The organism is Henriciella aquimarina (assembly GCF_002088975.1).
Lineage (GTDB): Bacteria > Pseudomonadota > Alphaproteobacteria > Caulobacterales > Hyphomonadaceae > Henriciella > Henriciella aquimarina.
The window spans coordinates 52,699-107,682 of record NZ_NCST01000072.1; the positions used below are offsets into that span (position 1 = coordinate 52,699).

57 protein-coding genes (2 of these 57 cut by a window edge) are annotated in these 54,984 nt (G+C 63.9%); 32 read left to right on the plus strand and 25 right to left on the minus strand.

Going from position 1 to position 54,984, the window contains the following annotated elements:
- Together B8784_RS11470 and B8784_RS11475 are read left to right on the plus strand one after the other, a co-directional pair.
- Positions 1–504, plus strand: the final stretch of a protein-coding gene (locus B8784_RS11470) for an acyl-CoA dehydrogenase family protein (protein ID WP_084398089.1). The gene continues 633 nt to the left of window position 1, outside the view; 504 of the gene's 1,137 nt are visible here — the last part of the coding sequence; its start codon lies off the left edge, out of view; the stop codon is at positions 502–504.
- A 245-nt stretch (positions 505–749) separates the two neighbouring features.
- Positions 750–2,393: an FMN-binding glutamate synthase family protein gene (locus B8784_RS11475; RefSeq protein ID WP_233356076.1), complete on the plus strand. Its 1,644-nt coding sequence runs from the start codon at positions 750–752 to the stop codon at positions 2,391–2,393.
- 27 nt (positions 2,394–2,420) lie between these two features.
- On the opposite strand, the gene B8784_RS11480 is transcribed toward B8784_RS11475, so the two are convergent.
- A complete protein-coding gene (locus B8784_RS11480; RefSeq protein ID WP_084398091.1) occupies positions 2,421–4,406 on the minus strand; it encodes a transglycosylase domain-containing protein in 1,986 nt (661 codons plus the stop codon).
- Positions 4,407–4,635: 229 nt separating this feature from the next.
- Here B8784_RS11480 and B8784_RS11485 point away from each other — a divergent pair, with 229 nt between their 5' ends.
- Positions 4,636–6,051, plus strand: a complete 1,416-nt coding sequence (locus tag B8784_RS11485) for an alanine/glycine:cation symporter family protein (RefSeq protein ID WP_084398092.1) — start codon at positions 4,636–4,638, stop codon at positions 6,049–6,051.
- A 79-nt stretch (positions 6,052–6,130) separates the two neighbouring features.
- Here the strand turns inward: B8784_RS11485 and purB are convergent, their stop codons facing one another.
- Positions 6,131–7,423, minus strand: a complete 1,293-nt coding sequence (gene purB, locus B8784_RS11490) for an adenylosuccinate lyase (RefSeq protein WP_084398093.1) — start codon at positions 7,421–7,423, stop codon at positions 6,131–6,133.
- A gap of 68 nt (positions 7,424–7,491) precedes the next feature.
- Complete coding sequence (locus tag B8784_RS11495; RefSeq protein ID WP_084398156.1) at positions 7,492–7,863, minus strand: winged helix-turn-helix transcriptional regulator; 372 nt, start codon at positions 7,861–7,863, stop codon at positions 7,492–7,494.
- Between the two features lie 64 nt (positions 7,864–7,927).
- Here B8784_RS11495 and B8784_RS11500 point away from each other — a divergent pair, with 64 nt between their 5' ends.
- The gene (locus tag B8784_RS11500; protein WP_143435445.1) at positions 7,928–8,251 is read left to right on the plus strand and encodes a nuclear transport factor 2-like protein; all 324 of its coding nucleotides are present in this window, start codon (positions 7,928–7,930) and stop codon (positions 8,249–8,251) included.
- A complete protein-coding gene (locus B8784_RS11505; RefSeq protein WP_084398095.1) occupies positions 8,248–9,033 on the plus strand; it encodes an SDR family oxidoreductase in 786 nt (261 codons plus the stop codon). Before B8784_RS11500 ends, B8784_RS11505 begins: the two co-directional genes overlap by 4 nt.
- Positions 9,034–9,036: 3 nt before the next feature.
- Here B8784_RS11505 and ispH read toward each other — a convergent pair whose 3' ends face one another.
- A complete protein-coding gene (gene ispH, locus B8784_RS11510; RefSeq protein ID WP_084398096.1) occupies positions 9,037–9,987 on the minus strand; it encodes a 4-hydroxy-3-methylbut-2-enyl diphosphate reductase in 951 nt (316 codons plus the stop codon).
- A gap of 182 nt (positions 9,988–10,169) precedes the next feature.
- Between ispH and B8784_RS11515 the strand changes: the two genes are divergently transcribed.
- The 5 genes from B8784_RS11515 to B8784_RS11535 all read left to right on the plus strand — a co-directional run bounded on the left by B8784_RS11515 (position 10,170) and on the right by B8784_RS11535 (position 14,764).
- Entirely contained in the window at positions 10,170–10,673 is a 504-nt protein-coding gene (locus B8784_RS11515) for a hypothetical protein (RefSeq protein WP_233356078.1), read from the plus strand.
- Positions 10,674–10,694: 21 nt separating this feature from the next.
- Positions 10,695–12,458 (plus strand): arginine--tRNA ligase, encoded by a 1,764-nt coding sequence (gene argS / locus B8784_RS11520; RefSeq protein ID WP_084398097.1) that lies wholly within the window; start codon positions 10,695–10,697, stop codon positions 12,456–12,458.
- Between the two features lie 170 nt (positions 12,459–12,628).
- Positions 12,629–13,054 carry a hypothetical protein gene (locus tag B8784_RS11525; protein WP_084398098.1) on the plus strand — a complete coding sequence of 142 codons (426 nt, stop codon included), beginning with the start codon at positions 12,629–12,631 and terminating at the stop codon, positions 13,052–13,054.
- Between the two features lie 89 nt (positions 13,055–13,143).
- Positions 13,144–13,494, plus strand: coding sequence for a hypothetical protein (locus B8784_RS11530; RefSeq protein WP_084398099.1), 351 nt, complete (start codon positions 13,144–13,146; stop codon positions 13,492–13,494).
- 304 nt (positions 13,495–13,798) lie between these two features.
- Positions 13,799–14,764: an alpha/beta hydrolase gene (locus tag B8784_RS11535; RefSeq protein WP_233356079.1), complete on the plus strand. Its 966-nt coding sequence runs from the start codon at positions 13,799–13,801 to the stop codon at positions 14,762–14,764.
- Positions 14,765–14,768: 4 nt separating this feature from the next.
- On the opposite strand, the gene B8784_RS11540 is transcribed toward B8784_RS11535, so the two are convergent.
- Together B8784_RS11540 and B8784_RS11545 are read right to left on the minus strand one after the other, a co-directional pair.
- Positions 14,769–15,692, minus strand: a complete 924-nt coding sequence (locus B8784_RS11540; protein ID WP_084398100.1) for a thioesterase family protein — start codon at positions 15,690–15,692, stop codon at positions 14,769–14,771.
- 78 nt (positions 15,693–15,770) lie between these two features.
- Positions 15,771–16,331: a transcriptional repressor gene (locus B8784_RS11545; RefSeq protein ID WP_233356081.1), complete on the minus strand. Its 561-nt coding sequence runs from the start codon at positions 16,329–16,331 to the stop codon at positions 15,771–15,773.
- 161 nt (positions 16,332–16,492) lie between these two features.
- On the opposite strand from B8784_RS11545, the gene B8784_RS11550 reads away from it, so the two are divergent.
- Positions 16,493–17,191 carry an OmpW/AlkL family protein gene (locus B8784_RS11550; protein ID WP_084398101.1) on the plus strand — a complete coding sequence of 233 codons (699 nt, stop codon included), beginning with the start codon at positions 16,493–16,495 and terminating at the stop codon, positions 17,189–17,191.
- A 100-nt stretch (positions 17,192–17,291) separates the two neighbouring features.
- Here the strand turns inward: B8784_RS11550 and B8784_RS11555 are convergent, their stop codons facing one another.
- Entirely contained in the window at positions 17,292–18,113 is an 822-nt protein-coding gene (locus B8784_RS11555) for an aspartyl/asparaginyl beta-hydroxylase domain-containing protein (protein ID WP_084398102.1), read from the minus strand.
- Positions 18,114–18,213: 100 nt separating this feature from the next.
- Entirely contained in the window at positions 18,214–19,395 is a 1,182-nt protein-coding gene (locus B8784_RS11560; RefSeq protein ID WP_084398103.1) for an acyl-CoA dehydrogenase family protein, read from the minus strand.
- Positions 19,396–19,512: 117 nt separating this feature from the next.
- Here B8784_RS11560 and B8784_RS11565 point away from each other — a divergent pair, with 117 nt between their 5' ends.
- Entirely contained in the window at positions 19,513–20,211 is a 699-nt protein-coding gene (locus B8784_RS11565) for a rhomboid family intramembrane serine protease (RefSeq protein WP_084398104.1), read from the plus strand.
- On the opposite strand, the gene B8784_RS11570 is transcribed toward B8784_RS11565, so the two are convergent.
- The gene (locus B8784_RS11570; protein WP_084398105.1) at positions 20,208–21,155 is read right to left on the minus strand and encodes an NUDIX hydrolase; all 948 of its coding nucleotides are present in this window, start codon (positions 21,153–21,155) and stop codon (positions 20,208–20,210) included. The genes B8784_RS11565 and B8784_RS11570 overlap by 4 nt on opposite strands.
- The gene (locus B8784_RS11575) at positions 21,152–21,778 is read right to left on the minus strand and encodes an HD family hydrolase (RefSeq protein ID WP_233356083.1); all 627 of its coding nucleotides are present in this window, start codon (positions 21,776–21,778) and stop codon (positions 21,152–21,154) included. The genes B8784_RS11570 and B8784_RS11575 overlap by 4 nt, the downstream gene beginning before the upstream one ends.
- 74 nt (positions 21,779–21,852) lie before the next feature.
- Here B8784_RS11575 and B8784_RS21320 point away from each other — a divergent pair, with 74 nt between their 5' ends.
- Positions 21,853–22,083, plus strand: coding sequence for a hypothetical protein (locus tag B8784_RS21320; RefSeq protein ID WP_143435446.1), 231 nt, complete (start codon positions 21,853–21,855; stop codon positions 22,081–22,083).
- Positions 22,084–22,086: 3 nt separating this feature from the next.
- Here the strand turns inward: B8784_RS21320 and B8784_RS11580 are convergent, their stop codons facing one another.
- Positions 22,087–22,911 carry an amidohydrolase family protein gene (locus tag B8784_RS11580; RefSeq protein ID WP_084398106.1) on the minus strand — a complete coding sequence of 275 codons (825 nt, stop codon included), beginning with the start codon at positions 22,909–22,911 and terminating at the stop codon, positions 22,087–22,089.
- A gap of 64 nt (positions 22,912–22,975) precedes the next feature.
- Between B8784_RS11580 and B8784_RS11585 the strand changes: the two genes are divergently transcribed.
- Positions 22,976–23,416: a MarR family winged helix-turn-helix transcriptional regulator gene (locus B8784_RS11585; RefSeq protein ID WP_158085660.1), complete on the plus strand. Its 441-nt coding sequence runs from the start codon at positions 22,976–22,978 to the stop codon at positions 23,414–23,416.
- A gap of 22 nt (positions 23,417–23,438) precedes the next feature.
- Here the strand turns inward: B8784_RS11585 and B8784_RS11590 are convergent, their stop codons facing one another.
- On the minus strand, positions 23,439–24,467 hold the full coding sequence (locus tag B8784_RS11590) for a DUF6607 family protein (RefSeq protein WP_233356085.1): 1,029 nt from the start codon (positions 24,465–24,467) through the stop codon (positions 23,439–23,441).
- Between the two features lie 185 nt (positions 24,468–24,652).
- On the opposite strand from B8784_RS11590, the gene B8784_RS11595 reads away from it, so the two are divergent.
- The gene (locus B8784_RS11595; RefSeq protein ID WP_233356087.1) at positions 24,653–26,782 is read left to right on the plus strand and encodes a TonB-dependent hemoglobin/transferrin/lactoferrin family receptor; all 2,130 of its coding nucleotides are present in this window, start codon (positions 24,653–24,655) and stop codon (positions 26,780–26,782) included.
- On the opposite strand, the gene B8784_RS11600 is transcribed toward B8784_RS11595, so the two are convergent.
- The 5 genes from B8784_RS11600 to B8784_RS11620 form a co-directional block, all read right to left on the minus strand.
- On the minus strand, positions 26,779–27,648 hold the full coding sequence (locus B8784_RS11600; RefSeq protein WP_084398109.1) for a pirin family protein: 870 nt from the start codon (positions 27,646–27,648) through the stop codon (positions 26,779–26,781). The genes B8784_RS11595 and B8784_RS11600 overlap by 4 nt on opposite strands.
- A 19-nt stretch (positions 27,649–27,667) precedes the next feature.
- A complete protein-coding gene (locus tag B8784_RS11605) occupies positions 27,668–28,786 on the minus strand; it encodes a beta-ketoacyl-ACP synthase III (RefSeq protein WP_084398110.1) in 1,119 nt (372 codons plus the stop codon).
- A 100-nt stretch (positions 28,787–28,886) separates the two neighbouring features.
- Positions 28,887–30,077 (minus strand): hypothetical protein, encoded by a 1,191-nt coding sequence (locus tag B8784_RS11610; RefSeq protein ID WP_084398111.1) that lies wholly within the window; start codon positions 30,075–30,077, stop codon positions 28,887–28,889.
- Positions 30,078–30,099: 22 nt separating this feature from the next.
- A complete protein-coding gene (locus tag B8784_RS11615; protein ID WP_084398112.1) occupies positions 30,100–30,312 on the minus strand; it encodes a hypothetical protein in 213 nt (70 codons plus the stop codon).
- Complete coding sequence (locus B8784_RS11620; protein ID WP_084398113.1) at positions 30,309–30,911, minus strand: DNA-3-methyladenine glycosylase I; 603 nt, start codon at positions 30,909–30,911, stop codon at positions 30,309–30,311. Before B8784_RS11620 ends, B8784_RS11615 begins: the two co-directional genes overlap by 4 nt.
- Positions 30,912–30,987: 76 nt before the next feature.
- On the opposite strand from B8784_RS11620, the gene B8784_RS11625 reads away from it, so the two are divergent.
- Positions 30,988–31,332, plus strand: a complete 345-nt coding sequence (locus B8784_RS11625) for a DUF488 domain-containing protein (protein WP_233356089.1) — start codon at positions 30,988–30,990, stop codon at positions 31,330–31,332.
- On the opposite strand, the gene ygfZ is transcribed toward B8784_RS11625, so the two are convergent.
- Entirely contained in the window at positions 31,329–32,147 is an 819-nt protein-coding gene (ygfZ, locus tag B8784_RS11630; RefSeq protein ID WP_084398115.1) for a CAF17-like 4Fe-4S cluster assembly/insertion protein YgfZ, read from the minus strand. The genes B8784_RS11625 and ygfZ overlap by 4 nt on opposite strands.
- A 195-nt stretch (positions 32,148–32,342) precedes the next feature.
- Between ygfZ and B8784_RS11635 the strand changes: the two genes are divergently transcribed.
- From B8784_RS11635 to B8784_RS11645, 3 genes are all read left to right on the plus strand, one after another.
- Positions 32,343–32,813: a hypothetical protein gene (locus tag B8784_RS11635; protein ID WP_084398116.1), complete on the plus strand. Its 471-nt coding sequence runs from the start codon at positions 32,343–32,345 to the stop codon at positions 32,811–32,813.
- A 55-nt stretch (positions 32,814–32,868) separates the two neighbouring features.
- The gene (locus B8784_RS11640; RefSeq protein ID WP_084398117.1) at positions 32,869–34,212 is read left to right on the plus strand and encodes a dihydroorotase; all 1,344 of its coding nucleotides are present in this window, start codon (positions 32,869–32,871) and stop codon (positions 34,210–34,212) included.
- 98 nt (positions 34,213–34,310) lie between these two features.
- Positions 34,311–35,738 carry a M20/M25/M40 family metallo-hydrolase gene (locus B8784_RS11645; RefSeq protein WP_084398118.1) on the plus strand — a complete coding sequence of 476 codons (1,428 nt, stop codon included), beginning with the start codon at positions 34,311–34,313 and terminating at the stop codon, positions 35,736–35,738.
- A gap of 10 nt (positions 35,739–35,748) precedes the next feature.
- Here B8784_RS11645 and B8784_RS11650 read toward each other — a convergent pair whose 3' ends face one another.
- Positions 35,749–36,120, minus strand: a complete 372-nt coding sequence (locus B8784_RS11650) for a hypothetical protein (RefSeq protein WP_143435447.1) — start codon at positions 36,118–36,120, stop codon at positions 35,749–35,751.
- Between the two features lie 189 nt (positions 36,121–36,309).
- Here B8784_RS11650 and B8784_RS11655 point away from each other — a divergent pair, with 189 nt between their 5' ends.
- The 3 genes from B8784_RS11655 to B8784_RS11665 are packed head-to-tail and all read left to right on the plus strand — an operon-like array spanning position 36,310 to position 40,567.
- Positions 36,310–37,095, plus strand: a complete 786-nt coding sequence (locus B8784_RS11655; protein ID WP_084398120.1) for an ion transporter — start codon at positions 36,310–36,312, stop codon at positions 37,093–37,095.
- A complete protein-coding gene (locus tag B8784_RS11660) occupies positions 37,092–38,957 on the plus strand; it encodes a feruloyl-CoA synthase (RefSeq protein ID WP_084398121.1) in 1,866 nt (621 codons plus the stop codon). Before B8784_RS11655 ends, B8784_RS11660 begins: the two co-directional genes overlap by 4 nt.
- 38 nt (positions 38,958–38,995) lie before the next feature.
- Complete coding sequence (locus B8784_RS11665; RefSeq protein ID WP_233356091.1) at positions 38,996–40,567, plus strand: acetolactate synthase large subunit; 1,572 nt, start codon at positions 38,996–38,998, stop codon at positions 40,565–40,567.
- Between the two features lie 142 nt (positions 40,568–40,709).
- Here the strand turns inward: B8784_RS11665 and B8784_RS11670 are convergent, their stop codons facing one another.
- A complete protein-coding gene (locus tag B8784_RS11670) occupies positions 40,710–41,522 on the minus strand; it encodes a glycine zipper 2TM domain-containing protein (protein WP_084398122.1) in 813 nt (270 codons plus the stop codon).
- Positions 41,523–41,682: 160 nt separating this feature from the next.
- Between B8784_RS11670 and B8784_RS11675 the strand changes: the two genes are divergently transcribed.
- Entirely contained in the window at positions 41,683–42,747 is a 1,065-nt protein-coding gene (locus B8784_RS11675) for a class I SAM-dependent methyltransferase (protein WP_084398123.1), read from the plus strand.
- 61 nt (positions 42,748–42,808) lie between these two features.
- Here the strand turns inward: B8784_RS11675 and B8784_RS11680 are convergent, their stop codons facing one another.
- The gene (locus B8784_RS11680) at positions 42,809–45,283 is read right to left on the minus strand and encodes a TonB-dependent receptor plug domain-containing protein (protein ID WP_084398124.1); all 2,475 of its coding nucleotides are present in this window, start codon (positions 45,281–45,283) and stop codon (positions 42,809–42,811) included.
- Positions 45,284–45,446: 163 nt separating this feature from the next.
- On the opposite strand from B8784_RS11680, the gene B8784_RS11685 reads away from it, so the two are divergent.
- Complete coding sequence (locus B8784_RS11685) at positions 45,447–46,262, plus strand: SDR family NAD(P)-dependent oxidoreductase (protein WP_084398163.1); 816 nt, start codon at positions 45,447–45,449, stop codon at positions 46,260–46,262.
- A 155-nt stretch (positions 46,263–46,417) separates the two neighbouring features.
- On the opposite strand, the gene hemW is transcribed toward B8784_RS11685, so the two are convergent.
- Positions 46,418–47,581, minus strand: coding sequence for a radical SAM family heme chaperone HemW (gene hemW / locus B8784_RS11690; protein WP_084398125.1), 1,164 nt, complete (start codon positions 47,579–47,581; stop codon positions 46,418–46,420).
- Entirely contained in the window at positions 47,578–48,180 is a 603-nt protein-coding gene (rdgB, locus tag B8784_RS11695; protein WP_084398126.1) for an RdgB/HAM1 family non-canonical purine NTP pyrophosphatase, read from the minus strand. Before rdgB ends, hemW begins: the two co-directional genes overlap by 4 nt.
- 117 nt (positions 48,181–48,297) lie before the next feature.
- Between rdgB and B8784_RS11700 the strand changes: the two genes are divergently transcribed.
- The 6 genes from B8784_RS11700 (at position 48,298) to B8784_RS11725 (ending at position 51,619) form a co-directional block, all read left to right on the plus strand.
- Positions 48,298–48,828 (plus strand): DUF2975 domain-containing protein, encoded by a 531-nt coding sequence (locus B8784_RS11700; RefSeq protein ID WP_084398127.1) that lies wholly within the window; start codon positions 48,298–48,300, stop codon positions 48,826–48,828.
- A 17-nt stretch (positions 48,829–48,845) separates the two neighbouring features.
- A complete protein-coding gene (locus B8784_RS11705) occupies positions 48,846–49,091 on the plus strand; it encodes a helix-turn-helix domain-containing protein (protein ID WP_084398128.1) in 246 nt (81 codons plus the stop codon).
- A gap of 51 nt (positions 49,092–49,142) precedes the next feature.
- Positions 49,143–49,643: a CreA family protein gene (locus B8784_RS11710; protein WP_143435448.1), complete on the plus strand. Its 501-nt coding sequence runs from the start codon at positions 49,143–49,145 to the stop codon at positions 49,641–49,643.
- Between the two features lie 55 nt (positions 49,644–49,698).
- A complete protein-coding gene (locus B8784_RS11715) occupies positions 49,699–50,505 on the plus strand; it encodes a DODA-type extradiol aromatic ring-opening family dioxygenase (protein ID WP_233356094.1) in 807 nt (268 codons plus the stop codon).
- Positions 50,502–50,942 (plus strand): group III truncated hemoglobin, encoded by a 441-nt coding sequence (locus B8784_RS11720; protein WP_084398130.1) that lies wholly within the window; start codon positions 50,502–50,504, stop codon positions 50,940–50,942. The genes B8784_RS11715 and B8784_RS11720 overlap by 4 nt, the downstream gene beginning before the upstream one ends.
- Positions 50,943–51,190: 248 nt before the next feature.
- Positions 51,191–51,619, plus strand: a complete 429-nt coding sequence (locus tag B8784_RS11725; RefSeq protein WP_084398131.1) for a hypothetical protein — start codon at positions 51,191–51,193, stop codon at positions 51,617–51,619.
- Positions 51,620–51,637: 18 nt separating this feature from the next.
- Here B8784_RS11725 and rph read toward each other — a convergent pair whose 3' ends face one another.
- On the minus strand, positions 51,638–52,363 hold the full coding sequence (gene rph, locus B8784_RS11730) for a ribonuclease PH (protein WP_084398132.1): 726 nt from the start codon (positions 52,361–52,363) through the stop codon (positions 51,638–51,640).
- A complete protein-coding gene (locus B8784_RS11735) occupies positions 52,360–53,910 on the minus strand; it encodes an MFS transporter (protein WP_084398133.1) in 1,551 nt (516 codons plus the stop codon). Before B8784_RS11735 ends, rph begins: the two co-directional genes overlap by 4 nt.
- On the opposite strand from B8784_RS11735, the gene hrcA reads away from it, so the two are divergent.
- Entirely contained in the window at positions 53,849–54,928 is a 1,080-nt protein-coding gene (hrcA, locus tag B8784_RS11740; RefSeq protein ID WP_084398134.1) for a heat-inducible transcriptional repressor HrcA, read from the plus strand. The two genes, B8784_RS11735 and hrcA, sit on opposite strands and share 62 nt — an antisense overlap.
- 13 nt (positions 54,929–54,941) lie before the next feature.
- A protein-coding gene (grpE, locus tag B8784_RS11745; RefSeq protein ID WP_084398135.1) for a nucleotide exchange factor GrpE crosses the window boundary here: on the plus strand, positions 54,942–54,984 show its 5' portion. It continues 557 nt past the right edge of the window; 43 of the gene's 600 nt are visible here — the first part of the coding sequence; the start codon lies at positions 54,942–54,944; its stop codon lies beyond the right edge, outside the window.

Sequence of the window (54,984 nt, forward strand, 5' to 3'; positions counted from 1 at the left end):
CTGGAGGATGTGCATGTCGACGAGGCTGGCGTCCTCGGCGCGCCCGACAAGGGCCACGACCTGCTTGAGCCGGTGCTCGACCGGGGCCGGGCCGCGCTTGCGGCCGAGATGGTCGGCTCGTCGCTCGCCGCCTTCGAGATGACGCATGAGTATCTCCAGACGCGCAAGCAGTTCGGCCAGCTGATCGGCTCCTTCCAGGCGCTGCAGCACCGCGCCGCGAAGATGTTCGCCGAGATCGAGCTGACGACCTCCTGTGTGGCTGCCGCCCTGTCGGCCCTGGACGAGCAGCGCAATGACACCGCCGAACTGGCAAGCGTCGCCAAGGCGCGCGCGAGCGAGACGGTGCATCTCGTTTCCAACGACACTGTGCAGCTGCATGGCGGCATCGGCATGACCGACGACCATGAGTCCGGTTTCTATCTGAAGCGCGCCCGGGTGCAGGAAGCCCTGCTTGGCTCGGCCAGCTTCCATCGCGACCGCTTTGCGCGGCTCAACGACTTCTAGACACGGCCAGCTCTGTTCCGGACGCCATAAAAAACGGGCCGGTCCACCGGGAAAGGTGGGCCGGCCCGTCACCGTGCACAGTGAATGGTCCGGTTACGATGCACGGTTCCAGATCACTCTGGAATTTCAACAACCCGGCGGCGGCGAAACTGGTTCCATGCGGATGGAATTTTATTCGCCGCCCGGCCCTGTAATCTTTACGGCAGCTTCCCCCTTGCCGCATTGCCGCGGCGGGGCAGGTCACTATGTTGAAAGCGCAAGCCAGACGGGGGCCTATCGACACCATGTACCGTTTCCTGCCACTCGCCATCCTTTTCCTGCTGACCGCCGGTTTTGCCGCCCTGTTATCGGTCAGCTCATGGTTTTCGGTTGGCGTCGTGATCTTTGGCGCGCTGTCACTGCTTGGTGTGTACGACTTCTTCCAGACCAGTCACACGCTGTGGCGGAATTACCCGGTGCTGGCGCGGGTGCGCTGGGTCGCCGAAGAGCTGCGGCCCTTCCTGCGCTCCTACATTGTCGAAAGCGACACCGAGGGTCGGCCCTTCAACCATGAAGAGCGCGCCATGGTGTACCGCCGCGCCAAGAACGTCTCCTCGGTTGAACCCTTTGGCAGCCAGCTCGATATCGACAAGCCGCCCTATGAGTGGCTGTCGCACTCGATCGCCGCGCGCCACCCGCACGAGACCGATCCGCGTGTGCTGGTCGGCGCACCGGGCACGGCGAAGCCCTATTCGGCCAGCGTCCTCAACATCTCCGCCATGAGCTTCGGCTCGCTTGGGGCCAAGCCGATCGAGGCGCTCAATCGCGGCGCGGCGATGGGCGGTTTCTACCATGACACCGGCGAGGGCGGTTTTTCGAAATATCACAAGGCGGGCGGCGGCGATGTCGTCTGGGAACTGGGGTCTGGCTATTTCGGCTGCCGGGCCAGGGATGGCGGGTTCGATCCGGAACGCTTCAAGGATGTGGCCGCCGACGACCAGATCAAGATGATCGAGATCAAGCTCTCCCAGGGGGCCAAGCCCGGCCATGGCGGCGTTCTGCCCGGCACCAAGGTGACGCCCGAGATCGCCGAGGCGCGGGGCATCCCGGTCGGCGAGACCTGTTATTCGCCGCCGGCGCATACCGCCTTCTCGACGCCGAACGGGCTGATGGACTGGGTGGCCCAGCTGCGCGAGCTTTCAGGCGGCAAGCCGGTGGGCATGAAGCTCTGCGTCGGCAATCGCTGGGAAGTGCTCGCCATCTGCAAGGCCATTCTCGGCACCGGCATCAAGCCGGATTTCATCGTCGTCGACGGCGCCGAGGGCGGCACGGGCGCGGCGCCGGCGGAATTCATGGACCATATCGGCGCACCGCTGCGCCAGGGGCTGGTGCTGGTGCGTAATGCACTGGTCGGCTGCGGGCTGAAGGATGAAGTGCGCCTGGCGGCCAGCGGCAAGCAGATCTCCGCCTTTGCGATGGCCTCGACACTGGCGCTCGGGGCGGACTGGATCAATACGGCCCGCGGCTTCATGTTCTCGCTGGGCTGCATCCAGTCGCTCAACTGCCACAACAATCGCTGCCCGACCGGCATTGCGACGACCGATACCTCGCGCCAGCGCGGTCTCGTCGTTCCGGACAAGGCCGAGCGGGTCTATAACTTTCATCGCAATACGGTGCGCTCCCTCATGGAAGTGATCGGCGCGGCCGGTTGCGAACATCCGTCCGAACTCACACCGCGCCACATCATGCACCGGGTGACCGAGGATATCGCCGAGCCAGGCCATCGCGCCTACAATCTGATCGACCCGGGTGTCCTTCTCGACGATCCGTCAGATACGCCGCTCGCGCGGGAATGGGCGCTGGCCCAGGCCGACAGCTTCGAGCGGGCCGAGGAAGGGACCGGTCCGTAAGCTGCCTGTGCAGGCGGCTGCCTGGACCTAGTTCGTCGCAGCGCCCTCGAAGGCCATGCCGAGATCGCGGTAGAAGGCGATGCGCTGGCGCGCCTGCGGGGAGAGCGTGATCAGCGAGCCGGCCCCCTTCAGCGGGACAGGTTCGAGATCCTTGTGGGCGAGCACCATCATGTCGTGCCAGAGCGCGGCTGGCAGGCCGCCGCCGGTGACGTGCGCCATCGGCGTGTCGTCATCATTACCGACCCAGACGGCGCCGACGCGTTCGGCCGAATAGCCGGCAAACCAGGCGTCGCGGAAGTCCTGGCTGGTGCCGGTCTTGCCGGCGAGCTGCCAGCCATCGATGCGCGCCCGTGTACCCGTGCCGTCCTGGATGACGCGCTCCATCATGGCGACCATGGTCTCGGCGTCTTTCTCCGGATAGACGCGCTCGGGCTCATAATCCGGGCGTTCATAGAGGACATCGCCCCGCGAATTGGAGACCTTCTCGACGATATAGGGATCGAGGCGCTTGCCGCCGGTCATGAAGACACCATAGCCGCGCGCCAGATCGCGCACGGTGACTTCCTGGCTGCCGAGCGCGATGGAGGGCAGGGGCTTCATCTTGCTGGCACTGGCAATGCCGAAGCGCTTGGCGAGCGCGATGATGTTTTCCTCGCCAACCTCCTGGCCGAGCTGGGCGGCGACCGTATTGATCGAATCCTTCAGCGCTTCCGCGAGTGTCATGGCCCCGGAATGGACGCGCGAATAGTTTTCCGGCGTCCAGCCATCAATGGTGACTTCCTCGTCGCGGCGCACATCATAGGGCGTCAGTCCACTCTGGATGGCGGTGGCATAGACGAACGGCTTGAAGGAGGAGCCGGGCTGGCGCAGGGCCTGGGTCGCCCGGTTGAACTGGTTCTCATTGTAGTCGACGCCGCCATACATGGCGAGGATGCGCCCGCGGCCGTCCATGACAATGCCGGCCGCCTGCGTCGCCTTCTGCTTGGCGCCTTCCTCCTCCATGCGCTTGCTGAAGGCATCATCGACGGAGGCCTGCAGCTCGGCATCGATGGTCAGCTGGACGATGAGGTCGCCCGGCAGGGTGGGCAGGATTTCGTCGATCCGGTCGGTCGCCACGTCGAGGGCGTAGCCGAATTGCGGGTCACGCTCTGGCGGCTCGGTCAGGGCGATGTCCTCGGCCTCGGCCGCCTCGGCCTGCTGCGGGGTGATGAAGCCGGACTCGACCATCTGGCGGAGCACATATTGCTGGCGGCTCTTGGCGTCATCCATATTATTGGTGAGCGCCAGCCGCGAGGGTGCCTGGGGCAGGGTGGCGAGGAGAGAGGCTTCGCCGACGGTGAGCTCTTCGGGCTGCTTGCCGAAATAAAAGCGCGAGGCGGCCCCCAGGCCGTAGAAGCCGGCGCCGAAATAGACGCGGTTGAGATAGAGTTCGAGGATCTCTTCCTTGTTGAGGCGCTTTTCGAGCCGGCGGGCGAGGCGGATTTCCTGTGCCTTGCGTTTCAGCGTCTGCTCGGGCGTCAGCACCAGATTCTTGATCAGCTGCTGGGTAATCGTGGAGGCGCCCGAGACCGTCTCGCCGGAGGTCACATTGGCCCAGACCGCACGCATGATCGCCTGGGTGTCGGCGCCGTCATGCTCGTAGAAGCGCTTGTCCTCGGCGGCGATGAAGGCCTGGGGCACATGCGCCGGCAGGTCTTCCATGCGCACCGCCCGGCCATAGCGCGGGCCGCGAATGGCGATTGTGTCGCCGTCATTGTCGACGAACTCGATGGCCTGCTCGCGGCCGGAGGCCCACAGCTCTTCATTCGAGGGCAGGTCCGGCATGCCGCGATAGAGGCTCTGCCAGTAGATCCAGACGGCCAGCGCGGCGATGACGAAAAGGCTGAGGCAGGTGACAAGCCCCCATTTCAGGATCGGCCGCCCGGCAAGAAGCGACGAGAACCAGCCTTGGCTGCTGGCGTCATAGGTCGGGGGGCGCGAAGCGCTTGTCCTGTTCGAGCCGGGTCCTGCCAAAACGGTCCTTTCACGGATTGGGGCGCATGATCGGGCTGCGCTATGAGCTGTAAATGAGGCAGTGTGAAGGCGGTATGAACTGTCGAACGCAGCAAGTGGGAAAAGTGTTGCCAGTATAGCGCACTTGCTGGGCAGGGGAGAGCATACCGCCCTGTTTGCAGGGCCCGATTTTACTTGGCAGCCCGGCCTGTCTAAGACAGATGTCAGCGGCCAACATTACAAGGACATCATGCTCGACTTCCTGAACGACCTTCTCTGGGGCAAGGTTCTCATCTTCCTGCTCATTCCTATCGGACTTGTTTTCACACTGTGGTCCCGTGGGGTCCAGTTCAGGCATTTCGCCGACATGTTCTCCGTCCTCGGCGAGGGCTTCCAGCACAAGAGCAAGCAGCCTTCCTCCTTCCAGGCGCTGGCGCTGTCTGTGGCCGGCCGGGTTGGCGGCGGCAACATTGCCGGTGTGGCCGCAGCCATCGCCCTTGGCGGGCCGGGCGCGATCTTCTGGATGTGGGTGGTCGGCCTGGTTGGCATGGCGACGAGCTATTTCGAATGCACGCTCGCCCAGCTCTACAAGCAGAAGGAACCGAACGGCGACTTCCGGGGCGGGCCGGCCTATTACATCGAGAAGGGACTCGGCGGCATGCTTGGCCGGGGCACGAAATATCTCGGCTATCTCTATTCGCTGCTCCTGATGCTGACCTTTGGCGTCGCCTTCGTCACCTTCCAGAGCTTTGCCATGTCCTCCTCCATCGAGGGCGCCTTCGGGATCGACCGGATCTGGTCCGGCATCGGGCTCGCCCTGCTGGTCGGTTTCGTGATCATGGGCGGCATCCGGCGGATTGCCGATGTCGTGGAATATGTCGTGCCGGTGATGGCCGTCAGCTATGCCGCCGTCGTTCTCGTCGTCATCGGCATGCGCATCGAGGATGTGCCGGCTGTGCTGGAAAACATCGTGATGAGCGCGTTCGGCCTCAATGAGATGGTCGCCGGCGGGATTGGCGTGGCCATCATGCAGGGCGTGCAGCGCGGTCTCTTCTCGAATGAGGCGGGGCTTGGCTCGGCCCCGAACGTGGCGGCGGTCGCCTATGTCGAGCACCCCGCCCAGCAGGGCATGGTGCAATCGCTCTCGGTCTTCATCGACACCATCATCCTGTGCACCTGCACCGCGCTCATCATCTTGCTGTCGGGCGTCGATTTCCTGGGTGTGGAAGATGGCGAATTGCTGACCCAGATGGCGCTGTCGGAGCATATCGGCGGCTGGGCGAACTATTTCATCGCCTTCGCGCTCTTCCTCTTCGCTTTCTCCTCGATCATGTATTCCTACTATCTCGGCGAGACGGCGGTGGACTATTACCTGCAGGACAACAAGACGGCTTTCACCACCTACCGGATCATCGTGATCGGCTTTGTCGTGGTCGGGGCGGTGCTGAATCTCGCCAATGTGCTGGCCTTCTCGAATGTGACGATGGGGCTCCTGGCGGTGGTGAACCTGTTCGCCGTGGCGCTGCTCTTCCCGGTCGGCGTGCGTGTGATGAAGGATTTCGACAATCAGCGCAAAGCCGGCGTGAAACTGCCGGTCTTCGATGTCGACAAGTTCAGCGACCTCGACCTCGACAAGAGCGCCTGGAAGACGACGATAGACGAGTAGGTGTTGCGGGCGGCCTGAAGTGCCCGCCGGTGCCCGGATAGGGCGGGCGGGGATGGTCAGGCCTTGTTCCCGGTTTCGATCAGCCGAAGACCCGGTCGAAGATCAGGTCGACGCGCTTGAAGTGATAGTCGAGGTCGAACAGGGCTTCGAGCTGTTCGTCGGTCAGCTTGGCGGTCACTTCGCTGTCGGCTTTGAGATGGTCGAGGAAGGGGCCTTCGCCGGCCCAGGTCTTCATCGCATTGCGCTGGACGAGACGGTAGGAATCCTCGCGGCTCACCCCGGCTTCGACAAGCGCCAGCAGCACGCGCTGGGAGTTATGCAGCCCGCCCATGCGCTCCATGTTGAGCATCATCCGGTCGGGATAGATGAGCAGGTTCTCGACCACGCCGGCCATACGGTGAAGCGCGAAATCCAGGTGGATGGTCGCGTCCGGGCCGATGCCGCGCTCGACCGATGAGTGCGAGATGTCGCGTTCATGCCAGAGGGCGACGTTTTCCAGCGCAGGCGTCACGGCAGAGCGCACCAGCCGGGCAAGGCCGGTCAGGTTTTCGGTCAGCACCGGATTGCGCTTGTGCGGCATCGCGGAGCTGCCCTTCTGGCCCTTGGAGAAGAATTCCTCGGCTTCCAGAACTTCGGTGCGCTGAAGGTGGCGCACTTCGGTCGCCAGCCGCTCTATGGAGGAAGCGATCACGCCGAGCGTGGCGAAAAACATGGCATGGCGGTCGCGCGGGATGACCTGTGTGGAGACCGGCTCCGGCTCGAAGCCGAGCTTGTCGGCGACATATTCCTCAACGCGCGGATCGATATTGGCGAAGGTGCCGACAGCGCCGGAGATGGCGCAGGTGGCGACTTCCTTGCGCGCGGCGACGAGACGGTCACGCCCGCGGGCGAACTCGGCATAGAAGGTGGCGAGCGTCACACCGAAGGTCGTCGGCTCGGCATGGATGCCGTGGCTGCGGCCGATCTTGGGCGTGTACTTATGCTCCTCCGCGCGCTTCTTCAGCGCGGCCAGAACGCGGTCCATGCCGGTGAGAAGCAGGTCGGCGGCGCGCACGAGCTGCACATTGAGGCAGCTGTCGAGCACGTCGGACGAGGTCATGCCCTTGTGCAGGAAGCGGGCGGGCTCTCCCACATGTTCGGCGACATTGGTGAGGAAAGCGATGACATCGTGCTTCACCTCGGCCTCGATCTCATCGATACGCTCGACATCGAAGCGCGCCTTCTCGCGCACGGCGGCCGCGGTGCCTTCCGGAATCTGGCCGAGATTTTCCATGGCTTCCGCCGCCAGTGTCTCGATCTCCAGCCAGATGCCGTACTTGCTTTCCGGCGACCAGATGGCGGTCATGTCAGGGCGGGCATAGCGTGGAATCATGTCGGGCCTCTTCGCGTTATGGCGCGCGTTCTACGCCAGTCGGCGCAAGGGGCAAGCCCTGGAGTGAACTAGGCGTCCGGGCGCCTCTCTGCCCATTGGAGCAACGCGTCCAGCGCAGGACAGAGAGATTGGCCCCAATCGGTCAGCCGGTATTCGACGCGCGGTGGCACTTCCGGGTGAACGATTCGACGGACAATACCGTCGCTTTCCAGCTGCCGAAGCTGCTGGATCAGCATCTTCTGCGAGATGGCGGGAATGGCGCGTTCGAGTTCCGAAAAGCGCAGGACGCGGCCGCCAAACAGGTGGAAAAGGATCACCAGTTTCCACTTGCCCTCAAGCATCCGAATAATTTCTTCAACGCCGGCTGCCGCAGAATCTGCTGTGTATTCGCGATTCTTACCTGCAGGTGAGTCCCCCACTTTTTTGTCTGTACTTGTCATCTTTCCGGTGCCGTTCGATCTGATCCCACAGGACAGGATGCCCTGCGGGGCCAATAGGAGCAATGTGATGACCCTTCCCGAACCAATCGCGGCTTTCTTCGCTCTGCCGAAGCGGGCAAGCACCAGTGAGCTGAAGGCCGTTTTTGCGGACGATGCGCATATCATCGACGAGGCAGAAGGGCATACCGGCTTTCCTGCCATCGCCGAATGGTGGCGCGATGTGAATGAGAAGACGCCGTTCGAAACGGTCCCCATGAGGTCGGAGGTGCGGGACGGACTTGTCGTCGTCTCGGCGGAAGTCTCCGGTTCATTTCCGGGAAGTCCGGTCATGCTCGATCATCACTTCCGCCTTAACGACAGCAAGGTTGTGGAGCTTGAAATCAAATGAGCGGCCACTGGCTGAACCTTGGTGGAACGCGCGCTGTCGTGACAGGTGGCACCAAGGGAGCCGGGTCTGCAGTCGTTCGGGCCCTGCTGGAGGCAGGCGCGAACGTCGCCGTGGCGGCCCGTAGCGCGCCCCAGCCGGGCATCGAAAACGCTGTTTACGTCGAGGCCGACCTTTCCACCGAGACGGGCCCGGCCGAGCTTGCGCGAAAAGCCGGGCGCGCGCTCGGCGGAATAGACATACTGGTCAACGTCGTTGGCGGGTCGAACGCCCCTGCAGGCGGGGTCGCCGCCCTCAGCGACGCTGTCTGGAAACAGGAAATCGATCTGAACCTGATGTCGGCAGTACGGCTGGACCGTGCCGTCCTGCCCGAGATGATCCAGCGGGGAAGCGGCGTGATCGTCCATGTAACCTCGATCCAGAGCCGGCTTCCGCTTCCTGAATCGACAACCGCATATGCAGCTGCCAAGGCGGCGCTGTCGACCTACAGCAAATCGCTGTCCAAGGAGGTTGGCCCCAAGGGTGTTCGAGTCGTGCGGGTCTCGCCCGGCTGGATTGAAACGGAGGCCGCTATCGCTCTGGCCGAACGCATGGCCAGAGAGGCGGGAACGGACATCGAGGGCGGCAGACAGATCATCATGCGCAGTCTTGGGGGCATTCCCCTGGGCCGTCCCGCGCGGCCTGAGGAAGTGGCTGACCTGATCGCCTTTCTTGCATCACCACGGGCCGGAGCGATTACCGGCACTGAATACGTCATTGATGGCGGGACGGTACCGGTCGCCTGAAAATCAGACCTCAGCAGCCAGCACCCTTGGCAGCTTGAAGGTGACCGTTTCCGTTGCCGTCGTGACCGGCTTCACCTCGATATCGAAGCGGGCGCGGCAGGCGGCGATGAGGCCCTGAACCAGATCTTCCGGCGCCGAGGCCCCCGCTGTCAGGCCGAGCGTTTCCACGCCTTCGAACCAGTCCCAGTCGACATTGTTTGCGCTGGCGACCAGCCGGGAGTCTTTCGCCCCGGCGCGTTTGGCCACTTCGACCAGCCGCTTGGAATTCGACGAGGTTTCCGCACCGATCACGAGGAAGAGGTCACAGCCCTTGGCCATTGCCTTCACCGCTTCCTGGCGGTTGGTGGTGGCATAGCAGATGTCTTCCTTGTGCGGCGCGGTGATGTCGGGGAAGCGCTCCTGCAGGATGGCGACGATGCTGGCGGTGTCGTCGACCGATAGCGTCGTCTGCGTCACGAAGGCGACGTTTGCCGCGTCCTTGGGATCGAAGGCTCGGGCATCGTCTTCGGTTTCGATCAGCGTGATCGCCCCGTCCGGCAGCTGGCCCATCGTGCCGATCACTTCCGGGTGGCCGGCATGGCCGATCAGCACGATCTCGCGCCCGGCCTTGTGATGACGTTCGGCCTCGACATGTACCTTTGAGACGAGCGGGCAGGTCGCGTCGACATAGACCATGTCGCGCCGCTCGGCCTCTGCGGGCACAGCTTTCGGCACGCCATGGGCGGAGAACACGACCGGCCGGTCGGGCGGGCACTCGTCGAGCTCATCGACAAAGACGGCGCCAAGGCCCTCCAGCCGTGAGACGACATGCTGGTTGTGCACGATTTCATGGCGCACATAGACCGGTGCGCCCCATTTCTCCAGCGCCTCCTCGACGATCTGGATAGCCCGGTCCACGCCCGCGCAGAAGCCCCGCGGGGCGGCGAGCCTGATTTCGAGTTTGCGGCGTGCCATAGTTCTCCTTGCTGCACCATGAAGCAGATCGGGCGTTGCGCCATCTGCAGGTGCCCGGTAACACTCCCCATTCTAGATGGACAGCCTGAAGGCTCAGGCCAAGAGTGACAAGGCATTTGATGATGCGTGTAATTGCGGTTCTGGCAGCAGGTCTCCTGCTGGCATCCTGTGGAAGCAACCCCGTGACGCGGGCGCTGGACTCCCGACAGAATGCCGGTCCGTGCCCGCCCGTGGCGATCCTCTACGACGCCTCGCGTATCGTCGAGCTTGACGGCGACTCCGCCAGCTACACCGACATTGCCTACACCGGCGAGATGACGAATGTGGAGCTGTTCTGCCGCTATGTCGAAGATGAGCCGCTGCGCGCCGAGATCGAACTGGATTTCGCCTTCGGCAAGGGTCCGAAAGGCACGTCCAACCAGCACACCTACAATTACTGGGTGGCCGTGACGCGGCGCAGCTCCAAAGTGCTCGCCAAACAGTATTTCTCGGTCGATGCGAACTTTGCCGGTGGCAAGGTCGACGGGCATCAGGAAGTCATCCAGGACATCATCATCCCGCGCGCCGATTCGACGATTTCGGGGGCGAACTTCGAAGTGGTCGTCGGCTTCGACCTGACCGAAGAGCAGCTGGCCTTCAACCGCGAGGGCCGCCGTTACCGGCTCGATGCGGGATCGGGCAGCTAAGACGGCAATCCGGAGACAGATATGAGCGATCTCGCCACGGAGCTTTCGGCGGCGTGTTCGGCCGCGTTTGAGGCGGAAGGGTTCGAAGCCCGCTGGGGTGCGGTGCGCCGCTCCGACCGGCCGGAACTGGCCGACTTCCAGTGCAATGGCTGCATGGGGGCGGCGAAGAAAGCCAGCCTCGTCCCGCGCGATCTCGCCGCGAAGATTGCCGAGCGGATCACCGGGCAGGGCGCCATCGAGCGCGTCGACGTGGCGGGCCCGGGCTTTCTCAATATCCGCGTGTCCGGCGAGGCGCTGTCGAAACAGGCCGAATTCATCCGCGCGGACGCGAAAGCCGGCGGCGGGGCGCTGGAGCAGACCGAAAAGGTCGTGATCGACTTTGGCGGCCCGAACGTCGCCAAGCCGATGCATGTCGGCCACCTGCGCTCGGCCGTCATCGGGGATACGCTGGTGCGGCTCTTCCGCTTCCTCGGCGACGATGTGACAGGCGATGCGCACCTCGGCGACTGGGGCCTGCAGATGGGCCACCTCATCACCGAACTGTTCGCCGAGCAGCCGGACCTCGTCTATTTCGACCCGGATTTCAAAGGCCCGTATCCTGAGGAGCCGCCGGTCACCATCGAGGATCTCGGCCGGCTTTACCCACAGGCGTCGGCCAAGGCGAAGGAAGACCCGCAGCGCAATGAAGCGAGCCAGCTGGCCGTCGCCGAAATGCAGGCCGGCCATCCCGGCTATCGCGCGCTGCTCAGGCACTTCATCAATGTCTCGGTCGAGGCGCTGAAGGTCGATTACAGCTTCCTCGGCGTCGAGTTCGACCTCTGGAAGGGCGAAAGCGATGTCGATGAGCTGATCCCCGGCATGGTCGAGGACCTGAAGGAGAAGGGTCTCGCCAAGCTCGATGATGGCGCCTGGATCATCGATATCTCGCGCGAGAGCGACAAGAAGGAGATGCCGCCCTTCATGCTGATCAATTCGCGCGGTGGCACCGGCTATCACGCGACCGATCTGGCGACGATTGTCGACCGGGTGGAGACGCTGCACCCCGACCGCATCCTCTATGTCGTCGATGCGCGCCAGGCGCTGCACTTCGAACAGGTCTTCCGCGCCGCGGACATGGCCGGGCTGATGGCCGAAGACCGGATGGAGCATATCGGCTTCGGTACGGTGAACGGCACTGATGGCAAGCCCTTCAAGACGCGCGAGGGCGGCGTGCTGCGCCTGTCGGACCTCAACCGCATGGCGCTGGAAGAGGCCGAGAAGAAGATCGGCGAAGCGGGCCTCTCCGGCGATATCGGCGATGAGGAGCGCGGCACCATCGCGAAACTCGTGGCCCGCGCGGCCCTGCGCTTTGCCGACCTGCAGAATGTGCGCACGACGAATTACGTCTTCGACCTTGAGCGCTTCACGAGCTTCGAGGGCAAGACCGGGCCTTACATGCTGTATGCCGCGGTGCGCATCAAATCGCTGCTGCGGCGCGCAAAAGAGGCCGGTCATGCGCCCGGTGCGGTCAGCATCGAGCGTGACACCGAGCGCGCCCTGGTGCTCGCCATGGACGGATTTTCCCATGCGCTCGCCCAGGCCCATGCCAAGCGCCAGCCGCACACCCTGTGTGAGCATGTCTATTCGCTCGCCCAGGCGTTCAGCGCGCTCTATGCCGATGCACCGATTGCGAATGCCGACGATGAAGCGGTCCGCGCCTCGCGTCTCGGCCTCTGCGAAGCGGTGCTGAAACAGCTCGAAGCCGGCCTGAACATCCTCGGCATCGAAGCGCCGGAGCGGATGTAATCCGCGGTGATTCGTTAACGGAAGCGCTCAAAATTTTTACCCGGCCCTAACGCGCCTTAAGAATTCGCCCTGAAAATATGAACGAATCAGGCACGGCTCGTAACTCTTGGCTAACCCACGGCACCTAGCCTCTTAAGCCTCAGGCGAATGAGTTGAGGAGGCTGACCCCCATGTTGAGCGAACTGATCAAGACAACTGCGAAGACGACCGGACTGGACGAGGCGCAGACACGACAGGCGCTCGGGGTCCTGTTCAACACGGCCGAGCGCCAGGGCGCGCCGCTGATCGAGAAGGTCTTCTCCCGCATGCCGGGTGCGCGCACCCTGTCAGCCACCACTGGCGCCCAGACGGGCGCGGCGACGGGTACGATTGCCCGCCTTATCGAACAGACGCCGGGCGGGCGCCAGCACGTCTCGCTCTCCATGTTCTCCAAGCTTCACGAGATCGGCCTCGGCCACGCCCAGGTCGCCTCGCTGCTGCAATGCGTCGGCACGCATATGGAAGAGACCTATGATATTCGCGGCATCGGCCATCTGGGCGACCTGATCGTCGTCGATCCGGCGGCCCTGGACGAGCGCAAGTCCGCCGTCGCCTGACCGCCTTCAATCCTCCACAAGACGCCAGAGAGGGCCTGCCGGCACGGCAGGCCTTTTCTTTTGGCCGGACGCAGCCTAGCAAACCTGCCATGACCCATGCCGACGCCACGTCCCAGCAGCTGCCACCGCTCAAGATCCGCGCGCCAGGCGAGGCGGTCGTCGCCCTGACAGAGGCCAGCGAGACGGTGCTCTCGGCGCTGATGATTGACGCGCTCAAGGCTCATGCCGCCTCCATTGCCGGTGAGGATGCGGCCCACACCGTGTCGCTCAGCCTCGACATGACCGGCGAGCGCTTTTCCGGGGATGAGGCCGTTTTCAGATCGGCCGTGGACCGCCAGACGCGGAGCCTTCTCTTCATGGCGTGCACCCTCCTTTGCGGGGGGCGGGTGCTCATGAAAGCGACAGGCATCTTCAAACTGGGCCAGGATGCCACACGGTAAGGTGGAAGCTTTCATGCAGGCATTGAGCGGTTGGCAAGTCCATTTTCGAACGCACCGTTCCATTTGAAAATATACCTCTGCCTGTGCGCATCAGTCCGCTTTACAAGTCCGGGGGAGCGGCGCAGAGTCGCCGGTGTCACCAGGTGCGTCGCCACGCACATACTGTAACAAAAACAGTAAAAATGGGGCTGGCCGGGCAGTAGAGGAGAGCCATGCAAAGCGACTTTGCCGAACCACTGACCACCTGCCGCCGTAAAGCCCTGTCAGACACCGGCCTGACGGCCCTGCGCCGCGGAGCCCGCTGATGCGCCGCTATCTGACCGACACTGCCGAAGGCAGTATGCAGGCGATCGAATTCGGCAACCCGGCGCTGGAAATGGCGGCCCTCTGGCTGCACGCCACCGGCTTCAACTCCATGACCTATCAGTCGATCCTGGCGCCGTTCGGTTTGCGCACCAAGGTCACCGCGCTGGACCTGCGCGGGCATGGCCGCACCAAACTGCCGGCCGATCCGAAGACGCTGCACTCTTGGCACCGCTATCGCGACGATGTGATCACCTTCCTGGAGAAGAATGCGACCCGCCCGGTCGTCCTCAGCGGGCATTCCATGGGCGGGTGTGTGGCGCTGCTCGTCGCCGGCAAGCGTCCGGACCTGGTGAAGGGGCTGGTTCTGGTGGATCCGGTTATCATGTCGCGCCGCTTCTATTTCATCAAACACGCCTTCCCATTCCTCGGGCCCTTCCTGCGCGTCAGCAACAGCATGGCCCGCCAGGCGAAGAAGCGCCGGGCCGAGTTTCCGAGCGTGGAAGCCGCACGCGAAGCCTATACCGGCAAGGGCGCCTTCAAGACCTGGCGCGAACCTTTCCTCGACGATTATCTCATCGATGGGCTCGAGCGCGTCGATGACCGGCATGACGAGACGAAGCAGCGCTGGCGCCTGCTGTGTGAGCCCGCCTGGGAAGCGGCCACTTTCAACGCCCAGCGCAACCAGCCCTGGGGCGCGCTCAGAAAGGTGCGCAAGAAGAATATCCCGATCATGATCATGCGCCCGGAAATCAATCCGGTGATGTCGGACAAGGTGACCGATCTCATCCTGCGCAAGTATCCGGACCTTGTGCTGAAGGAACGCCCGAACACGACGCATTTCCACCCGATGGAAGCGCCCTATGAGATCCGCGAAGAGCTGTCGACGGCGATCTCGCGCCTGATCGAGGGCTTTTCGGCCGGTGATGAAGGCCCGATGCGGCGCAGCCTGCGCGGGACGGGCTAGAGGCCTAGAGCTCCAGCTTGCCGGGCGCGATGCGGGCGAGATCGTCCATCATGTCCGGCGGCGTCGCGATGGCCTTGCGGGCCTTGGTGTCGAAGGTCAGTGCGACGACTTCATTCGTCATCCAGGGTTGGCCGGTCACCGGGTCCAGCATCCAGTGGACCAGCGAGTGGGTCTTCTCCGCGGCGGTGCCGAGCGCGGTGCGGATCTCGAAGAGGTCGCCCGCCTTGGGCCAGCGGCGGAAGATGATGCGGCTTTCCAGAACGGCCGCGCCCATCTGGCGGCCCGGGACGGAGTCGGCGACGCGTTTGCGCCAGTCATAGAGCAGGTTCGGCACCGAATCCGAAACCCGGCCGATGAACCAGGCCGGGGCCATGCGTCCGAAGAGGTCGCAATGCTGTGGCGCCACCATGCCGAGCCCGATGACGTTGACACCCTGATCCTCGGCCATCGCCCGTGTGATCTTGTCTGTCTCAAGCGGGGTTTTCGTCATGTCGAGGCCACGCGGGGCAGTCTCTTCCGGCGGGGGCTCGATCAGCGCTTCGAGCGCCCTGCGCGTGCGGGCGCTCCAGGGAAAGGGCTTCATGTTGGCGGTGTCGGCATGGACAAGCTGCGTGCGGAAGGCCGCGGCCACCGTGCCGTCGCCATGCACCAGCTGCTGATAGACGGTGACCGTGTCGGCGCCGACCTCGAGCACGCAGCCTTGCATCGACAGCGGCCGGCCGGGCAGAACCTCGCGGATGAAGCGGATGTGCTGCTCGCGCGGGATCAGTGTGGAGGGCGCATGCGGGCGATAGACATGGCTGAGATGGCACCGCGCGGCGAGCATGCCCAGGCCTTCGAACGCCTTTTCGAGATAGATGCGCACATTCATGTGCCCCATCTCGTCACAGTCCCAGGTGTTTGCGCTCCCCTTCCAGAGATCGATCAAGACACACTCCCCTCATGCAGCTCTCTGTCGGAGGTACGTCGCTTTGATGTCGATGTCGATATCGCCCCGAAGGAAGGCTCACCCCGCACAGGCGCGGCAGACCCCGCGAACCTCGATCACGGCATGGCGCATATGGAAGCCGGCCGCTTCGGTTTCGGCCTTCAGGGCGTCCGTGGTCGAGATGGCGTGCAGCTCCTCGGCACCGCCGCATTCATCGCAGATCAGGAAGACCGCCGAGTGTTTGTGGCTGGCATGGCCGCAGGCGACATAGGCGTTCAGGCTCTCGATCTTGTGGGCGAGGCCGACCTCCTGGAGGAAGTCGAGGGCGCGGTAGACCGTGGGCGGCTTGGCCGAGCCTTCGCCATCGAGATTGGCGAGCAGGTCATAGGCCTTGGACGGTTCCTGACTCTCAAGCAGCAGGCGCAGAACCTTGCGCCGGATCTTGGTCAGCCGCTGGCCCTTGCGCACGGCCAGGGCTTCGGCCTGCTCGAGGAAGTCATCGACATCCTGCGGGCTGCAGGGCCGGTTGGCGTGAACATGCATATGCGGGTCGGCTTGGGCCATGACGGTAATGTCGGATGTTTTGCGCGAGAATTCCAGTCCCTGACCGGAGTGGCCGGAAATGGCCAGCAGGGACACATTACTTCGCAATCTGTGGCCGTTCCGAAAGAGGGTCGATACGGGCAAACCCCTAGTTGCGCTGACACGCCGCGCGGCATGCAATCGCGCGACAGAGTGGTCAATTTCCTCATGAATCTCAGCTGGTTAGTTGGTCTCATCTCAAGCTGAGGAGTAAAGAAATGAAACGCGTTCTGATGGCTGGCCTGATGGGGCTGAGCGCACTTGCCGGTGCGGCGCACGCGCAGGAAGGGGACAACCCCTGGATGGTGCGGGTCCGTGCCATCGGCGTCCTGCCGGACGAAGGGGCCGACCTGTCTGTCGGTGGTTCCGGCCTGCCGGGCACGGTCGATATCAGCGACCAGTACGTGCCCGAGCTCGACATCACCTACTTCTTCACGAAGCACATTGCCGCCGAGCTCATCCTGGGCGTCACGCCGCACGACGTGAAGGCGACCAATGTGACGGTGCCGGGCGTACTTGATGATGCGACCGTCGATCTGGGCGATGTGTGGCTGCTGCCGCCGACCCTGACGCTGCAATACCACTTCGATACCGGCAGTTCCTTCAAGCCCTATGTCGGGGCAGGCGTCAACGCGACCTTCTTCTTCGATGAGGATGCAGGCGATGTGGCCGATGGCATCGACTACGACCCGTCTGTCGGCTTCGCGCTGCAGGCCGGCGCCGACTACGACCTGGACGGTGTGCCGGGCGGCTGGGCGCTCAACGTCGATGTGAAGAAAGTCTGGATCGAGCCGGACGTGAAGGTCGACCTGACCAGCGCGCTTGGCCCGTCACTCGACGCCGAACAGGTCATGGTGAATGCCGATGTCGACATCAACCCCGTAATCGTCGGGGTCGGCCTCGGCTACAAGTTCTAGTCTGATACCTCCCAATCCCGGACTAGATACCTGAAGAGCTCTTTCCTTACGGGGAAAGAGCTCATTTTTTTGTCCACGCCGGTTTTGCCGTGGGGGAGGCTCAGAGGTCGCTCATTTTTTCGAGATTCTCGTTGGCCCGGCGGGTGGCGGCTTCGAAGCGGGCTTCATAGTCGAGCAGGTTCTTCTTCGGTTCCTGATAGAAGGCCGTCAGCTTCATCACCTGCAGGAAGAGCCAGGTCACCGCACGGCCGCTGAATTTCATTGGCCGGTTGAAGTCGAGCAGGAGGACGATGCGCTCCTCGTCAGTGTCGTTCCAGACCTCGTGCTCATAGGTGTCGTCGATCACGAAGAGTTTGCCGGGCTCCCAATGCTTGGTCTCGTCCCCGACGCGGATGCGGCACTTCTCGCGCTCTTTCGGCAGGATCAGCCCCATATGCGCGCGCAGGATGCCCTTGGTCACGCCGGTATGGGCCGGGATGTGATAGCCGGGCGAGAGGATGGATATCCAGGCGGTATGGATCTGCGGGACTTTCTCGATGATCGAGGCGGTCACCGGCAGCTGGCGGCAATTGCCTTCCAGCCGTGTGCCGAAGCCGTAGAGAAAGAAGGTGCGCCAGTTCTTTTCCGTCGCGATGCGGTACTGGTCCGGCGAGACATCCTGGAAACCGGGGATAAGCTCGCGGTGCTGCAGCAGGGTCTGGACTTCCGGCAGGATCTCCTTCCACCGGGCCTCGAATTCACTCAGGAAAGGGAAGTCCGCCGGGTCGTTGAACGGCACGTCGGGCACAAGGCTTTTCTTTGCCTGGAAGCGGGCGAGCCAGCGGGTCAGCTTCTTGCCGGCCTTCTTGATGCGCCGGCGAAACGGCTTGTTCAGCGATGTCGGCTTGGCGCTCTGGGCCTGGCTGTCTGCGGCATTCTTCATGCGGGTCTCGGGCTGGCTGCTCAGAATGATGATGGTCTGAGCCAGCCTATGTAGGAACAAGACCGCATGACGTCGAGAGAGGCGAGGGCGCCCGCTGCTGTTACAGGCCGAGCTGCCTCGCCGCCAGGTCGCGCATGATCTCTTCCGAGCCGCCGCCGATCGCCATGACGCGCACCTCGCGATAGATCCGCTCGACCCGGTGGCCGCGGATGAAGCCGGCGCCGCCGAGGATTTGCATCGCTTCGCGCGCGCAGAACTCCATCGTTTCGGTCGCCTGCACCTTCAGCATGGCAAGCTCGGCCACCGGCTGCTCGCCGTTCTGGACGCGCCAGGTGCACTGGTCGAGGAAGGCCGTCGTCGCCCAGACGCGCTGGCACATCGCCGCGATCTTGTGACGGATGACCTGGTGGTCGCCCAGGCGCTGCCCGAAGGTCTCGCGCTGCTGGGCCCAGGCGGCGGCCTCCTCGATGCAGACACGGGCATAGGCGGTGGCTTGCGCCGCCATGCCGAGGCGCTCGCCATTGAAATTCGCCATGATGCCGTAAAAGCCCTTGTCGACCTCGCCGATCAGGTTTTCCGGGGCCACGAAGACATCATCGAAATGGATCGTCGCGGTATCCGACGCCCACCAGCCCATCTTGGGCAGGGCGGTACGCGAGACGCCCTCGGCTTCGAGGTCGATCAGCATCAGGGAGATGCCGCCCATGCCCGGCCCGCCGGTGCGCACCGCGCAGGTCAGCCATTTCGAGGTCATCCCGCCGGTGATGTAGGTCTTCGAGCCATTCACCACCCAGCCATTGCCGGAGCGTTTGGCGCTGGTCTTCAGCTGCGCGACATCCGAGCCGCCGCCGGGCTCTGTGATGCCGAGGCTTATCTGCTTGCTACCGGACAGCACCTGCGGCGCGATCTCGCGTTTCATGTCTTCGCTGCCGAGCGCCATGATGGGCGGCAGGCCGATCCCGTGGATCATCAGCGCCGACGAGATGCCGCCCGCACCCATGCGCGCCAGTTCTTCCGAGGTGACGGTGCCGTGGAAGCGGTCGAAATCCGTGCCCGCGCCGCCATACTCTTCCGGATAGCCCATGCCGAGCAGGCCGGCTTCGGCGGCTTTCGGATAGACGTCGCGGGGGATTTCGCCAGCCGCTTCCCACTCCTCGATATGCGGAACGAGTTCCTTGTCCACGAAGGCGCGGACCGAGTTGCGCCAGATCGAGTGAGTGTCGTCCATCCAGGGGGCGGGCGGGCGAAGCGAGTCGAAAGTAATGTCGCGTGTCTTGCTCATGGGGCGAGAATGTCGGGTCGGGCGGCGAAATCAATTCGTGACGCCGGGGCATGGCGCACGGGCGGGGGGTAACGGCGGCGCAAGGCTTTAACTCGCGGCGGCTTCTCCCATATCTCCATGGTGTTGCGATACAATCCTCCCCCCGAACAGTTCGAGCGTGTGCGCGAACCGGTCTTCAACCGCTTCCCGGCAGTGGTCCTGTTCCTGTCGGCGGTGATCATCGGTGCGTCGCTGATCCAGTTCATGGCGCAGTCGAACCTGATCTTTACGCCACGCCTGGCCGACTGGATGTTCTCCGTCGGCGCGCTGGCCGGCGGGCCGGAATATGCCAATGTCTACCGGCCCTGGGGCGACTGGCCCTCGCTGGTTCTGCACGTGCTGCTGCATGGCGGCATCTTTCACCTCGCCATGAACATGACGGCGATGATCGCCTTTGGCCCGCCCATTGCCATGGCATTCGGGCGCCAAATGAGCGGGGCGGCCGGCTTCCTCATCTTCTTTGCGCTCTGTGCCGTGACCGGCGGTCTCGCCCAGCTTGGCTGGTTCGAGCTGGCCGGTGATTCCGGCCTCGCCATCGGCGCGTCCTCGGCGTTGTCGGGTTTCCTGCCGGCGGTCGGTTATCTGCAGGGCGGCCGCGCGCAGGCGGTGCGGATCTCGATCCCCTGGCTGATCATCAACCTGGTGCTGGCGGTTTCGACCTTCGCCTTTCCGCTGCCCATCGCCTGGGCGGCCCACCTCGGCGGGCTGGCTGGCGGCTTCGTGCTGTTCCCGCTCATCCTGCGGATGTTCAATCCGGACCTCGCCGCGCGGTTCTAGGCCTCGCGCCGGATCGCCGGTGTCGCGATCCCGAAGGCGGCGCTGCGGCGGAATTTCTCACGGCAGAACCGGAACAGCTCGGCCGGGCGCCCGCCTGTGCCGGCCATCATCTCGCCTGTGCCCTCGACAAGCCCGGCCCGGTCCAGCGCCCGGCGGAAATTCTGCTTGTGCAGGGTAAGGCCGAGAATGCCCTCACAGGTCGATTGCAGCGCCGAGAGCGTGAACCGGTCCGGCATCAGCTCGAAGACGACCGGGCGGTAGCGGATCTTCCCGCGCAGCCGGCCCATGGCGGTGGCGAGGATGCGGCGGTGATCTGACGACATCGGTTCGCCAAGCTTTACATCCGGCAGCGGCAGGCCGGCATCGCGCGCGCATTCGGTGACGAGCCCGGCTTCGTAAAGCAGCTCATAGCGCTCCAGCACCCGGTCATCGATCCAGTCCTGTCCGTCGAGGCCAAAGGCGAGGCTGACACGGGACTGGCGCACGTCATTGCCGGCCGCCCAGGTTTTCAGGCGCGGGGCGATTTCGCGCTCGATAATGGCCGGACGGCCGCGGCGGTGGTCTTCCCAGGGGAAGTGTCCGTACCAGCCGCGCCACTTGGCCTCGAGCTGTTCGGGCGGGCGCGTCTGGTCGGGTGTCAGGCCGAGATAGCCGACCGAGACGACACGGGCATTGGCCGGGGTGTCGGCGAGGGTCGCTTCCGGGGTTTCACGGTCGCGGTCACCGAAGGTGTAGAGCTGTTCGACATAGCCAAGTTCGAAGCCTGTCTGCTCACGCACCCAGCCGCGCAGGGCGAGCTCGAACGTGCGGTGGCGCGCCGGGTCGAACGTCCCGAAGGGCAGGGCGGCGAGCCCGCCATCGCGGCGCGTGACCAGGACGCAGGGCGTGTCGCCGTCGGCAGCGACGATCACGACAGACAGGCCAATGATCAGCGGTGTCGTCACCGGCGTCCTTCCATCTCGCCAAGCAGCGCCTCATGGCGCGCGACAAAATTCTTCTGCGCAACGGTCGGGGCTTCGGGCTTGAGGTCAAGCGTAATCGTGCGCGGCGGCGAGCCGAAGAAGCGGTCTGCCTCGGTCTTGCCGAAGCCGGCGAGTTGTGTGGCTTCATACCAGGCGCATATATGATCGGCCCGCTTGATCAGGCGTTTCAGGCTCATAGGCATGCGCGCGGGCAGGCCGAAGCGGATATGGATCGCCTCGGTGAGCCGGTTCTCGATATCCTTGTAGCCATCGCCAAGGACCGCCTTGAAGGGCGAGATCATGTCCCCGATGACGTATTCGGCGGCATCGTGGTGCAGCGCCATCAGGCGTTCGGCCGGCCGGATGCCGGGCTCCAGCCGGGCGCAGACCTGTTCCACAACGAGACTGTGCTGGGCGACGGAAAAGGCATGATCGCCGAGCGTCTGGCCGTTCCAGCGCGCAACACGCGCGAGACCATGCGCGATGTCGTCGACTTCCACGTCGACCGGCGATGGATCGAGCAGATCAAGCCGGCGGCCCGACAGCATGCGCTGCCAGACGCGGGCGGGCGCCTTTCTGGCGACGGGTCTTGGCTTTGTGCTCATGGGCCCCTGTTTAATCCATTGGCAAGCCGGGTAAAGAAAAGCCCGCATTTCAGTTACGAAGTGAGCTGCATGGCGTGGTTCTTGCCAATGTCTCGTTAAGGGCTGGCGGCGATAACCAGCTCAAAGAGACAAAACAAGCCCGAGGCGTGATGACGATGGTGGAAATGGTGATGAACGTTGCAAGCAATCCTGCAACGGCATGGTGGGTTCTGGCAGGGGCGGCTGCGATCGTATTGGTCGAAGCCGCCCATTCCAGCCGAAAGGTCCTCTGGGGCGATATCGGCGAGGACGATTACGAGGACTGAGCCTCAGGCCGCCTCCGGCAGGTTAAAGACGCGGCGCGCATTGCCTGACAGGAACGCGTCGCTCTGGGCGGCGGTCAGCCCCAGCCCGTCGAGATGCTCAAGACAGCGCGCGGGCGACAGCATCGGCCAGTTCGTGCCGAACATGACCCGGTCCTGGCCGATCCCCTTCATATAGTCGACAAAGGCCGGCGGCAGACGATGCAGCGCATAGGCCGAGGTATCGACGTGGAAGTTGCGGAACTTCACCGTCATGGTGATGAGTTCGTCGAGCCACGGAAAGCCGAGATGGCCGGCGATGACGACAAGCTCGGGAAAGTCGAGCATGACCTCTTCAAGATAAGGGATGAGGCGGCCGGTTTCCGAGCGTTTCAGCGGACCGGTATGGCCGATCTGGGTGCAGAAGGGCAGGCCGGCCTCCACGCAGGCGGCAAAGACAGGATAGTAGAGCCGGTGATTGGGCGGCAGGTCCCAGAGCCACGGCACCAGCCGCACGCCGACAAAGCGCGGATCGGCGCCAAGTGTCCGGATGGTGCGGACAGCCTCTGATGGCGCGCGCAGATCGACGCTGAGAAGGCCCCGGAACCGGCGTGGCGCTTCATCGATCTGGGCGGCGAGCTCTTCATTGCTGACCAGGCTGCCCTCCGGGCCGTACCAGGCCGAAAGCAGCATCATGTTGACCCCGGCCCTGTCCATGGCGGCGACCGTTGAGCCGGGTGTCGGGCGATCATCCGATCCGCCGCGGCCGGTCCAGCGGTTCAGCGTGGCCAGCCAGGGGGCCTGCTCCATCCGCTCGGTCGTGATCTGTCCCCAGACATCGATGATGCCCATCTCATTCTCCATTAGTTGATATATCAAGTATCTGGGGATGGTCTGGGCGAGTCAATTACTTTATATGTCAACTATGTCTGCTGCCCGGGATCATCGCCTCTATCACAAGCTCCAGCTTGCCGCGCACCGCCTGCAGAAGGCGGCCGATCATATCGTCTTTGCCGAAGCGCCGCTGACGACAGCGCAGGCGGCGGTGCTGACAATCGTGCGCGGGCAGGGAGAGGCGAGCCAGAAATGGGTGGCCGAAAAGCTCGGGCTTCACGAGTCGGCGGTCACCACGATGGTGAGCCGGCTGGGAAAGCTGGGCTTTATCGAAAGATGCCGCGCCGAGACCGACCGGCGGGTCTGGCTGCTCAGCGTGACGGAAGACGGCCAACGCGCGCTCGAGGCGGTAGGCCCTTCCTTTGCGCGCCTGAACCGGCAGATAGAGGCGGAGCTGTCCGATGAGGAGGTCGAACAGCTCGCCGGGATGCTGGACAGGCTGAACCGCCGCTTTGCGGGGTAGGGGCCTGTCCAGCGATTGACGCTCAGCCTTCCTCTGCGGCGCTGTGGCTTTCTTCCTTGGGCGCATGCGCCTCGGCGACGCGCTCTTCCAGTGTGCCGATTTCGGTCGTGGTGTATTTGTCGATGACCTGTTCGGCCTCGGCAATCGCCACCTCGACGGTCTTCGTGCCTTCTTCGACCTCGCCGGCTAGCGCAAGCAGCGGCTGGTAGAGCGGTTCCGGCTCACCCTGCATGGTCAGACCGAACGGCTCGCCAGCGGCCTCGATGGCCTCCCACTTGTCGCGCACGCCGGCCCAGTAATCCTTGGTGGCCGACCAGTAGCTGTCGCCTACCTCGACCGCAAAACCATCATCCAGGCGATAGGTGTTGAGGCCGATCTCGCGTACGAGCACGCTCGGCTCGCCCTGCAGGGAGAGCTTGGAATTGTTCTGCTCATGCACCCAGCCGAAAGGCGTAATGGTGTGGCGGTTGACGGCGAGGACGGCGTCATAGTCATCCCGGGTCGTCATGTCGCGGCGCGGCAGCGGGCGCCATTCGGCCGGCGGGGTCCATTGCGAGACATTGTTGTCATGGTCCCACTCGCCCACAGCGCCATAGCGCGGCGCGTCGTCGACCTGATAGACCTCCTGCGACCAGGCGCCGTCGCGCTCGCTTTCCGGCACGGCCCGCATTTCCCAGGCATTGCCGCCGATAAAGGTCAGCACTTCGCTCGGCTCATAGGTCCAGTCCTGGCGCCAGTGCTTGATCGGGAATTCCTCGCCTTCCTTGCCGACGACAAGGATGTGCTGGAGGCTGATGAAGTCGCCCGTATCCTCGATAACGCGCACCATTTCATAGCCGCCCGAGCGCTTCGGCTCTTTCAGCTCATAGCCCTCGGCCAGCGCCACCGTTTCGCGGAAATCGAAGGTCACGTCGTAATTGCCAGCCATGGCGAGAATCGCCTCGCGGTCCTGCTCGAAATCGGGGTCGTCAGCCTGGCCCTGGGCGATGGCGGTTGCACTTGCCGCGCAGAACAGGGCGGCGGCCGCAGCGGTACGTGTCATTTTGAACATGGGGTCCCTCACTCACTTCGTTCAATTTCTAACTGATAATGAAATTCAGAATTATTTACAATAAGGACATCTTCATGCAATGAGAATGCGACTGAGTGTCATTTTTAATTTTCAGAGTGTGTGTGAGGGAAAACATGACAATGAGGAGTGGAGCGCGCCGCACCAGCCGGACGCGCGGAATTCTTGTGACTGTAAGCGCTATTGCGCTGGCCGGTGTGGCCCAGGCGCAGGCGCCCGGAGAGGACGAGACGCCGCCGGAGCCGGAGCAGCGCCAGGAGACGGTGACGGTCTATGGCACGTCCAATCCCATCCCGGTCTTCGACTATCCGGGGCAGGTGAGCGTCATCACTCGCGACGAGATCGAACTTCGCACGCCGTCGGCGGTTTCCGACCTCTTGCGTGATGTGCCCGGCATGGAATTCTCCGGGGGACCGCGGCGCACCGGCGAAGTGCCGAGCATTCGCGGCTTTTCCGGTCAGAATGTCCTGATCCTGCTGGATGGCGCGCGCCAGTCCTTTACGTCCGCCCATGACGGACGTTTCTTCGCCGATCCGGCGCTGCTGGGCACGGCCGAAGTCGTTCGCGGGCCGGCCTCGGCGCTTTACGGCTCCGGCGCGGTCGGCGGCGTGATGGCGCTCGAAAGTGCGGATGCCGAAGACCTGTTGCGGGACGGCCAGACCTGGGGCGTGCGTATTCGTGGGGCCTACCAGTCGGTCAATGAAGAGACGCTGACGAGCCTCAGCGCCTTCACCAATACCGGCAAGTTTGACGGGATCGCCTCCATTGGCCTGCGTGAGTCGAGCGATATCGAGCTTGGCGACGGCTCGGAACTTCCATCCGACGATGAGATCCAGACCGGCCTTGTGAAAGGGCGCTACGCGCTTACCGACGCGCTGAGCGTCGAAGCCTCCTGGCAGCGCTTCGACAATTCCGCCTTCGAGCCGAACAATGGCCAGGGCACGCTGGGCACGGGCGATTCCACGCTCGACCGCAATGTCGACAAGGACATCACCTCCGACACCTACCGCCTCGGCCTGAATTACGACCCCGCCAGCGATCTCGTGAACACCGATCTCACCGTCTACCAGACGACCACAGAGGTCGAGGAGTTCGATGCCACGGTGCCGCGCACCATCTCGCGCGAGATCGAGACGACGGGCGTGAGCGCGCGCAATGCCTCGCGCTTCGATCTGGGCGGCATCGACACGACGTTCACCATTGGTGGCGACTGGTACCGCGACGAGCAGACCGGTTACGACACCGAGAGCGCCAATGGCGTGCGCGGCGGCGTACCGGATGCGGAATCCGAATTCATGGGCCTGTTCGCCCAGCTCGAGGCCGTGGCCGAGCGCCCGCTGGGGATGCCCGGCCAGCTCATCGTCATTCCAGGCGTGCGCTATGACGAGTTCAGTTCTGAGTCCGAAACCGCCAGCGGCGAGAATGATGACGAGGCCATCTCGCCCCGGATCGCGGCGAGCTATGGGCCGGTGGAGTGGTTCCGCCTCTTTGCCAGCTATTCCGAAGGCTTCCGTGCGCCCTCGATCAACGAGCTCTATCTGGACGGGGTCCATTTCGAGGTGCCGCACCCGATCCTGTTCGATCCGACGCAGGGCTCCTTCGTCTTCGTGACGAACGAATTCATCCCGAATGCCGAGCTGAAGCCGGAGAAAACCGAGACGGTCGAGATCGGCGCCGGGGTGGATTTCCACGACCTGGTGTCAAACGGCGACCGGCTGCAGGCCAAGGTCTCCTATTATGAGAGCGAGGTCGACGACCTGATCAATCTGTCGGTCGACTTCTCCTATGACGGGACCTGTTTCGCGCCGCCTTTCTTCCCCTGTTCGGCGGGCACGACCAATTCCGCCAATGTCGCCAGCGCCGAGCTGGAAGGCGTCGAGGCGGAAGTGCGCTATGACAGCAAGCGCTCCTATGTCCGGGCCAGTTATTCCTCCATCGAGGGCACGGACAACTCGACGGGCTCCGATCTCGGCACGCTGACGCCTGACCGGATTGCCGTCGATATGGGGCTGAAAGCCTATGAGCTGGACGCGATTGTCGGCATCCGGCTGCAATATGCCGACGACTTCACCCGCCGCGAAAGCGACGGGACGGGTGGCTTCACCGTGGCCGAAGAACGTGACAGCTATGCCGTCGCCGACGTCTATGCGAGCTGGAGCCCCGACAGCTGGCCGGGTATCCGCTTCGATGCCGGGATCGATAACATCTTCGACGAGCGCTATGAGCGCGCCTTCCAGGGCGTCTACGAGCCGGGCCGCAACTACAAGATCGCGGCAAGCTGGCAGTTTGGCGGCTAGCCTTTGAGGGTTTCCGGGGCGCGGTCGAACTTGCCGGCCTGATAGTCAGCAATCGCGTCCCGGATCTCGGCTTCGGTGTTCATCACGAATGGCCCGCGGGCCACGACCGGCTCATCCGTCGGCTCGGCATGGCCATAGAGCAGGAAGGCGTCTTCCGAAGCGGTGACCTCGACCGTGTCGCCATCGGGGCCGAACTCGCCGAGGTGCAAAGCCTCCACGGTCTCACCGCCAGCGGTCACAGTGCCGCGCACGACATAGAAGAAGACATTGCGTCTCTCCGGCGCGGGCAGGGTGACCTTCGCGCCCTTGGGCAGCGACACCATCGACATGAAGACATCGGTGAGGGAATCCACCGGGCCGGTCTGGCCCTCGAAATCGCCGGAAACGAGATGCACGGTGGCGCCGTCTCCTGCAGCGATGGCGGGTATGTCAGCCGCCTGTACGCCGGTATAGCGCGGCGTTGTCATCTTCAGCTGTGACGGCAGGTTCACCCAGAGCTGCAGGATTTCCATGTCGCCGCCATCGCGCTTGAAGTCTTCCGGCGAGAGTTCCGCATGGACGAGGCCGGAGCCGGCCGTCATCCACTGCACGCCGCCGGCATGGATGACGCTCTCATGGCCGCCCGTATCCATATGCGCGAGGCTGCCTTCGAGGATGAAGGTCACCGTCTCGAAGCCGCGATGCGGGTGCGGGCCGAAGGGCAGGCCGTTGCTGCCGGGCGGATAGGTCTGCGGCCCGTGATGGTTGAGGAACAGGAACGGGTCGACCTGGCGCACGCCCGGCCCCGGCAGGGGGCGGCGGGTCACCAGGTCTGCGATGTCGTCGCGATAGGCGGCGTGCGCCGCTTTGAGGTGTCTCTCGGTCATGGGCCGAGAGATAGGAAGCTCAGGCGGCTTTTTCCACAAAGACGGTGCCGGCGGAATAGCCCGCCCCGAAGGAGCAGATCAGGCCCTTGTCGCCGGGCTTGAAGTCTTCCGAATGCTTGTGGAAGGCGATGATCGAGCCGGCAGACGAGGTGTTGGCGTATTCGTCCAGCACGGTCGGGCTTTCATCCTCGCTCGCTTCATGGCCGAGTACCTTTGAGGAAATGAGCCGGTTCATATTGGCGTTCGCCTGGTGCAGCCAGAGGCGGCGCAGCTCCTCGGCCTGGATGTCGAGGCGCTCAAGCTCCGACAGGATCATCGCCGAAACCATGGGCACGACTTCCTTGAAGACCTTGCGGCCCTCCTGCACGAAGAGCTTGTCCGGTTCGCCGACACCGGACGGGTCGGCCCGGTTCAGGAAGCCGAAATTGTTGCGGATATTGCTGGAGAATTTCGTCTTCAGATGTGTGCCGAGGATCTTCCAGTGATCCTTCGGCGCGATGTTTTCGGCTTCGACCAGCACGGCGGTGGCAACATCGCCGAAGATGAAATGGCTGTCGCGGTCGGTCCAGTTGAGGTGGCCCGAGGTGATCTCCGGGTTCACCATGAGCACGGACTTCGCATGGCCCGCGCGCACGAAATCGGCGGCTGTCTGGATGCCAAAGGTCGCCGACGAGCAGGCGACATTCATGTCGAAGGAGAAGCCGTCTATGCCGAGCGCTTCCTGCACCTCGATCGCCATGGCGGGGTAGGGGCGCTGCATGTTGGAGGCCGCACAGATCACCGCATCGATGTCTTTCGGGTCCCGGCCGGCCCGCTCCAGCGCCTGATTGGCCGCCTTGATGGCGATCTCGGCCAGGATGGAGATGTCTTCGTTCGGGCGGTCCGGAATGATGGGGCGCATCACGGCCGGGTCGACCACACCGGACTTCTCGACCACATAGCGCGACTTGATGCCCGACGCCTTCTCGATGAACTCGACCGAGGAATGCGTCTTCGGCTCAAGCGTGCCGGCGGCGATGTCGGCCTCGTGCTCGGCATTCCACTTGTCGGCCCAGGCATTGAAGCTCTCGACCAGTTCCTGATTGGTGACGGTATGCGGCGGGGTCCACAGCCCGGTCGCGGAAATGACGGGTATCATGCTCTGCCGTTTCCTCTGCGGCCTGTACACGACAGGCTCGAATTCCTGTTTCGGTTGAAAGTTCTAGTGCGATGCCCTGCAGGCGTCGAGACACGAGGTGTCAATTGAACCAGAGCGCAAACAGAAAACCGTCAGTCCCTGTCTGGTTGCCGAATTCGCGCCAGGCGCTGCCACCGGCGAGCGGCCCGGTTTCGAGATAGGGTGCAAGCCCGGCGCCGTGGATCATGAGGATGATGTCGAGATCGCCAGGGTCCTGGAGAAATGTCGATACGTTTACCCCGACGCCGGTCTCCGCATTGCGGTCATTGTTGAAACGCCAGGTCGGCAGGAGGGTGCGGCCCTTCAGGATGTCCTCGATTTCGGAGAGCGTTTGCTGCCAGCCCTCCGCGGTTTCGGCGCTGACCGGGACGCCGAACGCCGAGACCTGATCAGCATTGGGCAGCCATTCGCGGTCATTGTCCGTTTCCAGCGCCACCGCCTCCCAGAACTTCCGGTTTTCATCGACCATGGACAGGAAGTGGGCATGCGCGCGGCGCGTCCTTTCACGCTCAGGGGCGCCGCGCAAAGCGAGCAGGGTCGCGACCAGCGCATCGAGCTGTTCGTTTTCGATGAAGAGGCGCTGAGGCTGCCCGATGGCGTTGAGCTTCTTGCGCCCTTCATAGACCGTCTCGATGGCCGGGGTCGGATCGACCGAGAGGATGAGTTCGGCGCTCCCCGAGAGGGCATGCACATAGGCTTTCAGCCAGTACGCATCGGCGGTGTCGAATCTGACCGTCACGGCCTCTTCGCTCGTTCCGGTGTCAGTCATCTCCGCAAGCAGGCCGTTGCCAGTCTCCCAGTCGTCGCGTTCGCCATTGGCGTTGATGTCGAACCAGATCGCACCGAGCGGGACCTCGACGGCAAAATCCTGCCCGGCCAGGCCGTCGAGCGTCGCTTCGGCCCTGGCGAGATTGCCAAGCGCGCGGGTCATCGCGGTTTCGACGAAGGCCGGATCGAAAGCGCCCTCCGGATTGGGCGGGATCTCGGTGTCCATGCCGGGAAAGAGCGGTACGGGCTGGGCCGAATTGTCGTAACGCACCTGCAGGACGGCTTCGACCGCCAGGAGGAATTGCAGGCCGGCCCTGGCGAAGTCGGTGTCAGGCGCGGCTGGTCCGGCGTCGAGTTTCGCTTCCGCCGCCGCCAGGCCGTCCTCGGCAAGGATGGTCTGCCAGTCGCGAGTGTCGCTGGACTGGGCGTTGCCGCACGCTGCCAGCAAACCGGCGAGAAGAAGGGCAAGTCCTGTCAGGCGCATGGGACGCCTCCATCGTTAAGGGCTAGGTGTCGGGATCGGCCCTGTCGTCCTCGCGGCGCTTTTCCTTGCGCCAGTCGGATTCCGCGCGATCGACACGCTCATAGCAGTCGAGGCGGGCCTTTGCGTCGACGATCTCGTCACAGCCATCCTCGCCGGAGATGTAGGGCCGGTTCATGCTTGAGCAGCCGGCAAGGGCGAGAAGGCTGACGAGGCCAAGGCAGGCGAACGGTTTCATGCGTGAAGCTCCTGTATCTCCTTGTGGCGCGGGCAGCGCGTCTCGTGGTCGTTGACCATACCCACCGCCTGCATGAAGGCATAGACGATGACCGGGCCGCAGAACTTGAAGCCCTTCTTCTTCAGCGCCTTCGACAGCTCTTCAGAAAGCGGCGTCTTGGCCGGGACTTCGGAGACGTCTCGCAGCTGGTTCACGATGGGCGTGCCGCCCGTGAAGCTCCACAGCCAGTCGGAGAAGTCCTCCCCGGCCGCCATCATGTCGAGATAGGCCCGGGCATTGCCGATGGTGGCCTGGATCTTCTTTGGACTGCGTATAATACCCGGATTTTGAAGCGCTTTCTCTATGCGCGCCTGATCCCAGCGGGCGATGCTTTCAGGCACGAAGCCGTCAAACTCCTCGCGGATCGCCTCGCGCTTGCGCAGGATGGTGATCCAGGAGAGGCCCGCCTGCATGCCGTCGAGCTGAAGCTTTTCCCAGAGCGCGCGGGAATCGTATTCCGGCACGCCCCATTCCTCGTCGTGATAGGCGCGGTAGAGGGCATCCTCGGCCGGCGCCCAGCGGCAGTGCAGCGTCTCGTCAGGAGAGAGGTACAGGCCCATCCCAAATCAATGGCAGGCGCGGCATGCCTTGCCAAGGTCCAATCACGCACCGACATGACGGTTCATGGATATCGGTGTGAAGCGTATTTATGACACGCCCTCAAACGAGGATGGCGCCCGGTTTCTGGTCGACCGGCTCTGGCCGCGTGGCCTTTCGAAGGACAAGGCCGGGCTGACGGCGTGGCTGAAGACGGTTTCGCCGTCGAATGCGCTGAGAAAACGCCTGCACGGCGACGCGATTGGCTGGGATGAATTCGTCTCGGCCTATGTCGCCGAGCTGCAGGGCGAAGCCGCACAAGAGGAGCTGGAGACCATCCGGAAGGCCGCGTCGAAAGGCCGGGTCACGCTGCTGTTTGCGAGCAAGCAGACCGAGCGCAACAATGCGACGGTGCTGCGCGACTATCTGATGAAACAGGACTAGTCGGCGCCGGCGTCGCTGAGGCTGGCGGCCAGTTCTTCCTTCAGCCAGCCTGTCTCGATCAGATGGACGGATTGGTCTGCGACCGACAGGCTTTCCCCGGCCTCAAGCGCCTTGGCGAGACGGTCGGTGCGCAGCCGGGCAAGCGCATGGGTCGGGCAGGCGCTCGTCACCTCCCCGATGGAACCGCCGGCCATAACCTCCTGGCCCGGCTCGATATTCTCGCCTTCGAGCACGACGCTGCGCTTGCGCAGCTTGCCGCGCCGGTGCATGCGCGAGACGACTTCCTGGCCGATGAAACAGCCCTTTTTGAGGTCGACCGCGCCATAGCGGTCCATATTGATCTCCCACGGGAAGACATCGGCGGCGCCGAAGTCCGCGCCCCATTCGGGAATGCCGGCCGGAATACGGATCGCGTCCCAGTCTTCCTGCGAAAGCTCCGGCGCCGCGCCAGCCTCGACCACACCGCGCTTTGGCATGGCCTCGGAGCGCGGGTCGGGCGCGCCGTCCTCTGTAATGGCGGCGGCCTTGTTGCCGTCGACCTCGATCTCGACCTTGGCGCGCAGGCGGAACATCTTCAGCCGCTTGGCCAGGTCGCCGACGGCGTTGGTGGCGGTGTCGAGCAGCGCACCGGTCTCGGTGCGGTGCGCGATGAAATCGGCGATTACCTTGCCTTGCGGGGTGAGCAGGGCGCCGTAGCGGGCTTCGCCGACGTCCCAGTCATGCGTGTTGTTGGTGACGAGCCGCTCAAGCAAGGAGAGCGTGTCGGGGCCATCCATGACGAGGATGGAGCGGTTGGGAAGGATCGCGGTTTCCATGGGACGTGATTTAGGCGTTCCTGACGGAAGCGCTACCCCCGGTCCCTGAAATCGGCGGTGCAGTAGAGGGTACAGCTGGAGGGTGCAGGAAACGGTGCACCGGGCCGGCCCTTGCCTTGAAGGGCCATGGAGCGAAGGATGCGGGGTGCGGCGATGTGCGATTCGCCTTCTGGCGGCATGAGGAAGGGGCTCCGTTTGAAACCGATTGCGACGATCCTCGCGCTAGCCTTTCTGGGTGTAACCGGCGGTTGCCAGATGCTCGGTGAGCGGGCCGAATGCCAGGAGAATATCACCGCGCTCAAGGCTTCGGTCGAGGAGACCGGCTTCTTCCTGCAGGCCCTGCGCCCGGAGCTGCGCGACGGCTTTGTCGCGCTGGAGGCCTGTCAGGACCGGTCCGGTCCTTGTGAGGCGGGGGACTGGCTGTTGCGCGCCGAGCAGTTGCGCTTGCAGAACAATGTCGTGCGCAGCCGGCTGGAAGTCGCCTCGAATGCCTATGATGCCGCCCGGTGCGAGGGCGCGGTCGTCAATGACAAGCTGAGCCCGTTCCGCGATGCCGGGATCGATGCGCCCAAGCCCGATAGCTGGCGCGGCTATATCTCCGCGCTCGACCAGACCGGCAAGCAGATCGACCGGCTGATCGAGGGCTTCACGGTCTATGCACGCTGAGGGTGCGTGATTTCGCCGGGATGACTCTGCGGCCAATCGGGCGCATATAACAGCCATGACCGAGACTTATGACCTGATCCTGAAAAACGGGACCGTCGTGACGCCCGGCGGCGAAGACCGTGCCGACATCGCCGTCAAGAATGGCAAGATCGCCGCCATCGGCAAGTTCGAGGAGACCCAGGCCGGCGAGACCTATGACGCGACCGGGCTGCACATCCTGCCGGGCGTGATCGACAGCCAGGTCCATTTCCGCGAGCCAGGGCTGGAATACAAGGCCGACCTCGAGACCGAAGCGCGCTCCGCCGCGCTCGGCGGGGTGACGGCAGTGTTCGAGATGCCGAACACCAACCCGTCCACGACCTCACCGGACATGCTGACCGACAAGCTCAACCGCGCGAAGGGCCGCATGGACGTTGACCATGCCTTCTATGCCGGGGCGACGCATGAGAACACGCACCTGCTCGGCGAGATGGAGCAGATGCAGGGCTGCTGCGGGGTGAAGGTCTTCATGGGCGCTTCGACCGGCGACCTGCTGGTGCACGACGATGAAGGCGTCGAGGCCGTGCTGCGCTCGATCAAGCGGCGCGCGGCGTTTCACTCCGAGGACGAATACCGCCTCGAAGAGCGCCGCAAGCTCGCCGTTGAAGGCGACTGGCAGAGCCATATCGTGGTGCGCGATGTCGAGGCGGCCGTCTCCTCCACGCGGCGCCTCTTGAGGCTCGCGCGCAAGACGGCCAAGCGCATCCATGTGCTGCACATCTCCACGGCCGAGGAGATGGAGCTGCTGCGCGACGCCAAGGATGTGGCCTCCGTCGAAGTGCTGCCGAACCATCTGACACTCTATGCGCCGGACTGTTATGAGCGCCTGAAAGGCTTTGCCCAGCAGAACCCGCCCGTGCGCGAGAAGCGCCACCAGGATGCGCTGTGGCGGGCGGTCAATGCCGGGATTGTCGATGTGCTGGCGACCGACCATGCCCCGCATACGCGTGAAGAGAAGCTGAGGCCCTATCCGGCGTCTCCCTCTGGCATGCCGGGTGTGCAGACATCGGTGCCGATCATGCTGACCCATGTGAACAATGGAAAGCTGACGCTGCGCCGCTTTGTCGAGCTGACGAGTGCCGGCCCGCAACGTGTCTTCGGCATCGCCAATAAAGGCCGCATCGCGGAAGGCTATGATGCCGACTTCACGGTGGTCGACCTGAAGCGCCAGGAAACGATCACCGAGGACTGGTGCAAGGCGAAATGCGGCTGGACGCCCTATGACGGCTTCGAGGCGACCGGCTGGCCGGTGGCCACCATCATTCGCGGCAATTTCGTCATGCGCGACGGAGAGATCACCCAGAAGGGCGGCGGCAAGCCGGTGCGCTTCAACGAGACGCTGGAGCCGGTCGAGGTGTGATCGGGCGGGGCGGTTACCAGAAGCCCATGACTCTTTCCTGAAAGCGGCTAAGGTAGCCCCAAATCGGGCGCGGCCCGAGAGTCAGGAAAGGGGAGAGCATGGCCTTCAGACATACAGGGCGTTTCATTGCAGGGGCCGTCATGGCCGGGCTTCTGGCGGCGCCCGTCGCCATGGCGCAGGAGCGGACCGACGCCGAAAAGCAGGCGCGCGAGATCTACAGGAATATTGTCGAGATCCGTTCGGCGCGCGGGCAGGAAAAAGTGCCCGAAGTGGTCGACTATCTGGTCGGCGAACTGAAGGCCGCCGGCTTCACCGATGAGGCGCTCGAGGTCACCGACTATGATGCTGCCGGCGAGCACACCCAGGGCCTGATGGTCTGGTACCGGGCCGAGGGCGAACCGGCGCAGAAACCCATCGTTCTGCTGGCCCATATGGATGTCGTCGATGCGCTGGCCGAGGACTGGGTGCTCGACCCGTTCACGCTGACCGAGCAGGACGGCTATTTCTTCGGGCGCGGCACCGCCGACAACAAGTATGGCGTCACCACGCTCGTCTCCACCTTCATCCGGCTCAAGGAAGAAGGCTTCGAGCCGACGCGCGATCTTGTCATGGTGCTGTCCGGCGATGAGGAGACCGGCATGGTCTCGACCCGTGCGCAGGCGAACTTCGTGGCCGAGAATATCGACCCGGCCTTCGTGCTGAACGCCGATGCCGGTGGCCTGACGCTCGACCGCGATGGCGCGCCGCTGGATTACGGGATCCAGGGCGCGGAGAAGACCTATGCCACCTTCGAGCTGACGGTCACCAATCCGGGCGGCCACTCCTCGCGTCCGCGCAAGGACAATGCGATCTATGAGCTCGCCGACGCGCTGAAGAAGATCCAGGCCTATGAGTTCCCGGTGCGCCATAACGAGCTGACGCTCGCCTCCATGGACGCTTCCGGCCGCAAGCGGCTCGACAAGCTCGGCATGGCCATGCGCGCCTTTGCCGAGGACCCGACCGACGAGGAGGCCATCGAGACGCTGCGCGCCGATCCGTCGACCGTCGGCCAGATCGGCACGACCTGCATTGCCACCATGCTGCGCGGCGGCCATGCCGAAAACGCCCTGCCGCAATCGGCTACGGCCACCGTGAACTGTCGCATCTTCCCCGGTGTCGGCATCGAGGCCACCGAAGAGACGCTGAAAGAGGTGGTCGGCAATGAAGAGGTCGAGTTCAAGCTGATCTCTGACCTCGTGGAGAGTCCGGAGTCCGGCATGCGCGAGGAGGTGCTCGAGGCGGTGAAGGCGGCGCTCGATGAACGTGGCGTCGATGTGCCGGTCATCCCGCACATGTCAGCCGGCGGCACCGATGGCATGCACTACCGCAATCTCGGCTATGACACTTACGGGGTCGGCAGCCTGGCGGCGAAGCCGAATGACACGTTCGCCCATGGGCTGAACGAGCGCGTCCTGGTCGACAGTTTCTATGGCGGGCTCGACCAGTTCTATGTCATCCTGAAGGCGCTGGCCGGCAGCGAGGCCTGAGGAAGAGCGATCAGATGGCTGCCGGCTTGCAGGCGATGTCCCGCAGCCGGTAGCTCTCTCCGCTTTCGCGGCGCACCGCAAAGCAGCTGTTGCCATTGGTCAGGATGTCGAAAACGGCGGGCAGCGCGCTCGAATGCCGTGTCTTCTTGCCCGGCAGGGCCGGCATGACGGAAATGGTGGTCGAGGAGGAGAGGTCTTCCGGGCCGAGCCTGATGCGGGGGCGGTCGACCGCATCGGCCAGGACCGCCTTCACGCGCGATAGCGTCGTCTCGTCGACATTCTCCAGCACGGCCGCTTCCCGCCCGGTGGCGGTCTGGCAGGCGCCCGTGGCAATGGGCACGCACAGGATGGCGGCGGCGAGGCGAAGGCGTCTGATCAGCATGGACATCCCCTGTCATGGCCCGCCCTGACACGACGGGGTGGACCTCTATAACAGGCTGGTCCGGCTTTGTAAGGTCTGATTCGGAGACCAGCGCCGGACCATGGAGAATATTTAACTGTTTGCATGAGAAAAGGGCCTGACGGCTCTGACGGTGTTGCATTTTTTGCCGGAACGGGGGAGTCAGGGAATATGAGCGAACGCACAGGGCTGAACCGTCGGCTGTTCTGGCTGTATGAGGGGACAGGGAAAGCGTCCTTCTGGTTCCGCTGGGCGTTGCTCGTCTTCGATTTCGTGACCATCGCCTACTTTCTCTGGGCCCCGTTCGAGACCCGCGAGCGCGGCCACTACATCGCCGACTATGTCATCGGCGCAGTCATCCTGTGTGACCTGCTGGCGCGGCTCTACATCGCCAAGCACAAGCACCGCTTCTTCCTGAAATGGATCAACTGGGCCGATCTGGTGGTCGTCGTGACCATGTTCGCGCCATTGCTCGTCTCGAACTTCGCCTTCCTGCGTGTGCTGCGCGCGGTCCGCGCGATCCGGGCCTTCACATTCATCCGGCGGGTGAAGGTGCTCACGCCCTTCTTCCAGCGCCATGAGCGGATCATCGACAAGGTGACGAACCTTTTCGTCTTCGTCTTCATCACCGCCGCGCTCGTCTATGCCCTGCAGGTTGGCCAGCCGGAGTCGAGCGTCCACACCTATATCGATGCGCTGTATTTCACCGTCACCAGCCTGACCACGACAGGCTATGGCGACGTTATCCTGCACGGCCAGCTCGGGCGCTTCATCGCCATCCTTGTCATGGTGCTCGGCCTGTCGCTCTTCCTGCAGCTCCTGCGCGCGATCATCGAGCCGGAAAGCAAGGTCGAGTGCGAATGCGAGACCTGCGGCCTGATGCGCCATGACCGCGATGCGGTGCATTGCAAGCATTGCGGGGCGCTGATCAAGATCAAGACAGAAGGGGTTTTATGACCGCCGGCATCCGTTTTCGCGAAGTTCCCTATCTGCCGCAAAAGCTGGAGATGGAGACGCGTGACGATGGCTGCGTCCTGCTGCGCAACGGCCAGCCGAAGCGACCGCATCCGCCCCACATGCTGGCTCCGCTCGTCTACTGGGCGGCGGCGGACCCGGGCCGGACCTGGCTCGCCCAGCGCGATCCGGACGACCCGTCGAAGCCGGGCTGGATCCGTCTGACCTATGGCGAGGCGCTGACGCAGATCCGCTCGCTGGCGCAAGGCTTCCTCAAGGCCGGCGCCGGGCCGGACCGTCCGGTGATGATCCTCTCGCGCAATGCCATCGAGCATGCGCTTGTCATGTATGCCGCGATGTGGGCGGGCAGCCCGGTCGTCCCCGTCACCCCGGCCTATGCGACGCTGAGCGAGGATTTCGCACGCCTCAACCATGCCGACCGGCTGACCGAGCCGGGCATCCTCTATGTCGAGGATGGCGCGGAATACCAGCGCGGCCTCGATGGTATGGAGGTGGGCGACCGGCTGGTCCTTTACCGGAAGACTGCGCCAACGGGCGTGCGCAGCGAGTCGCTTGAGGCATTTGCCAAAGCTCCGACCAGCGCCGTTGATCTCGCCTATGACCGGCTGAGCGAGGAGCGGGTCGCGAAATACATGCTGACCTCGGGCTCCACCGGCGAGCCGAAGGCGGTGATCAACACCCATGGCAACATCGCTTCCATGGTGAAGATGATCCGCTCGGTCTGGGATGTGGGGCGGCTGGAAGAGATTTCCCAGGGCCCGCAGGTCATGGTGAGCTTCCTGCCCTGGAGCCACACCTATGGCGCCCATTCCATCCTGCACTCGATGACCGACTGGGGCGGCACGCTCCATATCGACTGGGGCGCGCCGACACCCGCCCGCCTGCCGGAAATGCTGCGCAATCTCCGCGAGGTCGCGCCGACCCAGCATACCACCGTCCCGGCGGCCTGGGCGGCGATCGCGACCGAGCTGGAGCATGACCGCGCGCTGGCGGAAACCTTCTTCTCGCGCATCATGGTCATGGCCTATGGCGGCGCGAGCCTCGGCCAGGACATTTATGAGCGCATCCAGAACGTTGCCGTCGACGTCACCGGCGAGCGGATCAGCCTGTCGGCTGGCTATGGCGCGACCGAAACCTCGCCCACCATCTCCAATGTTCACTGGCCGAGCGACACGATGGGCCTCATCGGCCTGCCGCTGCCCGGTTGCGAGTTCAAGCTGGCGCCTGTGGGCGAGAAGATGGAGTGCCGCGTGCGCGGGGCGGGCATCACGCCCGGCTACCTCAAGGATCCGCAGAAGACGGCCGAAGCCTTCGATGAGGAGGGCTTCTACAAGCTCGGCGATGCGGTGAAATTCCGCGACCCGGACGATCCGGACAAGGGCCTCGCCTTTGACGGGCGCATTGCCGAAGAGTTCAAGCTCGCCAACGGGACATGGGTGTCGGCTGGCACGGTGCGGGTGAAGGCGGTCGAGGCGGTCGATGGGGCGCTGTCGGATGTGGTTGTCTGTGGCCTGAACGAAAACGAGATCGCCCTGCTTGGCTTCCTCAACGAGGCCTGGTGCCGGCGCAAGACGGAGCGGAACGTCGGCATGGACGAGCTGACCGGAGACGAGACGGTGCGCGCGGCTGTGAAGGCGGGTTTGAGCGCCTATAATCGCGCCCATCCCAACGCCGCCAAACGTGTTGCGCGTATCCTGCTGCAGGCAGAACCGCCGCGGCCTGACGCCGGCGAGATTACCGAGAAGGGCTACATCAATCAGGGCCGCGTTCAGAGCCTGCGGGCGCAAGAGGTGAAGCGGCTCTATTCGACACCCTATGATGATGACATCATCGATATCAGCTAGGACGGGCAAGGATCCGTCCGTATAAGGAGACATTTTTCATGGTCGACAGCGACACGACGAAACTGACAGGCGCCGATGCGCTGGTCTCAACCCTGGCCGACCTTGGTGTGTCCGCCTGCTTTGCCAATCCGGGCACCTCTGAAATGAACCTCGTCACCGCGCTCGACCGCGAAACGCGCATCAATGCGGTGCTCTGCCTGTTCGAGGGCGTGGCGACCGGGGCCGCCGACGGCTATGCGCGCATCACAGGTGAGCCGGCCATGACGCTGCTGCATCTCGGCGCGGGCTATCTCAATGGCGGAGCGAACATTCACAATGCCAAGCGCGCCGACACGCCGATGATCAATGTCATCGGCGACCATGCCGTGCCGCACCGGCGCTACGACGCGCCGCTCAATTCCGACATTATGGGGCTCGCCGGCCCGAACTCGATCTGGATCAAGTCCGCCGACAGTGTCGAGACGACCGGCAAGCTGGCGACTGAAGCCTGGACGGCGAGCTTCGGCCCGGCGCCGGGGCCTGTCTCGCTGATCCTGCCGGCCGATTCCGCCTGGACCGAGGGCGGGGTAAAGGGCGGCAAGGCCGTCCGGCCCACCTTGCGCGAGACATCGAAGGAAAAGATCGATGCGGCCGCCGCAGCCATTGGCCGGGCGAAACAGCCGGTCCTCTTGATCAATGGCACCGCGCTCGGCGAGGACGGGCTGAAGGCCGCCGCCCGGCTGAAAAAGGCCGGTGTGCGGATCATCACCGACACCTTTTTTGGGCGCCAGCGCCGCGGCGCCGGGGTCTTCTTCCCCGACCGGATGCAGTATTTCGCCGAAGGCGCGATGAACGATCTCGAGGGCACCGACCTGATGCTGACGGCCGGCACCCACCTGCCGGTTGCTTTCTTCGCCTATCCCGACAAGCCAAGCCTGCTCGTGCCCGAAGGCTGCGAGACGATGGATCTGGGCGGCGCCGACAGCGACAGCGCGAAGACGCTGGCCGCGCTTGCCGATGCGATGGGCGCGAAAGAGGCCGCCGACCCGGCGCCGCTGGAGAAACCGGCCTCGGCGCCGACGGGCGAGCTCAACGCGGCTTCTGTCGGAGCGAGCGTGGCGCGGCACATGCCGGAGAATGCCATCGTCTCCGATGATGGCGTGTCGAATTCGCTGCCGGTCTTCCTGTCGACCATCAAGGCCGAGCCGCATGACTGGATGGGGCTGACCGGCGGGGCGATCGGGCAGGGCCTGCCCCTGGCACTCGGGGCGGCTGTCGCGGCACCTGACCGTAAGGTGATCGCGCTGACAGGCGACGGCGCGGCGATGTACACCAATCAGGCGCTGTGGAGCATGGTGCGCGAGGGCGCCGACGTGACCACCATCGTCTTCGTCAATCACAGCTACCGCATCCTGAACATCGAGCTTGCTCGCACGGGCGCTGGCAATCCGGGCCCGACGGCGAAGGAAATGCTGGAGATTGGCGGGCCGGATATCGACTGGGTCAGCCTCGCCCAATCCATGGGCGTGGAGGCGACAGCCGTGACCACGGCGGAAGACTTCGATGCCGCCTTCGAGGAGGCGATGAAGCAGAAGGGCCCGAGGCTGATTGCGGCGCTGGTGCCGGGATAAGCCTGCTGGCCCCACCCTGACCTTCCCCAGAGAGGAGAGGCGGGAGGGGGGAGATCTAACGGCACAAACAAAAAGGGCCGCGACTGATCGCGGCCCTTGTCCCGGGCTGACCCAGACAGGGCCGTCTCCGGCCACTCTACATCTAGTCTACAAACTCCCAGCGGTCGCCGCCAACATTACAGGCGGTCGCTGGTTCACTCACGCGTTGTCCGTTGACGTAACGGTCGCGATAGACGGTGCGGCATTCGCCGGTGTCCTGCGGGGCGGAATAGCCGGCATTATAGCCCTGCGTGGTCGCGCCATATTCCGGGTTGCTCCAGGCCGGATTGCTCTGGGGCGAACCGCCATAAAGCTCTTCGCCGGGGCGCAGGTCGACGTCGCCCTGATAGCTGTTGCCATAGCTCGCAGAGCGCGGACGGTTCTCGTTCCAGGCATTGCCGTAGGGCTGGCGTGTCGGGGGCGAGACATTCATGTTGCCATAGCGCTGGCGGGTGTCCGGGCCATAGGCGCGGGTCGTGTTGCAGTTCGACATGCTGCCGGCCAGCGCATTGCCGGCCATGGCACCGACCACACCGCCGATCAGGGCGCCGGCGACCTTGTCGCCGTCATTGTCCCGGTGGCGGCGGTGGCCGCGATAGCCGTAGCCATAGCCCCGGTCCCAGCCGCGCGAATAGCGGTGGTGGCGTTTGCGGTGGTGTTTGTCACCATCATCGGCGATCGCAGCGCCGAGCAGGCCGCCGGCAATCGCGCCGACCACGGTGCCGGCCGTCTGGTTGGAGCGACGGTCGCGGTCGCAATTGGCATTGGCGTTGGCATAGGCCTGATCCTGATAGCCATAGCTGTCATAGCCATACCCATCATCGTAGTCATAGCCGTCATATCCGTATTGCTGGGCAGCGGCCGGGAGGCTCATCGCAAGCGCTGCGGCGCTGCCGAGAATTGCCATGCGGATCATCGAGATCTCCTTTCACGATACCCGGACACACCAGTCCCGGCACCTTCGAATGCTACCCTAGCATATCCATCTGAACGCAGTCTGAAGACGAAAGCATATAGTTTTCAGAGCATTATTCGTGCCACTGGACGCGGTTTCCCGATGCGCCAATATAGGGGGCATGGGACTTCTCGACGAGACAGGAAAAACAATGAGCCGGGCGCGCTATGTCGGCGCCCAGGGACTGCGCTCGGCCTGGTACGGCGCGCAATATGCCATCGCGAAACGCCGCTCGGCGGGGTTCAACCGCCCCGGCGAACCGCCCTTCAAGCCGACCAACCCGGTCGATACGAAGGAATTGCGCGCGAGCTTCTTCCGCCTTTTCGCGCAGGACCGGGCAAATATCGAGGCGGGGCTCTATCCGGCCCCGGCGGATGTGCGCGTCGCCGATCTCGGCAAGGCCGTGAAGCGGGCCGGGCACTTCCTGAAGGATATCGCGGATGTCGACCGCCGGCGCGTGGCGCGCGACGGCGCTGAGGTGCGTGAGACGCTGGAGAGCTCCAACCGCTATCCGGCTTATTACCGCCAGAACTTCCACTATCAGACCGATGGCTGGCTGTCGGATGAGAGCGCGCAACTCTATGACCACCAGGTCGAGGCGCTGTTTACCGGCGCCGCCGATGCGATGCGCCGCCAGGCGCTGGCGCAGATCGTGGCCGAGGTGAAGGGGCGCGACCAGCGTGAAGTGGCCTTGCTCGATCTCGCCTGCGGGACGGGCCGTTTCCTGCGTGAGACGATGCGGGCCTTCCCGCGCCTGAAAGCGACCGGGCTCGACCTCTCGCCCAATTATGCCGAACGGGCGCGCCAGCTGGTCGCGCCCTGGCCGCATGTGGAGATCGTCGAGGGCCTGGCCGAGGCCATGCCGCTGGAAGATGCCTCGCAGGATGTGATCGTCTCGGTCTATCTCTTCCACGAATTACCGGAGAAGACGCGCAAGGCGGTGATGCAGGAAGCCGCCCGCGTGCTGAAGCCGGGCGGGGCCTTCATCATCGCCGACAGCTTGCAATTCGGGGACAATGAAGGGCTGGACGGTATCCTCGAATATTTCCCGGAAGGCTTCCACGAGCCCTATTACAAGGCCTATCTCGGCTGGGATTTCACCCCGCCCATGCAGGAGGCCGGGTTTACGCTCGAGCACAGCGAGAACGCCTTCCTCACCAAGGTGAATGTCTGGCGCAGGGCTTGAGCCAAGAAAAATGCCGCCCCTTTCGGAGCGGCATTTCGCGATTGGATTTCAGCCTGAAGCCTTACCAGTGATAGCTGGCGCGGCCATAGACGAAGCGGCCGGAGAAACCGAACGGACTGCGGCTCGAATACGGGAAGATCCCGTTGAAGCTCAGATTGTCCGGCGTCTGCGTCGGGTATTCGTCGAGGACATTGTCCGCGCCGATCCCGACCGAGACACGCTCCGACAGGTCGAAGTCGACCGACGCGTCGAGGATCCATGCGGAATCGAGCGTATAGTCGTTATCCGGATTGGAGGACGGCACGAGGACGTCGCCAAAACGGGTGGCCCGGACATTGAAGTTCGCGATCTGGTAGGAATAGTCACCCGACAGGATCAGCTTCGTTTCCGGAGCGCTTTCCTCAAGCGTGAGGGAGCGGTCGCGCCCGAACAGGACGAGATCCGGAATGACCATGTTTTCCGGCACCTCGGTGACGTCGGTCTCGGAATAGTTGAACGCGGCCGAAACGCCGAGCTCGCCCATGTCGCCGAAGTCGAAGTCATACTTGGTGACGATGTCGACACCCGTGGTCTCGGTCTCGATACCGTTCTGGAAGAAGCGCACCAGCTGTGCGTTCACCCCGGCATCGTCGAGCACGGCCTGAACTTCCGGCCCGCCGAGATTCTCGGTCAGGAAGATCTGGTCGTCGATATCGATGCGGTAGGCATCAATGGTGATGAACCAGTCCGAAGTCGGCGTGATCACCGTGCCCAGCGAGTAGCTCACGGACTCTTCCGCATCGAGCTGACCGCCGCCCAGCGCGATGGCTGCGTCGGAGGTTGCCGGGAAGGTGCCGACCTCGAAGGGAACGCCGTCGATGAAGTTCGTGGAGATCGACGTGAAGTACTGCTGCTGCAGGCTCGGCGCGCGGAAGCCGGTCGAGATGGCCCCGCGAATGGCGATCTGATCGGTGAAGTCATAGCGCCCGGCAATCTTGCCGGTCACCGTGTCACCGAAATCGGAATAGTCCTCATAGCGGACCGCGGCCGACAGCAGGGTGCGGGTATTCGGCTCCCACTCGATTTCACCATAGAGGCTGGTGGCATCGCGGCCTTCATCGACAGCCGATTCCGGGCTGAAACCCGGGAAGACCTGGCTGCCGGCAGCCGCCGGGACCGGATCGCCGTCATCGTCGAGGATCGGGTTGCCGAAATAGTCCGTCGCCGGGAACGGCCCCTGAATCCAGGAGGCTTCCTCGCCGGCCTCGATCTCGAAGTTCTCGTCCCGGTACTCGGCCCCGAAGGCGAGCGTCGTCGTGCCGGGCAGGAGATTGTCGAAGGTGCGGACGATGTCGGCGTTGAAGGTGAGCTGGTCGAACGTCATCGTCCCGGCATCGAAGCTCGTCTGGCTCGTCGGGCCGAGCGAGGCGTTGAGCGAGTTGGTGACGGAATATTCGAGCTCGTTGGAGCCGCGCACGACGCTGAAGTCGTAATCCCACTCATTCGCCGTGCCGCGCACGCCGCCGCCGAGGCTGTAGTCGAAGACATCGCCGCCGATCACCGGCAGGAAGCCGCCGGGATAGATGTCGGAGATGTTCCGGCTGTCGATGGCGCGGCGATAGAAGCCGGGGCTCTCGCCTTCACGGTCCTGCAGGCCGCCAAAGGCATAAAGCTCGACGCCATTGTTCAGGTCATAGCCGGAGTTGAAGAACAGGTTGATGTTCTCCGCGCGGCCATTGCCGTAATTGTGGTTCAGCCGGTTGAAGGTGCGCTCGGCTTCGTCGAAGGCCGGCGTATCCGGAAATTGCTGGCGCGGATCGAGCCCGGCGCGATTGGTGCGCTTGCGCAGCGAGTATTCCGCCGAGACGGTGAGGAAGCCGTCTTCGCCGAGGCCGAAGCCGGCCCAGCCGCCAACATTGGTGGTCTGGCCGTCGACTTCGCTGCGGTTCAGGCCTTCCGGATCGGTGACATGTGCGCCGTAGCGCAGGTTCACCGCGCCGCCGGAATCGGCTTCGCGCAGGAGGACGTTGATCACGCCCGCGATCGCATCGGAGCCGTACTGGGCCGAGGCGCCGTCGCGCAGGACCTGGACGTTGCCGATGGCCGTGGTCGGAATGGCGTTGAGGTCAACCGCCGCCGAGCCACGCCCGACAGAGCCGTTGATGTTGACCAGGGCCGACGTGTGGCGGCGCTTGCCATTGACCAGGACGAGGGTCTGGTCCGGCGCCAGGCCGCGCAACGTGGCCGGGCGGACGATGTCGGTGCCATCATTGATGGCCGTCTGGTTGAAGTTGAAGCTGGGAACGGTCGTCGTCAGGATCTGGTTGAGTTCGACGCGGCCGGTATCGGTCAGTTCCTCGACCGGGAAGACATCGACCGGGACAGCCGTTTCAAGCGCCGTACGGTCCGTCGAGCGGGTACCGGTAACAACGATTTGGCCCTGGCGGAGTTCGTCAGACTGTTCGGTGTTCTGGGCATTGTCCTGCGCGATGGCAGGTTGCGCAAACAGGATGATGAGTGGTGCTGCCGTGCAAAGCAGCCTTTTTCTTTGTTTCATAAGATTCCCCTCTTGCAGGTGCAGATCGCTCAGCCGAATCTGCGAGGGCGGATGTTGAGCTTGGGGGGATGTGAAACAAGATGGCCGGAGAAATGAAGTCTGAGTGTGACGATTATGTTACAGCTGTCGTCGAGTAAAACTGCAAGAAATGGTCGGAACAGACATGAAACCTAACAAACTTTCCCTGATAACCGGGGCGTCAGCCGGCCTTGGGGCAGAATTTGCTCATCAGTATGCGCAAAAGGGCTGGGATGTCGCATTGACGGCGCGCCGGGCCGACAGGCTCGACAAACTGGCGCGTGAGCTGGAGGAAAAGTACCAGGTCGCCACCCTCGTCATCACGCAGGATCTCGCGCATGAGGCGAGTGTCGATGTGATCCTCGCCGAACTCAGGGAGGCTGGCCGGCATGTCGACGCGCTGGTCAACAATGCCGGATATGGCCTGCCGGGCACCTTTTTCAATACGAGCTGGGAAGACCAGGCGCAGTTCATCCGTGTGCTGTACACCGCGCCTGTCGAGCTGGTGCACAAGCTGCTGCCCGGCATGGCCGAGCGTGGCTTCGGGCGCATCATCAATGTCGCCTCGCTCGCCGGCTATACGCCGGGTTCCAATGGCCACACCCTCTATGCCAGCGTGAAGGCGGGGATCATCAAATTCTCCGAAAGCATCCATGCCGAAGCGCAGGCGGCCGGCCATGACATTCACTGCACCGCGCTTTGCCCCGGCTTCACCTGGACCGAGTTCCACGATGTGAACGGCACGCGCAAAATGGCGAGCGAGTCCCCGAAATGGATGTGGATGGAAGCCGGCCCGGTTGTCGAGGCTGGCATCGATGGTGTGACACGTGGGCGGCCGGTTGTTGTGCCCGGCGCGGTCAACAAGGGCGTGGCGATGCTGACCCGCATCCTGCCAGAGCCGCTTGGCCGGGAGATCATGAAGCAGCAGTCGAAGCGGTTCCGGAAGACGGAGACCGACTAGGGGAGAGCCTGATGTTCAGGCGAACGGCCTCTCCTTCGATTTGGCTCAGGATGAGGTCTTGAGAGGCGGCGAAGAATAGCGCTCATCCTGAGCGAAGTCGAAGGACGAGCGCGGGCGAGCGGGCATGGTGCCCCGCCTCGGTAGGGTTACGGGGCTCAGGGCGACAGCTCGGCTGCGATCCGGTCGGCCAGCAGGCGGCCCTCCGGCGTTAGCGCGATGCGCTCGCCGGTCCGGTGCATGAAGCCCTCATCGATGAAGGCCTGGAGCGTCGCCAGGTCGGGCGGGGCGCCGGTCAGCGTCTCGACCCGTGTGATGTCGAAGCCTTCGCCGGGCCTGAGGCCGAGGGCGAGCAGCTCCCGGGCCGTGTCGACGGGCGAGAGCGGTTCGCCGGCTAGACCTGCGGTTTTGGAGACCGCTGCGATGTAGTCGCCGGGCTTGAGCGGGGCGAGGGTGGCTACGCGCTGGCCCTCAAGGCTCAGCCGCCCATGTGCGCCGGGGCCGAGGCCGATCCAGTCCCCGCCGCGCCAATAGGTGAGATTGTGCTTCGACTGGGTCTCGCGCGAGCGGGCATGATTGGAGACTTCATAGGCTGGCAGACCATGAGTTTCGGCGACGGCCTGCGTCAGCTCATAGAGGTCGGCCTGGTCATCGTCCGGCATGGGCTGAAGCTCGCCCCGCTCGGCGCGTTTGCCGAAGGCGGTGCGCTCGGCAATGGTGAGCTCATAGAGCGACAGGTGCGGTGCGCCTAGCGACAGCGCTTCGGAAAGCTCTGTCTCCCAGGCTTTCGGCGACTGGCCGGGCCGGGCATAGATGAGGTCGATCGTATGGTTCGGGAAATGACGCGCCGCCAGCTCGACGGCCCGGCGCGCCCCGGCGGCATCATGGTCACGCCCGAGAAAGCCGAGGGCGTCGTCGTCCAGCGATTGCAGGCCGATGGAGAGCCTGTTGACGCCGGCCCCCGCCCAGGCGGCGAGGTCGGCACCCAGCACATCGTTGGGGTTTGCCTCCAGCGTGATCTCGGCATCCGGCTCGAGGCCGAAAAGAGCGTCTGCCTGACGGACAAGCCCGGCGATCTCTGCCGGCGCCATCAGCGAGGGCGTGCCGCCGCCGAAATAGATCGAGCCGAGCTTCGGGTGGCCCTCCAGTACACGGGCATGGCGGGCGAGGTCGTCGCCCAGGGCCCGCACAAGGGCTGAATTGTCCCTGTCCTTCGCGGCATAGACGTTGAAGTCGCAATAGGGGCAGATCTTCGTGCAATACGGCCAGTGGACATAGAGGCCGAAGCCGTAGGCCGACCCGAAGGGCAGGGCGGGGCTCATGAAAGCAGGGCGGCCTTCAGCTTTGTGAAGGCATCGGCGCGGTGGCTCATACCGTGTTTCTTCGCCGGATCCATTTCACCGAAGGTCACGGACTCGCCATCGGCCACGAACATGGGGTCATAGCCGAAGCCCTTCTCGCCGCGCGGCGGCCAGACCAGCTCGCCATGCACTTCGCCCTCGAACACCTCCTCATGGCCGTCGGGCCAGACGACGGCGAGCGCGCAGACGAATTTTGCGCGGCGATTGTCGGTGCCGATCTCGGCAAGCTCGGTCTCGACCTTTTCCATCGCCTTCATGAAATCGCGCGGCTCCCCGGCCCAGCGCGCGGAATAGATGCCCGGCATGCCGCCCAGCGCCTCGACGGCGAGCCCGCTATCGTCCGACAGCGCCGGGGCGCCTGTCGCTTCGGCCGCCGCGCGGGCCTTGAGCAGAGCGTTTCCGGTGAAGGTCATCTCGGTCTCTTCCGGTTCGGCGAGGTCGAGATCGATGGCGGAGACCACTTCGAGACCGGCCGGTTCGAACAGGTCCTTGAGCTCTCTGACTTTTCCCTTGTTATGGGTGGCGGCGACGAGGCGGCCTTTTCCGAGTTTGCGAGTCATGGATGTATGTGGCTCCGATCTTGCTTTCTGTGTGAATGTAATTATCGTTTAACGGTAAATTACCGGTTTGAGACTAGAAAGTGTGGGCATGAACGCCAAAGGACAGACCAGAGACATATGACGATCCGGCAGCAAAACTCCATGGCCGCCTTCCTGTCGATGCTGATGCAGGTTGTGATCTGGATCGCCGTGATATCCGGCGTGATCGCCTTCCTGCTCATCGGCGCGGGCCTTATCGGCAGCTTGAATGGCGGGGTGATGAAAGTGCCCGGCATGGAAACCTATGTCGAGGACGTCAAGCCCGGCCAGTTCGTGGCGGGCCTTGCCGGCCTCGCCGTGTTCGCCCCGGGCATCATCTATGTCTGCATCCAGTTACGGCGCATCCTTTCAACCCTTGCCGACGGTGACCCTTTCGTGCCGCAGAACGGGCCGAGACTGACGCGGATCGCCATTGCGATCGCGCTGGTCGAGCTTGCCCGCTATGTCACGGTGATCCTGCTCAATCTTTTCGTGGATCTCGGGACCGACCAGCCCGTTCGGCTCAGTATCAACCTTGCTGCATGGGCGGCTGTGGTGGCGCTTTTCATCCTGGCGCAGGTGTTCCGTGAAGGAACGCGTCTGCGCGAGGAAGAGAAGATGACGATTTAGGAGGCCGAAGAACAGATATGGCCATTCGCGTAACCCTCGACCGTGTTCTGCTGGAACGCCGCATGTCGCTGACAGAATTGTCGGACCGTGTCGGCGTCACCCTTGCCAACCTCTCCATCCTGAAGACAGGCAAGGCCAAGGCTGTGCGCTTCTCCACCCTGGAATCGCTGTGCCGTGAGCTGGACTGCCAGCCCGGCGACATCCTCATCTTCGACGAGGAGGAAGACGGCAGTGCCGCCAAGGATGATGAAGAGGCGGCCTGACGGCGCTCGCCCGGACCCGGAACTTCCGCGATGATGCGGGGTTCAGCTTCCATGTTCGCACAATCGAAACGCTGGGCCCTTCCGGCCTTCTGCCTGCTTGCGGCTGCCTGTGGCGGCGACAGGGAAGCGGCGGAATTCAAGAATGACTGGCTCGGCAACGAGATCAAGATCGACCGCCTGAATGATCCGAAGGTGCAGGGCGTGACCTGCCACATCGCCTATTTCGACCGCGGGGTCTGGGACCGGATCGGCAAGGGAAACTGGTTCGAGGACCCGTCCAATTCTTCCATTTCCTGCATGATCAGTGGCCCGGTTACCATCGGCAAGATCGACCTCGACCGGTCCGGCGAGGAAGTCTGGGACCGGGGCCGTTCGCTGATTTTCAAGCAGCTGGCCGTGCGCCGCATCTACGATGCCGAGAACGATGCGCTGATGTACGTCTCCTTCTCGCGCAAGCCGGTCGACGGGTCAGCCAAGATGAGCCTGTCGACTGTGCCGCTCTGGGAGGCTGACGTGGCATGGGAGGGGCGGCAGAAGCCCGCAGTGGAATAAGTCTCATTCCAGACGGCCGATTGCGCGGCATCGCTGCCCGCGCCAAATCCTCAGCATGATGACCAGACAGCCCAGCCTCTTCATTTCGCACGGGGCACCGACCCTTGTGATCGATCCGTCACCCGCGCGTGATTTCCTTGCCGGGCTGGGGCCTCAGCTGGAGCGCCCGCGGGCCATTCTGGTGATCTCCGCCCACTACAATGCAGACCGGCCGACGCTGACAGCCTCGGCTGCCCTGGAGACGATCCACGATTTTCGCGGCTTCGGCCCGGACATGAACGCCATGCAGTATCCCGCGCCTGGCGATCCCTTGCTGGCCGGGCAGGCGCGGGCCCTCTTGCGGGCGGCTGGTTTCGATGCGGTGAGCGATGCCGAGCGCGGGCTCGATCATGGTGCATGGGTGCCGCTGAAGCTGCTCTATCCGCAGGCCGATGTGCCGGTGGTACAGCTCTCCATCAGCATGAACCGCTCGCCGGAATGGCATTACAGGCTCGGCCAGGCGCTGGCGCCGCTGCGCGAGGAGGGCGTTCTGGTCCTCGGCTCCGGCGGCACGACGCACAATCTGCGGGCCTTCTTTACCGGCGGCTATGGGCTGGACGCTGCCTCGCCAGACTGGGTTGACGGCTTTGCCGACGAGCTGGGCGACATCCTCCTGGCAGACGATCCGGACGAGGCCGTGCGGGCCATCAGCACCCTGCCGGCCATGCGTCTCAACCACCCCACGCCGGACCATATCCTCCCGCTCTTCGTGGCGCTCGGCGCCGGGGCGGGCGAGGCGGTCCGCAGGCTGCACCGCAGTGCGACCTACGGCGTTTTGCGTATGGACGCCTTCGGCTTTGGCTGCGAGACGCTGGCGGCATGACCTATCAGATCCGTTCGGCCGAAGAGCGCCGACAGGCCATTCTGGACAATGCCGCCCGTCTCGGAATCGATGACGCTTTCATCTCGAAGCTGGTGGACACCTTCTATGCCCGCGTGCGCGCCCATCCGCGCCTCGGCCCCATCTTCAATGGCGAGATCGACGACTGGGACGCCCACCTCGCCAAGCTGAAGGATTTCTGGGCCTCGGTCGCCATGAATGCCGGGCGCTATTCCGGCAAGCCGGTGCCGGCGCATTTCAAGCTGCAGGGCATTACGCGCGAAGATTTCCAGACATGGCTCGGCCTGTTCCAGGCCACGCTGGAGGACCTTGCCGACAGCGAGGAAACGGTCGCCTATTTCATGCAGCGCGCCGAACGCATTGCGCAGAGCCTGCAGCTCGCCATGTTCGGGCTGGAGAGCCTGGAGCGGAAAGGGTAGGCGGCACCTTTTGCCGCAATTGACCTTTCGCGCGCCTCGGCCTATCCGGCGTTCCATGCGCATGTCGGCTACATACCTGACCCAGCAACAGACCATCCGGACACCGGTGGCCTGTTTGTTTGCGCTTGCCGGCTCGTCCTGATCCTCGGACAGACGATCACGGACAGCCTGCTTCCACACCAAACCTCGCCACCCAAGCGGCGGGGTTTTTCTTTTTCAGGCCCCGCCCCAGCCTGAAAGGAAATCCCATGTCACTCTCAACAGACGCCGCGATCCGGCGCATCACCGATGGCCTTATCGCACGACGCCTGCCAAAGTCGGACTGGACGCATGAGGCCCATTTCGCCGCCGCGCTCGACCTGCTCTCGCGCCCGGAGATCGATGCCTTCGCGGAGATGCCGGCCATGATCCGCGCCTACAACACGGCCACCGGCACGCCGAACAGCGAGACGGAAGGCTATCACGAGACGATCACACTCGCCTCGCTGCGGGCTGCCCGCTGGCACCTTGAAACCCATGTAGGCGCGCCCCTGCCGGAGGTGCTCGCCAAGCTCATGGCATCAGAGTGCGGGCGCAAGCACTGGCTCATGACCTACTGGTCGCGCGACAGGCTCTTCTCGCTCGACGCACGGCGCAGCTGGGTCGAGCCGGATCTTGCGCCCTTGCCCTATCCGTGAGGGGAGCAGGCGTGACGCCTAGCCGATCGCCGCCTTCTGGGCCTCGAACAGCTCGGTGCAGCCTTTTTCGGCCAGTCGCATCATCTCTTCGACTTCGGCGCGCGTCATCGGGCGCTCTTCACCGGTGCCCTGGATCTCGATGAAGCCGCCATCGGAGCTCATGACGACGTTCATGTCGCCTTCGCCGCCGGAGTCTTCCGGGTAGTCGAGGTCGAGGACAGGCTTATCCTGCCACAGGCCGACCGAGATGGCGGCGGCCTGTTTCTGGATCGGATCGGCCTTGATGATGCCTTCCTCGCGCAGGTATTTCAGCGCCAGCGCCATGGCGACGAAGCCGCCGGTGATGGAGGCGGTGCGCGTGCCGCCATCGGCCTGGATGACGTCGCAGTCGATGGTGAGCTGGTTTTCGCCGAGCGCGGAAAGATCGACGACCGAGCGCAGGCTGCGCCCGATCAGACGCTGGATTTCCTGGGTGCGGCCCGACTGCTTGCCGCGGGCGGCTTCGCGGTTGCCACGGGTATGGGTCGCGCGCGGCAGCATGCCATACTCGCCGGTGACCCAGCCCTTGCCCTGTCCGCGCAGCCAGGGCGGGACGCTGTCGGACCAGCTGGCGGTGCAGAGCACATGGGTGTGCCCGAACTTCGCCAGGCACGAGCCTTCGGCATAGCGGGTCACATTGGTTTCAAGCACGACGTCGCGAAGCTGGTCGGCCGTCCGGCCAGAGGGGCGCGAAAAATCTGTCATGGGGCATCTCCTTCGTTCACCGGCGGATGAAGCGATTCCAGATTGGCTTGTCCACCCGCGTTTATGGCTTCGGCTGCTTTCACCTGCTCGGCGCGGGTGATCGGATAGCGCCAGATGAGGAGCGCGGCGAGGGCATAGGAGACGACCGGAACGCCGACAAAAACCAGCATCAGGCCGCGCACCGTTTCGGGGGAATTGTCCGTTGCCGGATTGAAGCCGACCAGCACGCCCAGCAGGACATAGGGAATGCCGATGGCGAAGCTCGCCCCTGTCTTGTAGGCGCCAGACATCAGCGAATAGAAAAGGCCTGCCCGGTTGCCGCCGCCGCGGGCTTCCTCGGCTTCGACAAGGTCTGCCATCATCGAGCGGACCAGGATGAAGGGGGAGCCATAGCCGACGCCGGAAATGACGGCCGCAATGAACAGCGAGACCGTCCCGCCCCCCATGATGGCGAGCGGCATGTAGGCGATATAGGTCACGGCGGACCACAGGCAGACCGAGCGCATGGCGATGTATTTCTCGCTGCGCTTGGAGATCGCGACCCAGACAGGCATGGCGGCGAAGCCCGCGATGAAGTGGGACATCAGGATCAGCGACGCCATGCCGTGGCCGACGCCGAAGCCCCATTGCGCGGCAAACAGGAAGGTGCCGGCCGTCCCTGCGATGGCGATACCGATACAGATTTCGGTGACGAGCAGGCGCCACAGCGTCTGCTGCTTCAGGGCTTCGAGAATGGCCTTGGGATGGAAGCTCGCGCGCGGCGCATCGGCCTCGGGCAGCGGATCGGGCACGAGCCAGACGGCCGCGCCGACCGTCACCGGCAGCGCGATGATGAGGAACCAGCCCATGATCGAGATCTGCTGGGCAAAGCTGACATCGCCGGCGCGTGACAGGATGGCGGGCAGGGCCAGCATCACCAGCATGGTCGAGATGGTGAACAGCTCACGCCACATGAACAGGCGCGAGCGTTCGTCATAATTGCGTGCGATGGACGGCGCCCAGGCTTGGTGCGGCGTCACGATCATCGTCGTGCCGACATAGAAGATGAAGAGGATGATCGCGAGAAAGAGTGGTGAAACTGGCGGTCCGATCGGATTGTAGAGAAACCAGACCGCCGGCAGCAGGATCGGGACCGCGATCAGCAGCCAGTGCTTGACCTTGCCGAAACGGGACGGCCGCGTGTCGACCAGCCACCCCATGACCGGGTCGGAGAACAAGTCCCAGAATCGCAGGACCATGAAGATAATACCGACAAGGGCCGTGCCGAGGCCCATCTGTTCGGCATAGAAAGGCGCGATGAAAACGGCCATGGGCAGGCCAACGGCGCCAAAGGGAATTCCGACTGAACCATAGGCAACAACTTGCCGTAGCGGTAACTTTACTGGCACGCTTGTCATGGACGGCATGGAACCCGATTTTAGGGGGGTGTCCAAGGAAAAAAGCCTTATTGAAACTGGAGATTGTAATTCATAAAGATTCGCCGAAATGAGTGACGAACGCCCCCTTAGTGGCCTGTTGCAGAGCCTGGATGACCGCTCACGGACCATCTTCCGCGAGATCGTGGAGACGTATCTGGAGACCGGGGAACCGGTCGGGTCTCGCACGCTTTCGAAGAGCGGAATCAGCCTGTCGCCGGCCTCCATTCGCAATGTCATGGCCGACCTTACCGACATCGGCCTGCTCGACAGCCCGCACATCTCGGCCGGGCGGATGCCGACTCATATCGGCCTGCGCCTGTTCGTCGACGGTTTCCTCGAAATCGGGGAGCCGACCGAGCAGGACCGCTCGGAAATCGAGGAGCGCCTGCGCTCTGGCGGGCGCGACATGCAGGGCGTGCTGAAGGAGGCGTCCTCCATCCTGTCCGGCCTGGCCGGCGGGGCGGGCTTGGTCGCCTCCCCGACGCGTGAGCGCCCGGTGCGTCATGTCGAATTCGTGCCGCTGGCGACCGGCGAGGCGCTCTGCATCCTCGTCGATGAGATGGGCGACGTCGAAAACCGCCTGGTCAGGGTCCCGGCCGGGCTTCCGGCGACGACGCTGATGGAGGCGGGCAACTATCTCGCCGCCCGGATGAAGGGCAAGACGCTGCGCGAAGCTGCGCTTGCCATCCGCGAGGAAATCCAGGAACGCCGCGCCCAGCTGGATCAGGCGGCGGCAAGCCTTGTCGAGCAGGGGCTGGCCGAATGGGCCGGCGAAGTGCCCGGTGAGGAACGCGCACTTATCGTGCATGGCCGCGCCAACCTGCTGAACGATCCGGGCGCGGCGGAGAACATGGAGCAGGTGCGCCAGCTCTTCGACATCCTGGAGCGCCAGCAGGGCTTGCTGGACGTGCTCGACTCGACGAGAGAGGCAGAAGGTGTTCGCCTTTTCATCGGCTCCGAAAACAGGCTTTTTCCGTTATCCGGTTCAAGCCTGATTGTTGCTCCCTATATGAACGCCACGAGACAGGTAATCGGCGCGCTCGGCGTGATCGGCCCGACCCGTCTGAACTATGCCAGGGTGATCCCGATGGTGGATTACACTGCGCGTATCGTCGGGCAGATCCTAGGCGAGCGCCAGAAAACGTGAGAGTAGACCAGGCATGAGCCAAGATCAGAAAAGGCCGGAAGAGGCCGTCGAGACCG

Excerpts from the sequence above, each read along its gene's own strand:
- B8784_RS11475 (WP_233356076.1), top strand. The coding sequence starts at position 750 with ATGTTGAAAGCGCAAGCCAGACGGGGGCCTATCGACACCATGTACCGT.
- B8784_RS11485 (WP_084398092.1), top strand. The coding sequence starts at position 4,636 with ATGCTCGACTTCCTGAACGACCTTCTCTGGGGCAAGGTTCTCATCTTC.
- purB (WP_084398093.1), bottom strand. The coding sequence starts at position 7,423 with ATGATTCCACGCTATGCCCGCCCTGACATGACCGCCATCTGGTCGCCG.
- B8784_RS11495 (WP_084398156.1), bottom strand. The coding sequence starts at position 7,863 with ATGACAAGTACAGACAAAAAAGTGGGGGACTCACCTGCAGGTAAGAAT.
- B8784_RS11505 (WP_084398095.1), top strand. The coding sequence starts at position 8,248 with ATGAGCGGCCACTGGCTGAACCTTGGTGGAACGCGCGCTGTCGTGACA.
- ispH (WP_084398096.1), bottom strand. The coding sequence starts at position 9,987 with ATGGCACGCCGCAAACTCGAAATCAGGCTCGCCGCCCCGCGGGGCTTC.
- argS (WP_084398097.1), top strand. The coding sequence starts at position 10,695 with ATGAGCGATCTCGCCACGGAGCTTTCGGCGGCGTGTTCGGCCGCGTTT.
- B8784_RS11525 (WP_084398098.1), top strand. The coding sequence starts at position 12,629 with ATGTTGAGCGAACTGATCAAGACAACTGCGAAGACGACCGGACTGGAC.
- B8784_RS11530 (WP_084398099.1), top strand. The coding sequence starts at position 13,144 with ATGACCCATGCCGACGCCACGTCCCAGCAGCTGCCACCGCTCAAGATC.
- B8784_RS11535 (WP_233356079.1), top strand. The coding sequence starts at position 13,799 with ATGCGCCGCTATCTGACCGACACTGCCGAAGGCAGTATGCAGGCGATC.
- B8784_RS11550 (WP_084398101.1), top strand. The coding sequence starts at position 16,493 with ATGAAACGCGTTCTGATGGCTGGCCTGATGGGGCTGAGCGCACTTGCC.
- B8784_RS11555 (WP_084398102.1), bottom strand. The coding sequence starts at position 18,113 with ATGAAGAATGCCGCAGACAGCCAGGCCCAGAGCGCCAAGCCGACATCG.
- B8784_RS11560 (WP_084398103.1), bottom strand. The coding sequence starts at position 19,395 with ATGAGCAAGACACGCGACATTACTTTCGACTCGCTTCGCCCGCCCGCC.
- B8784_RS11565 (WP_084398104.1), top strand. The coding sequence starts at position 19,513 with ATGGTGTTGCGATACAATCCTCCCCCCGAACAGTTCGAGCGTGTGCGC.
- B8784_RS11575 (WP_233356083.1), bottom strand. The coding sequence starts at position 21,778 with ATGAGCACAAAGCCAAGACCCGTCGCCAGAAAGGCGCCCGCCCGCGTC.
- B8784_RS11580 (WP_084398106.1), bottom strand. The coding sequence starts at position 22,911 with ATGGGCATCATCGATGTCTGGGGACAGATCACGACCGAGCGGATGGAG.
- B8784_RS11585 (WP_158085660.1), top strand. The coding sequence starts at position 22,976 with ATGTCAACTATGTCTGCTGCCCGGGATCATCGCCTCTATCACAAGCTC.
- B8784_RS11590 (WP_233356085.1), bottom strand. The coding sequence starts at position 24,467 with ATGTTCAAAATGACACGTACCGCTGCGGCCGCCGCCCTGTTCTGCGCG.
- B8784_RS11600 (WP_084398109.1), bottom strand. The coding sequence starts at position 27,648 with ATGACCGAGAGACACCTCAAAGCGGCGCACGCCGCCTATCGCGACGAC.
- B8784_RS11605 (WP_084398110.1), bottom strand. The coding sequence starts at position 28,786 with ATGATACCCGTCATTTCCGCGACCGGGCTGTGGACCCCGCCGCATACC.
- B8784_RS11610 (WP_084398111.1), bottom strand. The coding sequence starts at position 30,077 with ATGCGCCTGACAGGACTTGCCCTTCTTCTCGCCGGTTTGCTGGCAGCG.
- B8784_RS11615 (WP_084398112.1), bottom strand. The coding sequence starts at position 30,312 with ATGAAACCGTTCGCCTGCCTTGGCCTCGTCAGCCTTCTCGCCCTTGCC.
- B8784_RS11620 (WP_084398113.1), bottom strand. The coding sequence starts at position 30,911 with ATGGGCCTGTACCTCTCTCCTGACGAGACGCTGCACTGCCGCTGGGCG.
- ygfZ (WP_084398115.1), bottom strand. The coding sequence starts at position 32,147 with ATGGAAACCGCGATCCTTCCCAACCGCTCCATCCTCGTCATGGATGGC.
- B8784_RS11640 (WP_084398117.1), top strand. The coding sequence starts at position 32,869 with ATGACCGAGACTTATGACCTGATCCTGAAAAACGGGACCGTCGTGACG.
- B8784_RS11645 (WP_084398118.1), top strand. The coding sequence starts at position 34,311 with ATGGCCTTCAGACATACAGGGCGTTTCATTGCAGGGGCCGTCATGGCC.
- B8784_RS11650 (WP_143435447.1), bottom strand. The coding sequence starts at position 36,120 with ATGCTGATCAGACGCCTTCGCCTCGCCGCCGCCATCCTGTGCGTGCCC.
- B8784_RS11655 (WP_084398120.1), top strand. The coding sequence starts at position 36,310 with ATGAGCGAACGCACAGGGCTGAACCGTCGGCTGTTCTGGCTGTATGAG.
- B8784_RS11660 (WP_084398121.1), top strand. The coding sequence starts at position 37,092 with ATGACCGCCGGCATCCGTTTTCGCGAAGTTCCCTATCTGCCGCAAAAG.
- B8784_RS11665 (WP_233356091.1), top strand. The coding sequence starts at position 38,996 with ATGGTCGACAGCGACACGACGAAACTGACAGGCGCCGATGCGCTGGTC.
- B8784_RS11670 (WP_084398122.1), bottom strand. The coding sequence starts at position 41,522 with ATGATCCGCATGGCAATTCTCGGCAGCGCCGCAGCGCTTGCGATGAGC.
- B8784_RS11675 (WP_084398123.1), top strand. The coding sequence starts at position 41,683 with ATGGGACTTCTCGACGAGACAGGAAAAACAATGAGCCGGGCGCGCTAT.
- B8784_RS11680 (WP_084398124.1), bottom strand. The coding sequence starts at position 45,283 with ATGAAACAAAGAAAAAGGCTGCTTTGCACGGCAGCACCACTCATCATC.
- B8784_RS11685 (WP_084398163.1), top strand. The coding sequence starts at position 45,447 with ATGAAACCTAACAAACTTTCCCTGATAACCGGGGCGTCAGCCGGCCTT.
- hemW (WP_084398125.1), bottom strand. The coding sequence starts at position 47,581 with ATGAGCCCCGCCCTGCCCTTCGGGTCGGCCTACGGCTTCGGCCTCTAT.
- rdgB (WP_084398126.1), bottom strand. The coding sequence starts at position 48,180 with ATGACTCGCAAACTCGGAAAAGGCCGCCTCGTCGCCGCCACCCATAAC.
- B8784_RS11700 (WP_084398127.1), top strand. The coding sequence starts at position 48,298 with ATGACGATCCGGCAGCAAAACTCCATGGCCGCCTTCCTGTCGATGCTG.
- B8784_RS11705 (WP_084398128.1), top strand. The coding sequence starts at position 48,846 with ATGGCCATTCGCGTAACCCTCGACCGTGTTCTGCTGGAACGCCGCATG.
- B8784_RS11710 (WP_143435448.1), top strand. The coding sequence starts at position 49,143 with ATGTTCGCACAATCGAAACGCTGGGCCCTTCCGGCCTTCTGCCTGCTT.
- B8784_RS11715 (WP_233356094.1), top strand. The coding sequence starts at position 49,699 with ATGATGACCAGACAGCCCAGCCTCTTCATTTCGCACGGGGCACCGACC.
- B8784_RS11720 (WP_084398130.1), top strand. The coding sequence starts at position 50,502 with ATGACCTATCAGATCCGTTCGGCCGAAGAGCGCCGACAGGCCATTCTG.
- B8784_RS11725 (WP_084398131.1), top strand. The coding sequence starts at position 51,191 with ATGTCACTCTCAACAGACGCCGCGATCCGGCGCATCACCGATGGCCTT.
- rph (WP_084398132.1), bottom strand. The coding sequence starts at position 52,363 with ATGACAGATTTTTCGCGCCCCTCTGGCCGGACGGCCGACCAGCTTCGC.
- hrcA (WP_084398134.1), top strand. The coding sequence starts at position 53,849 with ATGAGTGACGAACGCCCCCTTAGTGGCCTGTTGCAGAGCCTGGATGAC.
- B8784_RS11735 (WP_084398133.1), bottom strand. The coding sequence starts at position 53,910 with ATGGTCCGTGAGCGGTCATCCAGGCTCTGCAACAGGCCACTAAGGGGG.